Below are 57671 nucleotides of genomic sequence, written 5' to 3' on the forward strand. Positions count from 1 at the left end.
GAGATGATGTTCTGGCTGCCGTCGTACTTGTCGTCGTTGACACCCATCACGATGGTGATGTCCTCACCGGTCGCCGGCGCCGAGATGACCACCTTCTTGGCCCCGGCCTCCAGATGCCCGCGGGCTTTGGCCGCGTCGGTGAAAATCCCGGTCGACTCCACCACGATGTCCACCCCCAGATCCCCCCACGGCAGCGCCGCCGGACCCTCCTTGACCGCCAGCGCCTTGATCTTGGTCTCACCCACGATCAGGGTGTCCCCGTCCGCGCGCACGTCATAGGGCAACCGGCCCAGGATCGAATCGAACTTCAACAGATGCGCCAACGCATCGGTGGAAGTCAGGTCATTGACCGCGACGATCTCCAGATCGGCGTTCTTGCCCGCTGCTTTTTGCGCATCCAGGGCCCGGAAGAAGTTACGCCCGATACGCCCGAAACCGTTGACGCCGATCCGAATAGTCACTGCTGTACTCCCTCGCCGGTAATCCTGGACAGGTCATGCGGTGAATCCTCAGCCAGCCTAGTGCTGTGACGAACTCCACGTGCAGTACGCGACGCGCGCCCCGCGCGTCGCGCGTCGCGCACGCCGCCTGTCCGGCGGGTAGGGGGACTTGCGCTAGGCGTCGTCGAGCAGGTCCGGGGTGACAGCGGACTCGGTGTCCGGAATACCTTCCAGCTTGGCCTTGCGGTCGGCCATCGACAGCAGGCGCCGAATACGGCCTGCCACAGCATCTTTCGTCATCGGCGGGTCGGCGAGCCGGCCCAGTTCCTCGAGCGAGGCCTGCCGGTGCTCGACGCGCAGCCGGCCCGCGGCCGACAGGTGGTCGGGCACCGTGTCACCGAGGATGTCGAGCGCCCGCTCGACGCGCGCCGCGGCCGCGACCGCCGCCCGCGCGGACCGGCGCAGGTTCGCGTCGTCGAAGTTGGCCAGCCGGTTGGCAGTGGCACGCACCTCGCGGCGCATCCGTCGCTCTTCCCAATTGAGCCGGGTGTCCTGGGCGCCCATGCGGGTCAGCAACGCGCCGATGGCCTCGCCGTCGCGCACCACCACGCGGTCGCTGCCGCGGACCTCGCGCGCCTTGGCGCTGACCCCGAGTCGCCGGGCCGCACCGACCAGCGCCAGCGCCGCCTCCGGTCCCGGGCAACTGACCTCCAGCGCCGACGACCGACCGGGCTCGGTCAGCGAACCGTGCGCCAGGAACGCGCCGCGCCACGCCGCTTCGGCGTCGCCGACGCTGCCGCCGACCACCTGGGCCGGCAAGCCGCGCACGGGCCGGCCACGCAGATCGAGCAGTCCGGTCTGACGCGCGAGCGCCTCACCGTCCTGCGCGACGCGCACCACGTACCGGGTGCTCTTGCGGATGCCGCTGGCCGACAGCACGTGCACGACGGCGTTGTAGCCGTACAGGTCGTAGATGTCCTTGCGCAGCCGCCGGGCGATGCTGCCCAGGTCGACCTCGGCCTCGACGACGACGCGTCCGGCCACGATGTGCAGGCCGCCGGCGAACCGCAGCAGCGACGCCACCTCGGCCCGGCGAGCGGTCACCGAGTTGACGACCAGCCGGCTCAGCTCGTCCTTCACTTCCGAAGTCATCGCCACGAATCGTCACCTCTTGGTCCTTCAGGGGCCGGCTGCTGACGGAGTAATCCGTCGGCCGACCGAGCGGCGGGAGTAGATGGCTCGTATGCGGGCCGGGCCGGTGCGCTGCCATTGAGACGCACCCGCTCCAGAGCAGCCGCAAGCCGTGCCGGGTCATGTAAAGGTGTACCAGGTCGGGATACGTCAGCAAACTCGACCTGAGCCTCGAGAAACGACGCCGCCCGGCGCAGTTGGTCGCGTTCCCGCTCACTGGGGACACTCGCAGCGTCGACGATGATGTCGTGCACCGTCAGGCCCGGCGCATGCTGCGACAGCACGTGCACGTGACGTTCGGCGGAGAACCCGGCGGTCTCCCCCGGCTCGGCGGCGAGGTTGAGCACCAGGGCCCGGCGCGCCTCGGTCGCCTGCAGCGCGGCCAGCAGCTGGGGCACCAGCACATGCGGGATCACACTGCTGAACCACGAGCCCGGACCGAGCACCACGAGGTCGGCCGACATGATGGCGTCGACAGCCTGCCGGGTGGCCGGCGGATCGCCCGGCAGCAGCCGCACCCGGCGCACCTTGCCGGGAGTTGTCGCGACCGCGACCTGACCACGGATCACGCGGCTCATCCGCGGATCGGCCTCGAGCCCCGACACGTCGGCCTCGATCTGCAACGCGATGGGACACATCGGCAGCACGCGGCCCTTGACCCCCAGGATCCGGCCCAGCTCGTCGAGCGCGGCGACCGGGTCGGCCAGTACCTCGTTGAGGCCGGCGAGCAGGAGATTGCCGATCGGATGCCCGGCCAGCGCACCGCTGCCGTTGAAGCGGTGCTGGATGATGGTGGCCCACAACTGCCCGTGCGGACTGTCGGATGCCAAGGCCGCCAACGCCATTCGCAGATCACCCGGCGGCACGATGTCCAGTTCGGAGCGCAGCCGGCCCGACGAACCGCCGTCGTCGGCGACGGTGACGACGGCGGTGACGTGCGGCGTCAGCCGGCGCGCCGCGGACAGCGTCGCGTACAGGCCGTGCCCGCCGCCGAGCGCCACGATGCGTGCGGGAGCCCGATCTTCCGTCATTCGCGCCCCAGATCCCGGTGCAGCACGCGCACGGTCAGGTGGTCGCCACCACGCAGCCGGTTGGCCAGCGCTTCGGCGATCGCCACACTGCGATGCTTGCCGCCGGTGCAGCCGATGGCCACGGTCATGTAGCGCTTCCCCTCCCTGCGATAGCCGTCGATCACAACCCCCAGCAGCCGATGGTAGGTGTCCAGGAACTCGGCGGCGCCCTCTTGTCCCAGCACGTAGTCGCGAACCGCCGGATGCTGCCCGGTGTGGGGCCGCAACTCGTCGACCCAATGCGGATTCGGCAGGAATCGGACATCCATCACGGTGTCGGCGTCCATCGGCAGACCATATTTATAGCCGAAACTCTCGACCGTCACGCTCGTCCCGGCGACAGCCTCCCCACTGAAGGCGCGTTCGATGCCGGCCCGCAGCGCCGGTACCGGCAGCGTCGAGGTGTCGATGATCAGGTCGGCCGTGGCACGCACGGACTCCAGCAATCTCCGTTCGGCGGCAATGCCTTCCGCGAGTGTCTGGTTGCCCTGCAGCGGGTGACTGCGCCGGTTCTGTTCGTAGCGGCGCACCAGGATGTCGTCGGATGCCTCCAGGAACAGCACCCGCGGGAAGACGCTGCGGGTCGCCAATTCACGGCGAACGAAATCCAGGTCGCCCGTGAAGCCGCGCGACCGCACGTCCATCACCACGGCCAGCTTGGTGATGCGCGATCCGGCGGCCAGACCCAGCTCGACCATCCGGGTGATCAGCTCCGGGGGCAGGTTGTCGGCGACGTACCAGCCGAGATCCTCGAGCACCTTGGCCGCGGTGCCGCGCCCGGCACCGGACAGACCCGTGACCAGAACCACGTCGATCTCACCGGCAGCACCGTCCATCTGATCGTCCGTCACGACTTCGTCCATCCCCCGCTGCTCATCCGCTGGTGCTGCGCGCTCACTGCTCTGTCCGATCATTGCCGATATCGGTCGGCGCCGCCCCCGGTTCCGGCTGGGAATCAGAGCGCAGCGCATCGACCACCGCCTGCGCCGTCGCCGCCCCGATGCCCGGCACAGCCGTCAGTTCGTCGACGCCGGCCTCCTTCAACCGTGCCACCGAACCGAAGTGGGTGACCAAGGCCTTGCGCCGGTGCTCACCGAGGCCCGGGATCGCGTCGAGCACCGACGCCGTCATCCGCTTCGACCGTTTGCTGCGGTGATAGCTGATGGCGAACCGGTGGGCTTCGTCGCGCACCCGCTGCAGCAGGTACAAGCCCTCGCTGTTGCGCGGCATGATCAACGGGTCCGGCTGCTCGGGCACCCACACCTCTTCCAGACGCTTGGCCAGCCCGATGACCGCCACATCGGTGACGCCCAGTTCGTCGAGCACCGCGGCCGCCGCGTTGACCTGCGGCGCGCCGCCGTCGACCACGAACAGGTTGGGTGGATACGCGAATCGCTTTGGCCGCGCCGGGGTTTCGGTGGTTTCGGGGTCTGCCGGCACCTGGGTGTCGGCGACGTGGCGCGCGAAGCGCCGGCGGGTGACCTCGGCGATGGACGCGACGTCGTCGGACCGGCCGTCACCGGCAGCCTCCCGGATCGCATAGTGCCGGTAGTCGGACTTGCGCGGCAACCCGTCCTCGAACACCACCAGCGAGGCCACCACGTCGGTGCCCTGCACGTGGCTGATGTCGACGCACTCGATGCGCAGCGGCGCGTCGTCCAACTCCAGCGAATCCTGAATGCTCTGCAGTGCTTCCGATCTGGCGTTGAAGTCACCGGCGCGCTTGAGCTTGTGCTGCGCCAGCGCGTCCTGCGCGTTGCGTTGCACGGTGTCGGCGAGGGCGCGCTTGTCGCCGCGCTGCGCCACGCGCAGCTGCACCCGCGAGCCCCGCAGGCCGGACAGCCAGTCGGCGAGTTCGCCGGCGTTGTCCGGAAGTACCGGCACCAGAACCTCTTTCGGCACCGGGTTGGTGGTCTCGTCGGTCGGGCCGGTGCCGCGCAGTTCGGCCTGATCGCCGTAGAACTGTGTGAGGAACTGGCTCACCAGATAGTCCTCACCGGACTCCCCCGGCTCGCCGGACTTCTCGATGACCCAACCGCGCTGACCGCGGACCCGGCCGCCCCGGACGTGGAACACCTGCACGGCGGCTTCCAGATCGTCGTCGGCGAAGGCCACCACGTCGGCGTCGGTACCGTCACCGAGCACCACGGCCTGCTTCTCCAGCGCCCGCTTGAGTGCCGAGATGTTGTCCCGCAGCCGCGCCGCCCGCTCGAACTCCAGTTCCTCGGCGGCCTCGGCCATCTGCTGTTCCATGTCCCGCGCCAGCCGGTCGGTCTTGCCGGCGAGGAAGTCACAGAAGTCCTCGACGATCTTGCGGTGCTCGGCCGCGGTCACGCGGCCGACGCACGGCGCCGAGCACTTGTCGATGTAGCCCAAGAGACAGGGCCGCCCGATCTGGTTGTGCCGCTTGAACACTCCGTTCGAGCAGGTGCGCGCCGGGAACACCCGGGTGAGCAGATCCAGCGTCTCGCGGATGGCCCAGGCGTGCGAGTACGGGCCGAAGTACCGGACGCCCTTGCGCCGCGGGCCGCGGTAGACGAACAGCCGCGGGTACTCCTCGCCCAGGGTGACGGCCAGCACGGGGTACGACTTGTCGTCGCGGTATCGGATGTTGAACCGCGGATCGAATTCCTTGATCCAGTTGTATTCCAGTTGCAGCGCTTCGACTTCGGTCGTGACGACCGTCCACTCGACGCTGCCGGCCGTGGTCACCATCTGCCGGGTCCGCGGCGCGAGGGCCGACAGGTCGGCGAAGTACGAGTTCAGCCGGCTGCGCAGGCTCTTGGCCTTGCCGACGTAGATGACCCGACCGTGCGGATCCCGGAACCGGTACACCCCCGGTTCCAGCGGGATGGTCCCGGGCGCAGGCCGGTACGTCGATGGATCAGGCACTGTTACAGGTTAGTTCGACGGGCTGACAGCATCGATGAGCTCGCAGAACGCCGCGGCCTTGGCCACGTAGTTCGCGTACAGGTCGTAACTCGCCGCGCCCGGCGACAGCAGCACGGCCGTCACCCCCGGCACGGCGGCCGCGACCTGCACCGCCGCCTGCAGACTGTCGACGGGGTGCACCGACGCGGGCCGCGCCGCGGCGAAGCGGCGGCCGATCGCGGTCCCGTTGGTCGGCCCCTGGATGAGGTGAACGTCACGTGCACCCGAGAGCAGATAGTCGTCGATCTGGTCGTAGTCGAGCTGACGGTCCATGCCACCGACGATGAGCGCCACCCGGTCGTCGGGCCGCATCGAGCGCAGGGCGGCGACCACGCTCTCCCCGGTGGTGGCCAGGGTGTCGTCGATCCACCGCACGTCCCCGGTACGGCGCACGACCTGAAGCCGGTGCGGCAGGGCCTCGAATGTCGTTACCGCGCCGAGGAATTCGTCTTCGGTCACCGGGCGGCCGAGCACCTCCGCCGCCGCGGCGGCAGCCAGGGCGCCGTTGACGACGTTGTGCTCGTAGGCCATGACGTAGTCGCCTTCGGGACGCGTCACGTCCGCCGGGTCGACGGTGCGCACCACTGGCGGCAGCGCGATGCCGAGGCGTTCGAGCGCGGCGAGCACCTGCGGCGTCGTGATCAGCACCTCGCCGCCGCAGGCGAAGATGTTGGCCTTCGCGCCGTGGTAGGCGTCGATGTCGCCGTGCCAGTCCAGGTGATCCTCGAAGAGGTTGGTGATCACCGAGATCCGCGGTGACGCCGTCACCAGTGCGCACTGCTGGCTGGACAGCTCGGCGACCACGACGGCGTCCGGCCCCGGCTCCAGATCCGAGAGCGGAGTGCCGATGTTGCCCGCCACCACGGCGTCCGCGCCGAGCCGGCACAGCAGGTGCGACAGGAACGACGCCGTCGTGCTCTTGCCCTTGGTCCCGGTGACGCCGACGGTCTGCGCGGCGTAGCGGCGCAGGTACCAGTCGGCGGCACTGGACAGTGTGGCGCCGCCGGCGCGCAACTCGGCGAAAACTGGCTGGTGCCAAGGTATTCCGGGGCTGAGGAACACCACGTCGGAGTCCGCCAGCCGGGTCAGGTGTTCGGCGCCGCGCCACAGGTTCAGGTTGGCGATGTCCGTCGGGGCGTCCAGGGTGCCGCGGCCGGCGTCGTCGACGGCGTCGATCCGCGCCGCGCCCGCCGCCGCCGCGGTCCGGGCCAGCGACTGGCCCTCCTTGCCGAAACCCCAGATGCCGACGGCGACACCCGTGAGTTGCGGGCGCTGTGCCGTCATGGCCGAGCGTCCAGGGCGGCTCGGTAACGCTCGGGCACGTACTGCACCGCCGGGCTGTCGTCGTGGTCGGCGGCGACGCGCGCCAGATCGACTCGTGCACTGCGGAACTGCTCGACCAGCGGCAGCCCGGCCCAGGCCTCGTCGTCGAGGATCGTCAGCATCGACTCGGCGGCCTCGTAGTACTCACCGACGCACTCGAACGGCTTGTGCGCGCCCACCCCGAGGATGTCCTCGAACTCGGCACGGCTGTCGTTGTCCTCGAACAGGTTTCGCCCGAAGATCGCCTCGACCTCGGCGCGGCCCAGCCGCGGTGCCATCAACACGAAGACGAACTGGCACTTCGGGCAGTGTCCGCACCAGGTGGCGCCGCGGCGGCCGGCGTCGAGCGCGAACGGCCGGTTACAGCTGATGAACGCACGGAAATACTGCGGGCTGGCGGCGAACCGGTCGGCGATCTGCGACTCCGACAGACCGCGCAGCAGCGAGAAGTACCGGTCCGGGTTCAGTCCGTACGCGGCGAGGGTGTCGCGCAACAGCGTCTCGTAGGTGACGCTCTTGGACCACTGGTGGTTGATGTCCTGGCCCATCCATTCGACATTGCCGACATTGGACGAGCGTTCGTTGGACAGCACGACCGGGCCCAGGCCGTTGGCGTCGGCCACGATCAAACCGATGATGCTGTTGATCGCGGTGACCGGGATGTGCCCGTTGTAGGCGCCGGCGGCGTTGACCTCGATGAGCGTGCGGTCGATGGTCCGCATGACGCGCACGTGCGGCAGCCCGCTGATCTCGACACACCGGTCGATCGGGTCGAACTTGTTGACGTTGAACAACACCGGCCGCAGCGGCGCGAGCGCCTCGATGGTCACCACCGAGTCCTTGCCGCCGCCGACCGGCACCAGCGGCGCCGCGTCGGGGTTCCAGGTGTCGGGCTGCGGCTCGCCGATATCCGCACGGTCGCCGGTGATCTCCGGGCTCAGTGCGCCGGGCAGGTTGTTGCGGTAGGCGTACTCACCCAGGCCGCCGGCCAGCACCTGCCGCAGATAGTCGCGTTCGAAATCGTAAGTCGGGAAGGCGATTTCGATCTGCGGCGGCGCGGCCGCCTTGTAATAGCTCAGCGAGCAGGTCAGCGTCAGCAGGCGCAGCAGCCGGTCGTCGGGCCGGCCACCGCCCAGGGTGTCCCCGAAATCGACGGTCTCGGCGAAGCTCACATCGTCGGCGGAGTCGGCCCCGCACATGGTGTAGCGCCCGCGGAAGACGCCGCCCTCGATGTCGTAGCCGTCGATGCGGAACGACTTGTAGGACTGTGGGACAAAAGGTTTGGTCACAGCTGCTCCAGGAACGGCGGATGGGCGGGATCAACGGGAACGGCGTGATCGCCGAGTTGTGCAACGGGGTGCGTGCGGTATTGCGGCGAGATCCACCAGGCGCGCCGCACCTGCTCGACGGGCACGGCGGCGCGCCGCGGCAGGGCGCGCACCACACCGCAGGCCTGCAGTTGCTCGAGGATCGAGACCGGTTCGGTGTTCTCGACGCCGACCAGCTCGGCACCGATGTCGAGTACCAGCGCGCCGACCACGGCCGGCGTGACGTCGGGGCCGGGTGCGATGCCGTCCACGCAGCCCTGTTCGGCGAGCCGGCGCAGCAGCAGGTCCACGGTGCCCAGGCTGGTCGTCCGGGCCGCCATGCGCAGCCACAGCTCGTCCGTCGCGGCCGGTGGGGTCCAGTCGCCGTCCCGCCGGCCGATCCGGACCGGCTCGGCGGCGTGGACCTGCAACGGCGTGCCCGTCACCGCGTACCGGCCGCCGTCGGTGATCGTGACGGTCGCGGCGATCAGTCCCGGCCCGGCTGACAACGGAGCCAGCGCGGCGTCCAGATCAGCGTGAGCAGGCATGGTCAGCCCGAAGTAGTCGGCGGGTTCGGCGAGGTGCTGCCAGAGCCACGCGGTGTCGACGGTCCGGCCCTGGTAGATCGGCACGGTCACCGTCGGGTACGCACCAAGGCGGCCGACCAGTTCGGCGGGTGCGATCGCCACGGCGTCGGGCGGCGAAGGCATGCGAAAATCGGTCACTATCAGCAAATTCTATCCCATGGGAGGGAGCACCCAGGTGGGGGTGATCCGGCTCACCGAAGCCGACTGGCGGATGTTCTCGGCGCTGCGGCTGCGCGCGCTGGCCGATTCCGCGGGCACCGACGATGCCGAATACCGCAACGAGATGAGCTTCACCGGGACACAGTGGCGCCGGCGGCTGCGCGCGCACGCCCAGTTCGCCGTGGCTCAGGAGGACCAGCTGGTGGGCCTGATCGCGGCGCATCGGGCCAGCCCGAGCTCGGTGTACCTCTACTCGCTGTGGACCGATCCGGTCGTCCGCGGCCGCGGGGTCGCCCGCACCCTGTTGACCGCGGCCATCGACTGGGGCCGCGGCCTCGGCGCGCGCACCGTGACGCTGCGGGTGCACCGCGACAACGCCGCCGCGCTCGCGGTCTACCGCGCCTTCGGGTTCGTCGCCACGGCCGACCCGGCCGAGGGTTCCCGAAGCCCGGGCCCGGTGGACGAACTCACGATGTCTTTGACGCTGAACTGAGGTCCGGGCGGTATTTCGCGACCAGCTCCCGAAGGCGGTCCATCGCGTCGACGGCCCGGGCCTTGTCGACGGTCTGGATGGCCATGATCGGGACGTACTCGTCGTCGGGCAGGTCCACCCGCGCCCATCGGGCGCCCAGCGGGAACGACACCCCGACGATGTCGGACCAGGCAATGGTCTTGTCGCTCAACACGTTACGGACGACGATGCCGGCCGGCCCGACTCGCAGCCGGGACCGGGTCGGCAGCAGCACCGCACCGGCCAGGATGACCCCGAGCAGCGCCATGGACACCTGGTCGGCGGTCTGGAAGATCACCCCGGTGGCACCGATCTTCAGCAGCGCCCCCACCGTGACGTGCACGACGATGATGACGGCGGCCGCCGCGTACGCGACGTATTTCACGCGCTGCGGCCGGACCTCCAGGTCCCAGGCTTCTGCAGTCATCCGCGCAGGTCGCGCAGGGTGATCGCGGTGGCAAGCGCCGCCGATGCGGCCTGCTCACCCTTGTCCTCCGCCGATCCGGGCAGGCCGGCGCGGTCGATGGCCTGCTCTTCGGTGTTGACCGTCAGCACACCGTTGGCGACCGGTGTCGACTCGTCGAGCGACACCCGCGTCAGACCCTGCGTGACGGCGTCACACACATAGTCGAAATGCGGTGTGCCGCCGCGGATCACGACGCCCAGTGCGATCACCGTGTCATGGTTCTTGGCCAATTCCTGTGCCACGACCGGGATTTCGATGGCACCGAGCACGCGGACCACGGTCGGCTCGGCGATGCCCGATGCGGTGGCGACCCGGAGGGCGCCGTCGAGCAGCGCGTCACAGATCTTGGTGTGCCACGTGCTGGCGACGATGGCCAGCTTGATCCCGGACGCGTCGAGCGCCGGCATGTCCGGCACACCGACACCACTCATTTACCTTCTCCGTCTGTTGCGTCACCGGCGAAATCGTCGAGGCCGATGAGGTCGTGGCCCATCCGGTCCCGCTTGGTCATCAGGTACCGGATGTTGTCGGCGTTGGGGCCGATGGGCAGCGGCACACGCTCGATGATGTGCAGCCCGTAGCCGTCCAGGCCGACACGCTTGGCCGGGTTGTTGGTCAGCAGCCGCATGGAGCGGATGCCGAGGTCGACCAGGATCTGCGCGCCGATGCCGTAGTCGCGGGCATCGGCGGGCAGGCCGAGCTCGAGGTTGGCATCGACGGTGTCGGCGCCGGCATCCTGCAGCTGGTAGGCCTGCAGCTTGTGCAGCAGGCCGATGCCGCGGCCCTCGTGGCCGCGCATGTACAGCACCACGCCACGGCCCTCGTTGGCCACCATCTCCATGGCGGCGTCGAGCTGGGGGCCGCAATCGCAGCGCCGGGAGCCGAACACGTCACCGGTCAGGCACTCGGAGTGCACGCGCACCAGCACGTCGTCGCCGTTCTCCGGGGAGACATCGCCGCGCACCAGCGCCACGTGCTCGACGTCCTCGTACATGCTGGTGTAGCCCACGGCCCGGAACTCGCCGTGCCGGGTCGGGATGCGGGCCTCGGCGACGCGCTCGATGTGCTTCTCGTGCTTGCGGCGCCACTCGATGAGGTCGGCGATGGAGATCAGCGCCAGGTCGTGGTCGTCGGCGAACACGCGCAGCTCGTCGGTCTGGGCCATGGAGCCCTCGTCCTTCTGGCTGACGATCTCGCAGATCGCGCCGGCGGGCTGCAGACCGGCCAGCCGGGCCAGGTCGACGGCGGCCTCGGTGTGGCCGGGGCGGCGCAGTACGCCACCGTCCTTGGCGCGCAACGGAACTACGTGTCCGGGCTTGGTGAAATCGTCCGCAACGGCATCCGGATCAGCCAAGGCCTGCATGGTCTTTGCCCGGTCGGAAGCCGAAATACCGGTTCCCACACCCTTTTTCGCGTCCACCGTGACGGTATAGGCGGTGCCGTGCTTGTCCTGGTTCACCGCGTACATCGGCAGCAGGCCCAGCTTGTCGCAGATCGCGCCGTCGAGCGGCACACACAGGTAGCCCGAGGTGTAGCGGACCATGAAGGCCACCAGTTCCGGCGTCGCCTTCTCCGCGGCGAAGATCAGATCGCCTTCGTTCTCGCGATCTTCGTCGTCAATGACGACAACAGCCTTGCCCGCCGCGATATCGGCAATCGCCCGCTCGACGGAATCAAGCCTCGTCATCTCCACCACCCTTGCCGTGGCCACATCAGGGCCATGTTGATCACCTACCAGTATGAACCACTGGTACCGGCCGACTTACTCCCGCCGGTCCGCTCAGCGGACAGGGTAGGACCGGGCGCTACTGCGCCGGGGTGAGCAGCCGCTCGACGTATTTGGCGATGACGTCGACTTCCAGGTTCACGGTGGTCCCCACCGGGGCACGGCCCAGCGTCGTCAGCTGCAACGTGGTTGGAATCAGAGAGATCTCGAACCAGTCGCCCTGCTCGTCACGGCCCAGGCCGGACACCGTCAGCGACACCCCGTCGACCGTGATCGAGCCCTTCTCGACCACGTACCGGGCCAGCTGCGGCGGCAGCGCGATGCGCACGACCTCCCAGTGCTCGGACGGTGTGCGCGACAACACAGTGCCGGTGCCGTCCACGTGGCCCTGCACGATGTGCCCGCCGAGCCGGCTGTTGATCGCCGCGGCGCGCTCCAGGTTCACCCGGCCGCCGACCTCGACGCCGGCGAGGCTGGACCGGTTGAGGGTCTCGGCCATCACGTCGGCGGAGAACGCGCCGTCGGGCAACACCTCCACAACCGTCAGGCAGACGCCGTTCACCGCGATCGAGTCACCGTGCCCGGCATCGGTGGTGACCAACGGGCCGCGGATGACGAACCGCGCCGCGTCGGCCAGTTGTTCCTTGCTGACGATCTCGCCGAGCTCTTCGACAATGCCGGTGAACATGGACCTCAGCCTAGTCATCGGCGTCCGGCGGGCCGATCGAGGCAACTTGTTAGTCGGGCGCACCTATTACGATGCAGGACATGCAGACGCGCAAACGCTCCGCCATGCTTGTTTCCCTACTCTCCACCGTGATGGCCGGGGTGCTCCTGGTCTCCGGATGCTCGAAGTCCGAGGCCCCCTCGGCGCCGCTGCCCGACGCCGCGGCGCTGCTCAAGCAGTCCGCCGACACCACCCGCGGCCAGCAGAGCGTGCACCTGGTCCTGACGGTCAACGGCAAGATCGCCAAGCTGACGGTCACCAAGCTCACCGGCGACATGACGCTGACCCCGGCCGTCGCCGGCCAGGGCAAGGCCAACCTGTCGGTGGGCGGCATGGGCGTCCAGGACGCCCCGTTCGTCGTCTACGACAACCACCTGTACGCCTCGCTGTCGTCCGGTGGCCCGCTGTCCGACTTCGGCCCCGCCGACGCCATCTACGACATCTCGGCGATCCTGCGCCCGGAGACCGGCCTGGCCAACATCCTGGACAACTTCACCGATGCCAAGGCCGTGGGCCGCGAGGACATCAATGGCGTGAAGACCGTGAAGGTCACCGGCACCGTCAGCGCCGAGGCGGTCAACAAGATCGCCCCGCAGCTCAAGGTCACCAGCTCGCTGCCGGGCACCGCCTGGATCGAAGAGGGTGGCAACCACCAGCTGGCGCAGGCGCAGCTGGAGACCAGCCCGGGCAACAACCTGCAGATGACGCTGACCGACTGGGGTAAGCCGGTCACCGTCAACAAGCCCGACGTTCAGTAATGGCCGGGGGTAGCAACCGCCACGTCGCCATCGCCGCGGGCAGTCTCGCGGTCCTGCTCGGCGCGCTCGACACCTATGTCGTCGTGACGATCATGACCGACATGATGAAGGACCCGCCGGACGGGATCGGCATCCCGATCAACAAGATCCAGCAGGTCACGCCCGTGGTCACGTGGTACCTGCTGGGCTACATCGCGGCGATGCCGCTGCTGGGCCGGGCCTCCGACCGGTTCGGCCGCAAGCTGGTGCTCCAGGCGAGCCTGGCCCTGTTCGCGGTCGGCTCGATCGTCACCGCGGTGGCCGGCATGTTCGCCCCGGCGAACGAGATGGTCGAGCCGCTGATCCAGCTGATCGTCGGCCGGACCATCCAGGGCGTCGCCAGTGGCGCGCTGCTGCCGGTGACGCTCGCGCTGGCCGCCGATCTGTGGGCCGCGCGCAACCGCGCCGGGGTGCTGGGCGGCATCGGTGCCGCGCAGGAGCTGGGCAGCGTGCTGGGCCCGCTGTACGGCGTGGCCGTGGTGTGGCTGCTGCACGACTGGCGGGACGTCTTCTGGATCAACGTGCCGCTGACCCTGGCGGCCATGGTGATGATCCACTTCAGCCTGCCGTCGCGTGTGGAAACCGAGACGCCGGAGAAGATCGACGTCCTCGGCGGCGTGCTGCTGGCCGTCGCGCTCGGACTGGCGACGTGGGGTCTGTACAACCCCAACCCGGACGGCAAGCAGGTGCTCCCGGAAAACGGGCCACCGTTGCTGATCGCCGCCGTGGTCGTCGCGGTCGCGTTCTTCGTGTGGGAGAAGATCGCCCGCACCAAACTGATCGACCCGGTGGGCGTGCACTTCCGGCCGTTCCTGGCGGGCCTGGCGTCGTCGCTGTGCGCGGGTGCGGCGCTGATGGTCACGCTGGTGAACGTCGAGCTGTTCAGCCGTGGCGTGCTCGGCATCGATCAGGCGCACGCGATCTTCAAGCTGGCGTGGTTCCTAGGTGCGCTGCCCGTCGGCGCCCTGGTCGGCGGCTGGGTTGCCACCCGGGTCGGCGACCGGATCGTCGCCTTCGTCGGTCTGCTCATCGCGGGGGGCGCATACCTGCTGGTGTCGCACTGGGACATGGATGTGCTCTCGGCGAGCCACGACCTGGGGATCGTGACGCTGCCTACGCTGCCGACCGACCTGATCATCGCCGGCCTTGGCTTGGGTCTGGTCATCGGACCGCTGACGTCGGCGACGCTCCGGGTTGTCCCGACGGCGCAGCACGGCATCGCCTCGGCGGCGGTCGTCGTGTCCCGCATGATCGGCATGCTCATCGGTATGGCGGCACTGACGGCATATGGCCTGTACAAGGTCCAGCAGGCGCTGGCCTCGATGCCGCCGGTGAAGGGCGGCAGCCTTGCCGAGGCCGCGGAGCAGATCACGCGTAATACCAGGACTGCCTACACCATGCAGTACAGCTCGATCTTCCTGATCACCGCCGTCGTGTGTGTGGTGGGCGCGCTGGCCGGTCTGCTGATCGCCGGTCGCCACGAGCAGGCCGAGGAGCCCGAAACGGCTCCCGAGGTCGATCCCGCGCCGGTGGCGTAGGCCGTAACGACAACGGAGCCGCAGAGTCGATCGACTCTGCGGCTCCGTTGTATCTGGCCTGTTGTCCGGGCTAGCAGCGCTCGATGCCGGGACGCATCAGCACCACGTTGTCCGGGATGTACGCCGGGGTCGGCGCGGGGTCCGGGTGTGACCCGTTCGCGTGGGCCGCGAGGCGTTCCAGCGCGACGTCCACGGCCTCGTCGAACTCTTCGACGACGCTCAGCACCGCCCGCAGGGGCCGGCGGAACATCATGTCCCTGATGCCATCTTCACTCGGACGGAAGCTGAGCCAGTCCTGCAGTGCAGTCATGCTCTTATCCTTTGCTCGTGATCACCTTCGCTCTAACGACATCGGTGAGCGCGATATTTCAGCCGGATCCAGGTGATCCGGTTCATGGACTCAATTTTACGGATGCGAAATCGTGGCCTCCTGCACGAATGTCGAGCCGTTGATCTCGAAGTGGTAACGATTAGCAAAACTAAAGATGGGCCGCGGTGAGCCCACTCACATTGGGCACGACGGTGAATCGCACGTCTCAGCCACTTTCGGGAATCAGTTCGGGCCTTTCAGACCGCTGCGCCCCTCGGCCGAACCGCCGCGAACGGCGCGAAAAGTTCGCTGGAAGCGCCCGAGCAATCAGTTCGGAACCAGGCTGAGCCGCACGTCGGCGCCGACGGTCTCGACGCCGTCGAACCGCCAGCGGCGGGCCTGCGAGATGGTCGGTACGCCGGCGTCGTCGATCGCCGTGATCGGTCCGCCCAGCAGCGTCGGCGCCAGATACGCCAGAATCCGGTCCACGAGTCCCGCCCGGACGAATGCGCCGGCCAGCGTCGGCCCGCCCTCGAGGATCACGTCGGTGCGGTCCGACAGCGCCTGCAGCACCTCGAGTGGGTCGTGCGTCCGGATCACCATGGTGCGGGAATCGTCGTTGAGGACGTTGGACTCCGACGAGATTTCGCGTTCCCCGACCACCACCCGCAGCGGCTGACGGGCCGCCAGGGTGCCGTCGGCCAGCCGGGCGGTGAGCGTCGGATCATCGGCCAGTACCGTCCCCGTGCCGACGACGATGGCGTCGGCCGCCGCGCGGTGCCGGTGTACGTCGGTCCGGGCCGCGGGGCCCGTGATCCACTGGCTGGTGCCGTCGGCAGCGGCGCTACGGCCGTCGAGACTGGCCGCGAACTTCCACGTCACATGGGGTCGGCCGGTGCGCTGACGGTGCAGCCACTCGCGCAGCGGCCCGCCACTGACCTCGTCGGCGAGGACACCCGAGGACACCGTCACGCCGGCATCAGTCAGCCGCTGGGCACCGCCCGCGGCCACCGGATTGGGGTCGGCCACGGCGAACACCACGGCCGCCACCCCGGCGTCCAGCAGTGCGTCCACGCACGGGCCGGTGCGGCCCTGGTGGTTGCATGGCTCGAGCGTCACCACGGCGGTGCCGCCCGCGGCCCGGGTCCCGGCCCGTCGCAGCGCCATGACCTCGGCGTGCGCCTCCCCCGGCGGCTGGGTCCCGCCGACACCGGCAACTTCGCCGTCACGGTCCAGGATCACCGCGCCGACCGGCGGGTTCGGGTAGGTGGTGCCCTTGACCGCGTCGGCCTGGCCGATGGCCATCCGCATGGCGGACTCGATGGCCTCCGGCGTCACAGCACCAGATGCGGTGACGCGGCCGCGGCCTGACGCCGTAGGGATTCCACCGCGGCACCCGGATCCGCCGCGTTGTACACCGCGGAGCCCGCGACGAAGCAGTCCACGCCCGCCGCGGCGGCGGCTTCGATGGTGTCGTCGTTGATGCCGCCGTCGATCTCGACGACCAGGGTCAGCTCACCGGAGTCGACGAGGTTACGGACCAGCGCTACTTTCGGCAGCACCTCTGCGATGAACTTCTGGCCGCCGAAACCCGGCTCGACCGACATCACCAGCAGGGTGTCGAAGTCGCGCAGGATTTCCAGGTAGGGCTCGATCGGGGTGCCGGGCTTGACGCTCAGGCCCGCCTTCGCGCCGGCGGCCCGGATGTCGCGGGCGACGGAGATCGGGTCGTCGGTGGCCTCGGCGTGGAACGTCACGTTGTAGGCGCCGGCCTCGGCGTAGGACGGGGCCCAGCGCTTGGGGTCCTCGATCATCAGATGGCAGTCCATCGGGATGTCGGTGACCTTGAGCAGGCTCTCGACGACCGGCAGACCCAGCGTCAGGTTGGGGACGAAATGGTTGTCCATGACGTCGACGTGCAGCCAGTCGGCGCCCTCGACCGCCGCGGTCTCGTCGGCGAGCCGGGCGAAGTCGGCCGAAAGGATGGACGGGGCGATCATTGGTCCTGCCATGGCGGTCAGACTACTTTGAGCGCGGCCGCGAACATCGCATCGGTGCCATGCCGATGTGGCCATAACTGCACATGCGGTCCGGGGCCCAGCCGATCGGCCGGGGCGAACAGCGGGCGGGTATCGATCTGTTCGACCGGCTGACGGCGCACCGCGTCGGCGATCACCCCGACGGTCTCGGCCAGGTGCGGCGAACAGGTCGCGTACAACACCACACCGCCAGGCCGGGTGAGTTTGATTGCCGCAGCGAGCAATTCACGCTGCAGCCGGGCGAGGCCGGGCACGTCCGACGGCTGCCGGCGCCACCGCGCCTCGGGCCGGCGACGCAGCGCGCCCAGACCCGTGCAGGGAGCGTCGACCAGGACGCGGTCGAAGGATCCGGGCTCCAGACCGGAGTCGCGACCGTCGACCCGGAGCACCTCGACACCCATGCCGGTGGTGTTGCGCTCCACCAGATCGGCGCGGTGCTCCGTCGGTTCGACGGCGGTCACCGTGGCGCCGGACTGCGCGGCGATGGCCGCCAGCATCGCGGTCTTGCCGCCGGGACCCGAACACAGGTCGAGCCACCGGCTGTCGTTGCCCTCCAGCGGCACCTCGGTCAGGGCGCGGGCCACCAGCTGGCTGCCCTCGTCCTGCACCTGCGCCAGGCCGTCCCGGATCGGGTCCAGCTGGCCGGGGTCACCGCCGGGCAGGTACACCGCGTACGGCGAGAACCGGCCGACATCGCCGCCGATCGCAGCGGCCAGCTCCTCGGCGCTGATCTCCCCGGGGCGCGCCGCCAGGTGCACGACGGGGCGTTCGTCGTCGCTGGTGAGCATCGCGTCGAGCTCCCCCGCGTCGGCGCCGAGGGCGTCGGCGAAGGACTGCGCCACCCAGCGCGGGTGCGCATGGGTGAACGCGGTGTGGCCGATCGGGTCGGCGGCGGCCGACGGCGCGAGCTCGGCGACCCAGGCGGCCTCGTCCTTACCCGCGATGGCGCGCAGCACACCGTTGACGAAACCTGCACGCACCGAATCGAATTCGATGCCGGCCTGCTCCACGGTCGTGTCCACCGCGGCGTGCGCATCGACGCGGGTGCGGAGCAGCTGATAGGCGCCGAGCCGCAGCAGATCCAGCAGGACCGGGTCGATCCGGTCGGTGGGCCGCCCGGCGGCGCTCTCGATCACCGCGTCCAGCAGCCCGACACAGCGGCAGGTGCCGTAGGTCAGCTCGGTGGCAAAGGCCGCGTCGCGGCCGCTGATGTCGCGCTCGCGCAGGATGGCCGGCAACGCGAGGTTGGCGTAGGCATCGCGCTGCGACACGGCGCGCAGCACGTCGAACGCGGCCCGGCGGGCCGGATCGAGTGGCTTGCGACGCGGGCCGCGCGGTGCCTGCGACCGGCCCGGCTGACGGTCCTGGCGGTCCCGGCCACCCGCGCGTCCCTGGTTGTTCGGCCGGCCCTGCCGTCCGCCGCGTCCGCTCCGTTCGGTCACCGGGCCACCACACCTTCGTCCAGCCGGGCGCCGCGCGCCCAGTCCGCCGCATTCATCAGTTTCTTCCCCGGCGGTTGCACCATGCCCAGGCGCACCGGGGTGCTCCCGGTGCCCACCAGCACGCCCGCCTTCTGCACGCGAATCGCGCCGGGCGCCAACGGTTCTGCCTCGACCGGAATCACCGGTCCGAGTTTCACCCGCAGGTCGCCGATCTCGGTCCAGGCGCCCGGGTTCGGCGTGACCGCGCGGATGCGGCGGTCGACGACGTGTGCGGGCAGGTCCCAGCGCACGCGCGCGTCCTCGACGGTGACCTTGGGCGCGATCGTCACGCCGTCGGTGGGCTGCGGCACCGCGGTCAGCGCGCCGTCCTCGACACCGTCGAGCGTCGTCTCCAGCAGGCCGGCGCCGGCGTCGGCCAGACGCGCCAGCAGGTCACCCGCGGTGTCGATGGGCCGCACGGCCTCGGTCAGCACGCCGTACACGGGCCCGGAATCCAGGGCCCGTTCGATCTGGAACGTGGTGGCGCCGGTCACCTCGTCGCCCGCGGCGATGGCGGCCTGCACCGGGGCGGCACCGCGCCACGCCGGCAGCACCGAGAAGTGCAGGTTGATCCAGCCCAGCCGCGGCACCGCCAGCAGCTCGTCGCGCAGCAGTGCACCGTAGGCGACGACGGCGCAGCAGTCGGGGGCCAGCGCGGCGAGTTCGGCGACGAACTCGGGTTCGTTGGGCTTGGCCGGGCGCAACACCGGAATGCCTTCGGCCAGAGCAAGTTCCGCGACCGGGGACGGTGCGGGCTTGCCACGGCGACCGGAGGCCGCGTCAGGACGGGTCAGCACCGCGACCACCTCGTGGCGGGGCGACGCGATGAGCCGACGCAATGACGGCAGCGCGGGTTCCGGGGTTCCGGCGAAGACGATACGCACGATCCACCAGGCTACTTGTGCAGCGGCCGAACCCACTCATCCGATGTGCAGCGGATCGATCTGCACCCGCACGGGCGTCTGATCGTGGCGGGCGCTGAGCACGCCGGTCGCCCGGCGCAGGGCCGCCGCCAGCACCAGCCCGCGATCGCGCGGGACCCGCACCAGCATCCGGTGCACGGGAACGCCCGGGTCCACGCCGGGCGGACGACGGGCACCGAACGGCAGATCGACCGGGCCCAGTACCTCGGCATCGGGCGGCAGGGCGGCGGCCTCCAGCAGCGCGTCGGCCGCCTCCGGGACGCCGTCGACGGCCGCGAGATGGACCACGGGCGGCAGCCCGACCTCGGCGCGGCCGTCGAGCTCGGCCTCCGCGTGCCCGACCGGGTCCCAGCGGACCAGCGCCTGCACCGTCGGGATCGACGACTCCGCCACCACCGCGACCGTGCCGCCGGCCGCGCGGTCGACCACCATGGCCGATGCCGACATCCACCGGCGCAGCGTGTCCTCGGCCGCGCGCAGATCCTGGCGGCCCAGCAGCGCCCAGCCGTCCAGCAACAGGGCCGCACCGTAGCCGCCATCGGCCCGCGGTTCGGCGCCGGGGGTCGCCACCACGACGGCGGCGCGGGCGGGCACCTCGGTCACGACGGCATCGCCGCCGGAAGTCACGACGGGAACGCCCGGGAAGGCCCGGCCCAGCTCCTCGGCGGTGCGCCGGGCCCCGACCACCACGGCGCGCACCGCGTCCGAGCCGCACCGGCCGCAACGCAGCGCGATGTCCTGACGGCCGCACCACCGGCACACCGCGCCGACGGTGTCGCGGTCCGGCAGCGACAGCGGACCGGTGCAGTGCCGGCACCGGGCGATGGTCCGGCATTTGCCGCAGGCCAGCGCGGGAACGTAGCCGCGGCGCGGCACCTGGACGAGCACGGGCCGGCCGGCGCTCAGCGCCGCTCGCGCCGCCCCCAGCGCCATCGACGGCAACCGCGCGGTGCGGGCCGCGGCGTCGCGTTCGTGGGTGTGCGCGTCGTCGTCGAGCGCGACGACGCGCGGGGCGCTGGCGCGCACCACGCTGCGGCCGGCCACCAGGTCGTGCGCCCACTTGCTGCGGACCAGCGCCTGCGCCTCGGCGGTGCGCGCGAAGCCGCCGATGATTGCGCCACAACGCAATTGGTGCGCCCGCAGCATCGCGACCTCGCGGGCATGCGGATACGGCGCGCGCGGTTCGGCGAGGGAGTCGTCGCCGTCGTCCCACACCACGATGAGCCCGAGATCGGCGACGGGGGCGAACACCGCGCTGCGGGTGCCGATCACGAGCCGGGCCTGACCGCGCAGCACCGACAGCCAGCGCCGGTAGCGCTGCGACGGGCCGAGGCCGGCGGACAACGCCACGACCCGGGACTCGTCGACGAGCGTCAGCGCCGCGGCGTGGACGGCATCGACGTCGCGCTGGTCCGGCACGATCAGCAGTGCCGCGCGGCCGGCGTTGACGACGACGGCCGCCGCCTCGCACAGGCGCCGGGCCCAGTCCTCCCCCGGCAGCGCCTGCCACACCGCGCGCGCGGCCCGGCCCTCGGCGAGCGCCTCGAGGAACTGCTCGCCGCGGCCGTACTGCTGCCAGGCGCCGGCGTCGACGTCGCGCGGCACGAACGGCGCGAGTTCGGGGGGCGGTTGCTTCTCCACCGTGGCGTGCCGCGGCGGAATGGCCAGGCGCAGCACGTCGGGCCGGCTGCCGGCGTACCGGGCGGCGACCGCCTCGGCGAGGCGCTGCACATCCGGGGTCAGCACCCGCTCGGCCGACACCACCCGGTCCAGCCAGCCCAGCTTGCCCGAATGGTCGGTGTCCGAACGCCTTTCGAGGATGAAGGCGTCGACCAGGCGGCCATTGAACCGGACCTTGGCCCGCACGCCCGGCTGCGCATCGTCGGACAGGTCGGCCGGCACCAGGTAGTCGAACTCGCGGTCCAGGTGCGGCACCGACAGCATCGGCAGCACCCGAGCCACGGGCTCGTGCTCGGCCTGCTGTCTGGTGACGGTCACGCAGCCGGTGTAGCAGACGCGGCCGACACCGGCCTGCCGGCGAAGAAGCCGGCCGTGATCAGGAGCAACGACGCGGCGTAGGCCCACCAGATCGGGACCGCCAGCGTCTCGTCGCCGAGCACGAACTTGCTGATGCCGATCATGCCGTCGCTCACGGCGAAGCACAGCGCGCCGAGGGCGGTCCAGCGGGTCGGCAGGTCGGCGAACAGCGCCGTGCACACCATGGCCACCAGTACCGCCATGTACACGGTGACGGGGATGGTCATCTTCTGCGCGACGAGGCTCGGCCAGAACCACACGATGAGCCCGATGCAGACGACGACCAGGACCGCGGCGCCGGCGGTGGCCGCCGGGGTGCGCCGGGCCAACGGCAGGAGGGCGGCCAGGAAGCACAGGTGCGCGATGAGGAACGACCCGAGCCCGAACACGAATCCGAGGGGCCAGCCCGGCACGGCCAGCAGGAGGTCACCACCGGCCGAGAACACCAGTGCGGCGACCAGCCAGTTGCGTTCGCGGACGATCGGATGTCCGGCCGCGGCCGCCGCCAGCAGCAGCGCGGGCAGCGCCTTGACCACGGGCTGCAGGGCGAATTGGCCGATCAGGTCGGCGCCCGACGGCAACCGCAGCGCCGTCGCGATGAGGAAGATGCCGTAGCCGGCGGCCACCACGGCGGCCGCCAGCCACAGCCGCCAACGCGGTGCGTACGGTGAACTCATGTCGGACACTGCGCGTCCCCCACTCGATCCCATTCTGGAAAAGGTACTGGAAGCGGTTCCGTTCCAATTGACCATGGACGGCGGCGTCGAAGCCGCCCGGGCCCGGTTCCGTGAGCTGCCCCGCAAGGCGGTTTTCCCGGAGGTCCGCACCGAGGACCGCGTCATCGATGGCGTGCCGGTCCGCGTCTACTGGCCGGTGGACGTCGAACCGTCGGCGCCGGTGGTGCTGTTCTTCCACGGCGGCGGTTGGGTCGTCGGCGATCTGGACACCTATGACGGCACCGCCCGCCTGCATGCGGCCGGGGCCGGCGCCGTGGTGGTGTCGGTGGACTACCGCCTGGCCCCCGAGCACCCCTTCCCCGCGGCGGTCGACGACGTCTGGACCGTCACGCAGTGGGTGGCCGCCCACGCCGACGACATCGGCGGTGACCCGAATCGTCTTGCGGTGGCCGGTGATTCGGCCGGCGGCAACCTGGCCGCGGTGGTCGCACAGCTGGCTCGCGATGCCGGCATCACCCTGCGCGCCCAGTTGCTGTGGTACCCCGCGACCACCTGGGACACGTCGCTGCCGTCGTTCACCGAGAACGCCGACGCCCCGGTCCTGGGCCGCGACGCCGTCGGTGGTTTCTCATTGCTGTACGCCACCGGCGTCGACCTGCGGAACCCGCCGGCCGCCCTGGTCCCGGCACGGGCCGAGTCGCTGGCCGGGCTGGCACCGGCCTACATCGCCGTCGCCGGATATGACCCGCTGCGTGACGACGGCATCCGGTACGGCGAAATGCTCACCGCGGCCGGGGTTTCCGCCGAGGTGCACAACGCCGAGACCCTGGTACACGGTTACCTCGGATACCACGGCGTGGTGCCGGCGACGACCGAGGCGGCCGACCGCGGAATTGCCGCGCTGCGCGCCGCGTTAGCCTGAGGCATGACCTCAGATGTGACGCCGGACACTCGGCCGGGTATCGATCCGATCCTCAAAGCCCTCCTGGACGCCGTGCCACTGGAGTTCACCATCGACGACGGTGTCGAGGTGGCGCGCGCCAAGATCGCCGCGATGCGGCCGCCGGCCGCGATGCTGCCGGACCTGCGGATCGAGAACCGCGTGCTCGACTGCGGTGCGGCAGGCCAGATTCCGGCCCGCATCTACTGGCCGCCGATCGACGGCGAGACCCGTCCGCTGCCCGTCGTGGTCTTCTATCACGGCGGCGGCTGGGCCATCGGCGATCTGGACTCCCACGACCATGTGGCCCGCGCCCACGCCGTCGGCGCCCGCGCCATCGTGGTGTCGGTCGAGTACCGGCTGGCGCCCGAGCACCCGTTCCCGGCCGCCATCGAGGATTCCTGGGCCGCGCTGCAGTGGGTCGGTGCGCACGCCGCCGAACTGGGCGGCGACCCGACGCGCCTCGCCGTGGCGGGCGACTCGGCCGGCGGCAACATCTCGGCGGTGATGGCACTGCGGGCGCGTGACGCCGGCGGTCCGAAGCTGGCGTTCCAGTTGCTCTGGTACCCCGTTGCGACGGGCGACGTCACGCTGCCGTCGTTCACCGAGAACGCCGACGCCCCCATGCTCAACAGCGATGTGACGGCGGCCTTCCTGTCCTGGTACCTGCCGGGCATGGACCTCAGCGACGCCTCGGCGCTGCCGACCGACCTGGCGCCGGCGAACGCCGAATCGCTGGCAGGTCTGCCGCCGGCGTACATCGGCACGGCCGAGCACGACCCGCTGCGCGACGACGGTGCGCAGTACGCCAAACTGCTTGCCGCAGCCGGTGTTCCGGTCGAGTTGAGCAACGAGCCGACCATGGTGCACGGCTTCGTCAGCCTGGCCCTGGCCTCTCCGGTGGCGACCGACGCCACCAACCGTGGACTCGCGGCTCTGAAAGCCGCCCTCTACGCCTGAGTTTCCGCAAGTATGGACCCATGACAACGCCTGATGTCCAAACGGTGATCGTCGGCGCCGGTTTCTCCGGGATCGGCGCCGGCATCCTGCTCGACCGCGCCGGGCTCGGTGACTACCGGATTCTCGAAGCCGGCTCCGGGCCCGGCGGCACCTGGTTCTGGAACACCTATCCCGGTGTCGCCGTGGATATTCCGTCGTTCTCCTACCAGTTCTCCTTCGAGCAGAGCGCCGACTGGTCGCGCACCTACGCCAAGGGCCACGAACTCAAGGCGTACGCCGAGCACTGCGTCGACAAGTACGGACTGCGGGACCGCATCCGGTTCGGCACCGAAGTCACCGGCGCCGAGTACGACGACGACGCCGACCTGTGGCGCGTGCACACCAGCAGCGGCACCGTCACCGCGCGGTTCCTGATCAACGGCAGTGGCGTCCTGACGGTGCCCAAGCCGCCGGACATCGACGGCGTCAACGACTTCGCCGGCATCACGCTGCACACCGCACGCTGGGACAGCAACATCGACCTGCGCGGCAAGCGGGTCGCGATCATCGGCACCGGCGCCTCGGCGGTCCAGGTGATCCCCGAGATCGCCCCGATCGTGGAGCATCTCACGGTGTTTCAGCGGACGCCGATCTGGTGCTTCCCGAAACTGGACCTCCCGCTGCCGGCCCCGGCCCGGTGGGCCATGCGCATTCCCGGCGGCAAGACGCTGCAGCGCCTGGCCAGCCAGGCCTACGTCGAGCTGACCTTCCCGCTGTCGGCGCAGTACTACAGCGTCTTCCCGTTGGCGGACGGCGCGGCCCGGATGGGCCGGTCGTTCCTGCGCCGCGAGGTCCACGACCCGGTGGTGCGGGACAAGCTGACGCCGCGCTACGCCGTGGGCTGCAAACGACCCGGCTTCCACAACAGCTACCTGGCGACCTACAACCGCGAAAACGTCAGCCTGGTAACCGAATCCATCGAGCGCATCACGCCGACCGGGGTACGCACCGCCGACGGCCAGGAGCACGACGTGGACGTGCTGATCCTCGCCACCGGGTTCAAGGTGATGGACGTCGACAGCGTGCCGACGTTCCCCGTCACCGGCGCCGGCGGCCATACCCTCGGCGAGTTCTGGGAGACGCAGCGGCTGCAGGCCTATGAGGGTGTCAGCATCCCCGGTTTCCCGAATTTCTTCACCGTCATGGGGCCGTACGGCTACGTGGGTTCGTCGTATTTCGCGCTGATCGAAGCGCAGACCCACCACATCGTGCGGTGCCTGCAACGCGCGGAAAAGCTTGGCGCCCACCGGGTGGAAGTCTCGCAGGAGGCCAACGACCGCTACTTCGACGAGATGATGCGCAAGCGCCACCGCCAGGTGTTCTGGCAGGACAGCTGCCAGTCGGCCAACAGCTACTACTTCGACAAGAACGGCGACGTGCCGCTGCGGCCGGCCACCACGGTGGAGGCCTACGTCCGCAGCCGCCGCTTCGACCTCGACGACTATGAGTTCAGCGCCTGACGTTCCCGCCGCCGCGGATATGAAAGTGGTTTGAAGCCGATAACTTTTCCGCATGCGTCGGCATCGGCACGGCTATAGGCGCTGAAACGTCGGTACAGTCGCGAAGGTGACGACCCGGCCGATGCGATGGCGGGCAGCGACCCTGCTGCTCGTCGCGCTGCTGGGCCTCGGGATCGGCACGCAGCTGGGCATCAAGCCCGCTGCCGCGACGCATCCCCATGCGGCCCCCGTCCTCGTGGCACCGGGCCACACGCTGCCGTCGGTGACCGCCGAACATCCACACCTGCGCGACAATTCGATCCCGTCGGCACCGGATCTGATGATCGGCCTCCCCCGGTCCACCTCCACGCTCCTGGCTCTCGGTCTGGCGGTCGCCGTCTGCGTCGCGATGGTGTGCTGGTGCGCACTGACGCCTGTCACCGGTCGGGGCCCGCCCCGTCAGGCGGCTGTGACTCACACCGGCCGGGCGGTCCTGACCCGGCTCTGCATCTCCCGACGCTGATCGGTCAGCGCAGATCAGCCACGTTTCGTGGCTGATCGGTGTCTGCTGTCCGATCCCGCTGCCGCGCCGCGGCATGACGCGAAAAGTGATGCACCCATGAACAATTCGACCAATCTCACCCTGCCCAGAAAATCCTCCCGACCGGCGTCGGGACCGTGCCGGCTGGCCCGCTACGACCGGCCCGGCACCATGGTCGGCGGCACCCCGGTGCTGCGGATCGCCGCCCCGTTCACCACCGACGACCGCGGCTTCTGGGCCAAGCTCGAAGGCGTCAACCCCGGCGGCATGAAAGACCGGCCCGCCATGTACATGGTCGAACGCGGCCGGGCCCGCGGCGACCTGCTGCCCGGCGCCCGGATCGTGGAATCCACCAGCGGCACACTCGGTCTCGGCCTCGCCTTGGCCGGCACTGTGTACGGGCACCCGGTGACGCTGGTGACCGATCCAGGCATGGAACCGATGATGCTGCGCATGCTGGCCGCGTACGGCGCCGACATCGACCTGGTCACCGAGCCGCACCCGACGGGCGGCTGGCAGCAGGCCCGCCGCGACCGGGTGGCCCAGATTCTGGCCGGCGACCCCACTGCCTGGTACCCCGACCAGTACAACAACCCCGACAACGTCGACGCGTACCGCGATCTGGCCCTCGAATTGCAGTCTCAGCTGGGCTCCATCGACATCCTGGTGTGCTCGGTCGGCACCGGCGGGCATTCGGCCGGGGTGGCAAAAGTGTTGCGCGAGTTCAATCCCGACCTGTCGCTGATCGGCGTCGACACCATCGGGTCGACCATCTTCGGCCAGCCCGCGCAGAGCCGGCTGATGCGCGGCCTGGGGTCGAGCATCTACCCGGACAACGTCGACTACGACGCGTTCTCGGAAGTGCACTGGGTGGCGCCCGCCGAGGCGGTGTGGGCGTGCCGGGCGCTGGCCTCGACCAGCTATGCCAGCAGCGGCTGGAGCGGCGGCGCGGTCGCGCTGGTCGCCGGTTGGGCAGCGCGCCACCATGACGCGGACACCACGATCGCCGCGATCTTTCCCGATGGGCCGCAACGGTATTTCGACACCGTCTACAACGACGACTACTGCCGCCGGCACAACCTGCTCGGCATCGAGCCGCCCGCCGAGCCCGCGGTGATCGCGGACCACGCTGAGCGCGTGGTGGATTCGTGGACACGCTGCACGACGGTGCGCAGGCCCGACGCGGCATCGCGGTGATGGAAGTGCTCACCCAGTTCCGCAGCTTCGGCTGGCCCAGCCGGGTGCTGATGCTCAACCAGTTCGGCATCAACCTCGGCTTCTACATGCTGATGCCGTATCTGGCCGGGTACCTGGCCGGCCCGCTCGGCCTGGCCGGCTGGGCCGTCGGGCTGGTGCTCGGGGTACGGAACTTCTCACAGCAGGGCATGTTCATCGTCGGTGGGACGCTGGCCGACCGGCTCGGCTACAAACCGCTGATCGTGGCGGGCTGCCTGTTGCGCACGGCCGCGTTCGGCATGCTGGCGGTCGCGCATTCCCTCCCCGCGCTGCTGATCGCCTCGGCGGCAACCGGTTTCGCGGGGGCACTGTTCAATCCCGCAGTGCGGGCCTACCTGGCCGCGGACTCCGGCGAGCGGCGGGTCGCGGCGTTCACGGTGTTCAACGTCTTCTACCAGGGCGGCATCCTCGCCGGCCCGCTGGTGGGACTGGCCCTGATGGCGCTGGACTTCCGGGTGACGGCGGGCATGGCGGCGGTGGTGTTCGCGGTGCTGACCATCGCGCAGCTGTTCGCGCTGCCGAAAGACCACGCCGATCACGCTGTCGCCGAACGGGTCTCGGTCCTACACGACTGGCGCACTGTCCTGGACAACCGCCCGTTCCTGCTGTTCGCGGCGTCGATGGTGGGCACCTACGTGGTGACGTTCCAGGTGTACCTGGCGCTGCCGCTACATGCCGCGGTATTGTCGCCGCACCATGAATCGGCCATCGTGGCAGCAGTTTTCGCGGTGTCGGGACTGGTCGCCATCGGTGGCCAGATCCGCATCACGGCCTGGTTCACGACACGCTACGGCCGTGCCCAGTCGCTGACCATCGGCGTGCTGGTGCTCGCGGCGGCGTTCGTCCCGCTGATCGTGGTGCCCGACGACCGATGGGGACAGCCGGCCGCGGTGGCGGCGCTGTTGGCGACGGCCGCGCTGCTGGCCGTCGGCTCGGCCGCGGTCTATCCGTTCGAGATGGACACCGTGGTGTCACTGGCCGGCGACCGGCTGGTCGCGACGTACTACGGCTTCTACAACACCATCGTCGGCATCGGCATCCTGGTGGGCAATCTCGCCACGGGTGCGCTGATGGAGACGGCGCGGCATGCCGGCCGGCCGGAACTGATCTGGGTGTCGCTCACGGCGATCAGCCTGCTGGTCGCCCTGGCGCTGCACCGAAGCCGTCGACTGGAACCACAGCCGGTCGGCTGATCCAACACAAATGCCCCCGCACTGCGGGGGCATTTGTGTTCGTGACGGGCTTAGACCGAAGCCTTCAGGTCGTCGACCTTGTCGAGCTGCTCCCACGGCAGTTCGATGTCGGTGCGGCCGAAGTGGCCGTACGCGGCGGTCGGCGCGTAGATCGGGCGCAGCAGGTCCAGGTCGCGGATGATGGCGCCGGGACGCAGGTCGAAGACCGAGGTGATGGCCTTCTCGATGCGGGCCGGGTCGAAGTGCTCGGTGCCGAAGGTCTCGACGAACAGACCCACGGGGGCGGCCTTGCCGATGGCGTAGGCGACCTGGACCTCGACGCGGTCGGCCAGGCCGGCGGCAACGACGTTCTTGGCCACCCAGCGCATCGCGTACGCCGCGCTGCGGTCCACCTTTGACGGGTCCTTGCCCGAGAAGGCGCCGCCGCCGTGGCGGGCCCAGCCGCCGTAGGTGTCGACGATGATCTTGCGGCCGGTCAGGCCGGCGTCACCCATCGGGCCACCGACGACGAAGTTGCCGGTCGGGTTGACCAGCAGCCGGAAGTCGGAGGTGTCCATGGTGTCGTGGGCCAGGTCGGCCAGCACGGTCTCGACGACGTGGCGACGGATGTCGGGGGCCAGCGTGCCGTCCAGGTCGACGCCCTCGGCGTGCTGGGTCGACAGCACCACGGTGTCCAGGCGCACCGGGACGTTGTCGCGGTACTCGATGGTGACCTGGGTCTTGCCGTCGGGCCGCAGGTAGTCGACGGTCTCGTTCTTGCGGACCTCGGAGAGGCGGCGCGACAGCCGGTGCGCCAGCGCGATCGGCAGCGGCATCAGCTCGGGGGTGTCGTTGATGGCGTAGCCGAACATCAGGCCCTGGTCGCCGGCGCCCTGCGCGTCCAGCGGGTCGCCGGCGCCCTCGACGCGTGCCTCGTGCGCGGTGTCGACGCCGGCGGCGATGTCCGGGGACTGCGCGCCGATGCCGATGTTCACGCCGCAGGTGGCGTAGTCGAAGCCCTTGTCGGAGTGGTCGTAGCCGATCTGGCGGATCCGGTCACGGACGATCAGCGGGATGTCGGCAAACGCCTCTTTGGCGCTGGTGGTCACCTCGCCCACGACGTGCACCTGACCCGTGGTCACCAGGGTCTCCACCGCAACCCGCGACTTGGGATCCTGCGCGAGGAGTGCGTCGAGCACCGAATCGCTGATGGCGTCACAGATCTTGTCCGGATGTCCTTCGGTCACTGACTCGCTGGTAAACAGCCGACCTTCACTCACGTCGCAAATCCCTTCCAAAACTTTAGTCCGCGCATAATATCCACGCCCGGCCAACAACTGTCGTGTACCCCTGCACAGCAAACCCATCCCGCGATGCGGTCAGGCGTTGTTCATTCGTCCTTGCCACGCAGGAAGGCTGCGATCGCATCGGCGATGCGACTGGCCATCAGGGTCTTGGACCCGTGCTCCAGCGCCGACTCGGCCCCGTCCGCCGCCAGCAACCAACCGTCGTTGACGTCGACCTCGAAGGCCTTGCCGTTCCCCACCGCGTTGACAACCAGCAGGTCACAGCCTTTGCGTTGCAGCTTCGCCCGGGCGTGGAACAGCACGTCGCCGTTGGCGTCGCCGGTCTCGGCGGCGAATCCGACGATGGCGCGCAGGTTGGGCAGCTGACCGTCGGTGCGGGCGCGCACCGCGCCGGCGAGGATGTCGTCGGTCCGGGTCAGTTCGATGACGGGGGCGCCGTCGGTTTCGCCGGGGCCGTGCGTCTTTTTGATCTTGGTGGTCGCTACCTCGGTGGGACGGAAGTCCGCGACCGCGGCGGCCATCACGAGGACGTGTGCATCGGAGACGTACTTGAACACCGCGTCCCGCAGCTGGGCTGCCGAGCTGATGTGCACGACGTCGACGCCCGCCGGGTCGGCCAGGCCGATGGTGTTGCCGGCGATCAGGGTGACCTCGGCGCCGCGCTGGGCCATCACGCGTGCGACGGCGTAGCCCTGCTTGCCGGAGCTGCGGTTGCCGATGAAGCGCACCGGATCGATGGCCTCGCGGGTTCCGCCGGCGGTGACGACGACCTTGACCCCGGCCAGGTCACGGGGCAGCGCGTCGCCGCGCTCGAGGAGGAGCTGCGCGAACGTGGTGATCTCTTCGGCCTCAGGCAGCCGTCCCGCACCGCTGTCGGCGCCGGTGAGGCGTCCGGAGGCGGGGTCCAGCACCACGACCCCGCGGCGCCGCAAAGTCGCGACATTCTCGACGGTGGCCGGGTGCATCCACATCTCGGTGTGCATCGCCGGGGCGAACAGCACCGGACAGCGCGCGGTGAGCAGCGTGGCGGTCAGCAGATCGTCGCCGCGGCCCGCCACCGCCCGCGCCAACAGGTCGGCGGTGGCCGGTGCGACCACGACCAGGTCGGCCTGCTGGCCGAACCGGACGTGGGGCACCTCGGAGACGTCCTCGAACACTCCCGTGTGCACGGGATTGCCGGACAGTGCTTCAAACGTGGCGGCGCCGACGAACTTGAGCGCCGACTCGGTCGGCACGACGCGGACCGAGTGGCCGGCCTCGCTCAGCTGACGAACCAGGGTGCACGCCTTGTAGGCGGCGATACCTCCGGCGACTCCGACGACGATGCGTTTGCGGTCGGCCATGTTCGGCGCCTACGCGGCCTTACTCGCCCTCGGTGTGCTCGAGCAGGTCGCCGTGGATCTCGCGCATGGCGATCGACAGCGGCTTCTCCTGCAGGCCCGGCTCGACCAGCGGGCCGACGTACTCGAGGATGCCGTCACCGAGCTGGTTGTAGTAGTCGTTGATCTGGCGCGCCCGCTTCGCGGCGTAGATGACCAGCGCGTACTTGCTCGACACGCGATCCAGCAGCTCGTCGATCGGCGGGTTGGTGATACCCAGCGGCGTGTCGTAGGCGATGGCGGCGTCGGAGTCGATGCTCTCGACAGTGGTGCTCACGAAGGATTCTCCCGGCGTTGGTCTGTGTTGATGGCGTCGCTATCAGCGATATCTGTGCGGTAGAGCGCAGACCGCTCAGCGGCCCACCAGCAAGGATACCAATTCTGCACAGGCGGATTCCAACCGACTGTTGACAACAGTCACATCGAAACTGTCCTGAGCGGCCAGTTCGGCCCGCGCGGTGTCCAGGCGGCGGGCCTGCACCTCGGCGCTTTCGGTGCCGCGACCGATGAGACGGCTCTCGAGCGCTTCCCAGCTGGGCGGCGCGAGGAACACCGTCAGCACCTCGGGCATGGCCTCCTTGACGGCCCGGGCGCCGGCCAGATCGACCTCGATGAGGACGGGCCGACCAGCGGCGATGGCTTCCCGGACCGGGCGGGCGGGGGTGCCGGAGCGCTGCAGTCCCCCGTGGATTTCGGCCCATTCGAGCAGCTCGCCGTCATCGATGAGGCGCTGGAACTCGTCGGCCGAGACGAATGTGTAGTCGACACCGTCGACCTCGCCCGGACGCGGTTCACGCGTCGTGGCGGAGACACTGAAATGCAGGTCGGGCACCCGCTCACGCAGGCAGCGCACGACCGTGGATTTGCCCACGGCAGAGGGGCCGGACAGCACAACAACACGGTTCATTGCCGTCCGGCCCCTACTGCTCGTCAGTCTTGCGTCAGATCAGGAAAAGTCGAACTTTTCCAGCAGGGCCTTGCGCTGACGGTCGCCCAGGCCGCGCAGACGGCGGGTCGGAGCGATCTCCAGCTCGGTCATGATCTCCTGCGCCTTGACCTTGCCGACCTTGGGCAGGGCTTCCAGCAGAGCGGAAACCTTCATCTTGCCGAGGACCTCGTCGGTCTCGGCGTCCGTCAGGACCTGCTTGAGGTTGGTGCCGCCGCGCTTGAGCCGGTCTTTCAACTCGGCACGTGCTCGACGTGCGGCAGCAGCCTTCTCCAACGCTGCCGCGCGCTGTTCGTCGGTCAACTGGGGAAGGGCCACGGGGTTCCTCCGATTCTCCGTCAAATAATTTCTGTCACGGCTGGGGTGAACCAGCCAGCGACGACGACCGTACCCACGCTTCCCGACAAGCGCTAACCCCACCCCCCGGGTAACGAAGCTAAAACCCCAGCGTGTAGTGCGAACGGCGGCTCCGGATGGCCGCGAAGTGCAAGCTCGACAAGGCCGGTTTCGGGGTACTGCAGCCACAGATCTGCCTGCGTATCAAGGGTTTTGAGCACTCAGTGGGATGACGGCCGCGCGGCCGGGACCGCGTCCGGCCGTTTTTCGGGCCGCCATCCGGCGTTTATCAGGAAAATTTTCGCAGGTCACGGCGTGTCGGGCGTGTCGGTGCCGGGCCGAACGGGTCGGTGCACTGCCGGCGCCGCCGACGGCCGATTTGGGCGGTTGGACCGCCCAAATCGAGGGCTTTTTGCCGGTTCGGCGACCGGTTCCGCACCCCGCAACACGGGCGGCGCACCACAGCTGAGCGGCGCCACGCAGCCTCCGCAAACTCGGGCTCGGCCCGACGCAACGATGTGGCCGGGCTCGCCCACCTCGACCCGAAGACCGTCTTGTGATGAAACCGTTTCCTGCCCAACGCTTTCCCATCTGGTCATGTGCTCCACAGGCAACGATCAGCGCCCGGTGACCGAACCGTTGCGGCATGCACAGCACACACCTAACGACACCAAAGTGGGCGCACATTAGGCGGTCCTAACTTCAATGGCGAACCCATCACGAGGAGGACTGAGCAGCCATGAAACTCAAACGAGCGTTGACCGCATCCACCCTGGCCGCCGGCATCGGCGTCGCCGGGCTGTTCGGGGTCGGCCTGGCCGGCGCCAATGCCGATCCGGGCTGCCCGCCGAACGCGCCGTGCGGCCAGCACGACAACCGCGGGCCGGGCGACAATCGTGGCCCGGGTGACAACCGCGGCCCGGCGGCGCCCGTCGGCCGTGACGACAACTGGCACGACAACCAGGGCCGCGACTGGCAGCACCGCGGCATCGACGATGCCCGCTTCGACCACCAGCCCTTCGACTACAACGGTCAGTGGGTGAACCCGGTATGGGACAACGGCCACAACGCCTGGGGCTTCTGGCTCGGCCCCATCTGGATTCCGCTGTGATCGACGCCCGCTGATCGTTCCAGCAACGAGACGGCCCGCCACATCCTGTGGTGGGCCGTCTCGTCGTATTCGGAACGGCGTGCCAAAATGGCTGCCGCACAACATGTTCACAGGCCTACCGGAACCGTTCCCGCACCACGAGCGCACGCACAGCACACACCTAAGTACAGCTAAGTGCACGCCCATCGAACTCCCATAGCGTCAGCGGCATGAAGATCAAGCAGGCATTGACCGCATCCACTCTGGCCGCCGGCATCGGGGCCGCCGGCCTCTTCGGCATCGGCCTGGCGACCGCGAGCGCCGACTGGTGCGGGCCGGGCGCCCCGTGCGGGGGCCATGGCGACCACCGCGACGACCGCGGCGGCTGGCAGCGCGGCGTTGATTGGCATGACGATCGCGACGGCTGGCGCGATGACCGCGGCCGGGACTGGCGTGGCCGCGGCATCGATGACGGCCGCTTCGACCACCAGCCGTTCAGCTACAACGGCCAATGGGTGAGCCCGGTGTTCGAGCCCCGCTTCAGTGCCTGGGGCTTCTGGCTCGGCCCCATCTGGATTCCGCTGTGACCTGAGGCGCACGGCCGGTACGTTCATGCCGATGGCTGTCGCGTACCGGTCGCTGTGCGTCCTGATGCTGCTGTTCGCCACCCTGACGGCGAACATCGCGGCTCCGGCATGGGCCTGCGGTTGCGGCGCCTACATCCCGGACCGCGCCGGCGCCGCCGTCGTCGACGAGCGCGCCCTGATCGCCTGGGACGGCCGCAACGAGGACATCCTGATGTCGTTCGGGGTGCGCGGCGCCTCCGATCGGGCCGCCTGGGTGATGCCCGTGCCGTCGGCCGCGCACGTGACGTTGGGCGACGCGGGAGTGTTCACCGAGCTGGCGCGTATCACCGCGCCCCGGGTGGAATACCGGGACAGCTGGTGGCCCACCTTCGACTGGCTCACCGAGGGTTCACGAGGCGCGCTCGAGAGTGCGGGTGCGCGACCCGGTGGCGTCAGCGTGCTGGGCAATCAGCGGATCGGACCGTTCGACGTCACGCGCCTGGCCGGCGACGACCCCGCGGCCCTCGCCGGCTGGCTGACCACCAAGGGCTTTCCCCACCCCGACGGCCTCGATGCCAACCTGGCGCCGTACGTCGCGGACCGCTGGGAGATCGTCGCGATCCAGCTCGCCCCCGATGCCGCCGGCGCGACATTGTCGGGGAACCTGCAGCCCCTGCGGCTGTCGTTCGCCTCGGACACCGCCGTGTATCCGATGCGGCTGTCCCGATCGGCGACGGCGCCGCAGCGGGTCGATCTGTACGTGCTGGCCGACCACCGGATGGATCCCCGCGCGGTGCCCGTGCCCGGCAACGCGCCGACGCTGCAATACGCCGGACGCGTCGACACACCGGCGCTCGCCGAGTACCGGGGCCACTACCTGACCCGCTGGACCGACCACCTCGACGAGCCGCAGCGCATCGACGGCGACTACGTATTTGCCAGGGCCGCAACCGATTCCGATTACGCGCAGGTGATCTACCGGACCCGCAACCGCGGCGACGTCACGGGCCTGGCCCTGCTCGCGGCCGCGGTCGCCGGCGCACTGCTGGTCACGGTGCTGTGGACGCGCCGCCGCAGGCGTCAGGCCAAGTAGGCCACAGCGTCGCGGAGCTTCTCCCCCGCGGCCCGCACGGCCGCGACATCCGGCCCGGCCCGCAGCACCTCACGCGACACCGCGGGCAGCAAGGTGCCCGGCTGCGCGCCGCCGAGCCCGGCCAGCGCGTCCGGGCGACCGCCCTGCGCGCCGACGCCGGGCATCAGCACCGGACCGCCGAGCTGCGACAGATCGGGGACCTCGGCCAGCGTGGCGCCGACGACGACGCCCACCGAGCCGTCGCCCGCGGCATTCACCGCGGCGACATCGTCGACGATCGCCTGCGCCACGGTGCGCTCGCCCGCCACCGCGCGCTGCACCGACGCACCCTCCGGATTGGACGTGGCGGCCAGTACGAACACCCCGCGGCCGTGGGCGGCCGCGACGTCGAGCAGCGGCTGCAGTGAGCCGAAGCCGAGGTACGGCGACGCCGTCACCGCATCGGCGGCGAGCGGCGAATCGCCCGCCCACGCCTGCGCGTAGGCGGCCATGGTCGAGCCGATGTCACCGCGCTTGGCGTCGGCCAGCACCAGGACGCCGGCCTCCCGCAGCCGGGCGATGGTCCGTTCCAGCACGACGAAGCCCGCCGAACCGTAGGCCTCGAAGAACGCGACCTGCGGCTTGACGATCGCGAAGCCCGCGAACGCCTCGACGCAGATGTCACTGAACGCCGCGACGCCGTCGGCCGACACCGGCAGACCCCACGCCGTCAGGAGCTCCGGGTGCGGGTCGATGCCCAGGCAGAGCGGACCCCGCTCTGCCATGGCGGCCCGCAAGCGAGGCCCGAACGTCACTTCTCGGCCAACTGACTGTGCAACTCCTGCAGCGACCGCACGCCGATGTCACCGCGAATGCCGGCCTCGATGCCCTGTACCGCGGCCGACGCGCCCTGCACCGTCGTCACGCACGGGATGCTGGCCGACACCGCGGCCGAGCGAATCTCGTAGCCGTCGATGCGCGGACCCGAGTTGCCGTACGGCGTGTTGATCACCATGTCGACCTCGCCGGCCTTGATGGCGTCGACCGCCGACATCGCCGGGCGGTCCGGGCTGGGCTCTTCGAAGTTCTTGCGGACGACCTCGCACGGAATGCCGTTGCGGCGCAGCATCTCCGCGGTGCCCTCGGTGGCCAGCACCCGGAAGCCGAGATCGGCCAGGCGCTTGACCGGGAACACCAGCGAGCGCTTGTCGCGGTTGGCCACCGACACAAACACCGTGCCGCCCGAGGGCAGCGAGCCGTAGGCCGCGGTCTGGCTCTTGGCGAAGGCGGTACCGAAATCGCTGTCGATGCCCATGACCTCACCGGTCGACTTCATCTCCGGTCCGAGCAGCGAATCCACCTGCGAGCCATCGGCTTTGCGGAACCGGTGGAACGGCAGGACGGCTTCCTTCACCGCGATCGGAGCGTTGGGCGCGACGCTCGCGCCGTCGCCCTCGGCGACCAGGATGCCCTCGGCCCGCAGCTCGGCGATGGTGGCGCCCAACATGACCCGGGCGCAGGCCTTGGCCAGCGGCACCGCGGTGGCCTTCGAGACGAAGGGCACCGTACGGCTGGCGCGCGGGTTGGCCTCCAGCACGTACAACACGTCGTCCTTGAGGGCGTACTGCACGTTGAGCAGACCGACCACGCCGATGCCGTGGGCGATGGCCTCGGTGGCCTTGCGCACGGCGGCGATGTCGGTGCGGCCCAACGTGACCGGCGGCAGCGCACAGGCCGAGTCGCCGGAGTGGATGCCGGCTTCCTCGATGTGCTCCATCACGCCGCCGATGTACACCTCGGTGCCGTCGCACAGGGCGTCGACGTCGATCTCGATGGCATCTTCCAGGAACCGGTCGACCAGCACGGGGTGCTCGGGCGAGAGTTCGGTGGCCCGCTCGATGTAGCCCTGCAGGGTCTGCTCGTCGTAGACGATCTCCATGCCGCGGCCACCCAGCACGTACGACGGGCGCACCAGCACCGGGTAGCCGATGTCGGAGGCGATCCGGCGGGCCTGCTCGAAACTCGTTGCGGTGCCGAAACGCGGAGCCGGCAGACCGGCGGCGCGGAGCACCTCACCGAACTCGCCGCGGTCCTCGGCCAGGTCGATGGCCTTGGGGCTGGTGCCGACGACGGGCACCCCGGCCTTCTCGAGCCGGTCGGCCAGGCCCAGCGGGGTCTGGCCACCGAGCTGCACGATCACGCCGACAACGCCCGGGCCGCCGGCGCCGGAGGCCTGCTCGGCGTGGTACACCTCGAGCACGTCCTCGAAGGTGAGCGGCTCGAAGTACAGCCGGTCCGCGGTGTCGTAGTCGGTCGAGACCGTCTCCGGGTTGCAGTTCACCATGACGGTCTCGAAACCGGCCTGGCTCAACGTGGTTGCCGCGTGCACGCAGCTGTAGTCGAACTCGATGCCCTGCCCGATGCGGTTCGGGCCCGAGCCCAGGATCAGCACCTTGGGCTTCTCGGTCTGCGGGGCCACCTCGGTCTCGGCCGCAGGGTCCAGCTCGTAGCTGCTGTAGTGGTACGGCGTCTTGGCGTCGAACTCGGCGGCGCAGGTGTCGACGGTCTTGTACACCGGCCGGATACCGAGCCGCTCGCGCAGCGCGCGTACACCGGCCTCGCCCGCCAATTCCGGCCGCAGCGCGGCGATCTGGCGGTCGGACAGGCCGCTGTACTTGGCACGGCGCAGCAGACGCTCGTTGAGCACCGGCGCGTCGACGAGTTCGCCGCGCAGCGCCACCAGGGTGGCGATCTGGTCGACGAACCACGGGTCCACACCCGAGGCCTCGGCGACGACCTCGACCGAACCACCAAGGCGCAGCGCCTGTTCGATGTCGTAGAGCCGGCCGTCGGTCGCTGTGCGCAGTCCGGTGAGCAGTTCGTCGAGCGTCTTGTCGGGATCGGTTCCGGTCCAGAACCCGGCGCGCTTGGTCTCCAGCGAGCGCATCACCTTGCCGAGCGCCTCGATGAAGTTGCGGCCCAGCGACATCGCCTCGCCCACCGACTTCATGGTGGTGGTCAGCGTCTGGTCGGCGCCGGGGAACTTCTCGAACGCGAACCGGGGTGCCTTGACGACGACGTAGTCCAGGGTCGGCTCGAAACAGGCCGGGGTTTCCTTGGTGATGTCGTTGACGATCTCGTCCAGCGTGTAGCCGATGGCGAGCTTCGCGGCGATCTTGGCGATCGGGAAACCCGTTGCCTTGGAAGCCAATGCGCTCGAGCGCGACACGCGCGGGTTCATCTCGATGACGATAAGGCGGCCGTCGGCCGGGTTGATGGCGAACTGGATGTTGCAGCCACCGGTGTCGACGCCGACCTCGCGCAGGATCGCGATGCCGAGGTCGCGCATGATCTGGTATTCGCGGTCGGTCAGGGTCATGGCCGGCGCGACGGTCACCGAGTCGCCGGTGTGCACGCCCATCGGATCGAAGTTCTCGATCGAGCAGACGATCACGACGTTGTCGTGGTGATCGCGCATGAGCTCGAGCTCGTATTCCTTCCAGCCGTAGATCGATTCCTCGATCAGCACGTTGGCGGAAGGCGATGCGGCCAGGCCGTCGCCGGCCATCCGCTCGACGTCCTCGTTGGTGTAGGCCATGCCCGAGCCCAGGCCGCCCATGGTGAAGGACGGCCGGACCACGACCGGCAGGCCGAGGTCGGCGACGGTCTCGCGGACCTCGTCCATAGTGAAACAGACTCGGCTGCGGGCGGATTCGCCACCGACCTTGGCGACGATGTCCTTGAACTTCTGCCGGTCCTCGCCGCGCTGGATGGCGTCGAAGTCCGCGCCGATCATCTCGACGCCGTACTTCTCCAGCACCCCGTTCTCATGCAGCGCGACCGCGGTGTTGAGCGCGGTCTGCCCGCCGAGGGTGGCCAGCACCGCGTCGATCTTGTTACCGCGCTCGGCCTGCTGCGCAAAAATCTTCTCGACGAACGCCGGGGTGATGGGCTCGACGTAGGTGTTGTCGGCGTACTCCGGGTCGGTCATGATCGTCGCCGGGTTGGAGTTGATCAGGCTGACCTGCAGGCCCTCGGCGCGCAGCACGCGACAGGCCTGGGTGCCCGAGTAGTCGAACTCGCAGGCCTGGCCGATGACGATCGGGCCGGACCCGATCACCAGGACGTGGTTGAGGTCTGAGCGGCGTGGCATTACTTCTCCCCTGCCATGAGATCGGCGAACTTGTCGAACAGGTACTCGGCGTCGTGCGGACCGGCCGCTGCTTCCGGGTGGTACTGCACCGAGAAGGCGCGGCCGTCGAGCAGCGAAACACCTTCCACCACACCGTCGTTGGCGCAGGTGTGGCTCACCACCGCGCGGCCGAACGGGGTGTCGAACTCTTCCCCGGCTTCACCTTCCAGGGCGAAGCCGTGGTTCTGCGCGGTGATCGCGATGCGTCCGGTGGCTCGCTCCACGACCGGGATGTTGATGCCGCGGTGACCGAAGGTCATCTTGTAGGTCGAGCGGCCGAGCGCGCGGCCCAGAATCTGGTTGCCGAAGCAGATGCCGAACAACGGGATTCCGGCCGAGAGCACCTGCTGGGTGAACTCGACCATGTGGTCGGCGGTGGCCGGGTCACCCGGGCCGTTGGACAGGAACACGCCGTCGACCTTGAGGGCGGCGACCTCGTCGAACGTCACCGACGACGGCAGCACATGGCTGCGGATGCCGCGGGCGGCGAAGTTACGCGGCGTGTTGGTCTTGATCCCGAGGTCGATGGCGGCGATCGAGAAGCGCTCCGCACCAACGGGTTCGACGACGTAGCGGTCGCCGGTGCTGACCTCGCCGGCCAGGTCGGCGCCCAGCATCGACGGCTGGTTGCGGACGCGGTCCACCAGGGTGTCGATGTCGGCCAGGGCCGGACCGGAGAAGACGCCGGCCTTCATCGAGCCGAAGTTGCGTAGGTGCCGCACGATGGCGCGGGTGTCGACGCCGGCGATGCCGACGATGCCCTGGCGCACCAGTTCGTCGTCGAGGGTGCCGGTGGCGCGCCAGTTGGAGGCGCGCGGCGACGGGTCGCGGACGACGTAGCCGGCGACCCAGATCTTGTCGTCGCGGCTCTCGTTGTCCTCGCCGTTCCAGCCGGTGTTGCCGATCTGCGGCGCGGTGGCCACCACGATCTGCCGGTGGTAGCTCGGGTCGGTCAGCGTCTCCTGGTAACCCGACATGCCGGTGGAGAACACCGCCTCACCCAGCGTCTGGCCCACTGCGCCGAACGGTGTTCCGGTGAACACCCGGCCGTCCTCCAGCACCAGTACGGCGGTCTGCTCGCTCGTCACTTGCTGTCCTCCTCAACCCATTTGGCCAGTTCGCGACGGTCGTCGCTGCGGAATCCGGTATCGATCTCGGTACCCGACGGCAGCTGCCACCGGATGGCGAGAATCCCGTCGTATGTGAGCACCTTGCCGGCGATGGCCCGCTCGGTGCGGATCGCGGTGATGGATTCGTCGGGAATCCAGATCGGGCTGCCGCCGGTGAGCTGCAGCATGATGCCCTCGGGGTAGCGCGTCAGCACGGCCTTGCTGCGAAACCCGAGCGAGCCCACCGCGATTCGGTCCTGCCAGCTCGGCGCGAAGGTGCTGCCGATGTACATGCCCTTGGTGGCGGGCACGATCGCCGGTCCCACGGTGTCGGGCAGCGCGGGCAGCAGGCCGACGGCGCCGGCCTGCCGCTGCACCCGGTGCACCCAGCCCCTGAGCATCTGCCGGATCGCGAACCCGAGCAGCACCACCACGACGGCGGCCAGCACCAGGTAGGTGATCAGAGTCCCTGTGTTCACTGCGTCGATTCCCCGGTCGCTGCGCTCCTGCCCGCCGGTGGACTGTCTCCGTCCCGCGCGGTCACCTTGCCGCGCAGCATCGTCAGCGTGACGGTGGCGGGCAGCGTCATCGATTCGTACGGCGTGTTGTCCGAGCGGCTGGCCAGGCCGGTGCCCTGCACCGTCCAGGTCGCGTCGGGGTCCACCACGGTCAGGTTGGCGGGCTCGCCGACCGCCAGCGGGCGGCCCTGGTCGGGCAGGCCGACGATGGCGGCCGGTGCCTCGCTCATCACACGGGCGACGTCGCGCCAGCTGAGCAGTCCGGGCGCCACCATGGTCTCGACCACCACCGACAACGCGGTCTGCAGGCCGAGCATGCCGGGACGGGCGTGGGCGAACTCGCACATCTTCTCGTGCTCGGCGTGTGGCGCGTGATCGGTTGCGACGCAGTCGATCACGCCGTCGGCCAGGGCCTGGCGCAGCGCCTCGGCGTCACTGGCCTCGCGCAGCGGCGGGTTGACGCGGTTGCGGCCGTCGTAGTCCGCGAGGCGGCTGTCGTCGAGCAGCAGGTGGTGCGGGGTGACCTCGGCGGTGATCGAAATGCCCTGCGCCTTGGCCCATTTGATCAGCTCGACGGTGCCGGCGGTGGAGGCGTGACAGATGTGCACGCGGGCACCGGCGTCGCGGGCGAGGATCGCGTCCCGGGCGACGATGGATTCCTCGGCCGAGCGCGGCCAGCCGGCCAGTCCCAGCCGGGCGGCGTTCGGGCCCTCATGGGCGACGGCGCCGACGGTCAGGCGCGGTTCCTCGGCGTGCTGGGCGATCAGGACGCCAAGTCCCGCAGCGTATTCCAGCGCCCGGCGCATCACCAGCGGGTCGTCGACGCAGATGCCGTCGTCGGAGAACATCCGGACCTGCCCGGCACCGGCGGCCATGAGGCCCATCTCGGTGAGCTGCTTGCCGTCGAGCCCGACGGTGACGGCGCCGACGGGGTGCACGTCGACCAGGCCGACCTGCTGCCCGCGGTGCCAGACGTGGTCGGTGACCACGACGGTGTCGGCGACGGGATCGGTGTTGGCCATGGCGAACACCGCGGTGTAACCACCGAGGGCGGCTGCCGCCGAACCGGTTTCGATGTCCTCGGCATACTCGCGGCCGGGCTCACGCAGGTGGGTGTGCAGGTCGACGAAGCCGGGCAGCATGATCTGGCCGGCGGCGTCGATGACCTCGTCACCCGTCAGGCCGCTACCGATTTCGGCAATCTGACCATCAGAGATCAGCACGTCGACCGGATCACCCTCGCCGTACAGCCGGACCCCGCGAATCACCGTACTCACGCGATCACCTCCCGGCCCGCACCCACGAGAAGCTGGAACAGCACTGCCATACGAACATGCACCCCATTCGAAACCTGTTGCAGTACAGCTGATTGCGACGAGTCGGCGACCGACGAGGCGATCTCCATGCCGCGCAGCATCGGACCGGGGTGCAACACCACCGTGTCCTCGCTCAACCCGGCCAGGCGCTTCTCGGACAGCCCGTAGCGCACCGAGTACTCGCGCGCCGACGGGAAGAACGCGCCGTTCATCCGCTCGGCCTGCACCCGCAGCATCAGGACCGCGTCGGCGGCCGGCAGTTCGGCGTCCAGGTCGTGCGAGACCGTCACCGGCCAGCCGGCGACCCCGACGGGCAGCAGCGTCGGCGGCGCCACCAGCACCACCTCGGCGCCCAGCGTCGACAGCAGCGAGACGTTGGAGCGCGCCACCCGGCTGTGCAGGATGTCGCCGACGATCACCACGCGCCGGCCCTCGAGGCCGCCGAGGCGCTGGCGGATGGTCAGCGCGTCGAGCAGTGCCTGCGTCGGGTGTTCGTGAGTGCCGTCGCCGGCGTTGATCACCGACGGCCCGCCGTGCTCTTCACGGGTCCAGGCCGCAAGCTGTTGCGCCGCACCGGAAGCCGGGTGCCGGATGATCAGCGCGTCGGCGCCCGCGGCGCGCAGGGTCAGCGCCGTGTCGCGTAGCGACTCGCCCTTGGCGACCGACGAGCCGGAGGCGCTGACGTTGATGACGTCGGCGCTCATCCACTTGCCGGCCACCTCGAACGACACCCGCGTGCGGGTGGAGTTCTCGTAGAACATCGTGATGACGGTGCGGCCGCGCAACGTCGGGAGCTTCTTGACGTCGCGGCCCAGCAGCGCTTCCCGGAACTTGTCGGCGTCATCGAGGATGGCCGTCGCCGCATCGCGGCTCAGGTCCGAGGCGGACAGCAGATGCTTCACCTGGTGGGTCCTCCGTAGGGGGCAATGGAGACGTGGTCGTCTCCGCCGTCGGTCTCTGACAGCCGCACCTTGACGTTCTCACTGCGCGACGTCGGGACGTTCTTGCCGACGTAGTCGGCGCGGATGGGCAGCTCACGGTGGCCGCGGTCGACGAGGACGGCGAGCTGCACCATGCGGGGGCGGCCGATGTCGCGCAGCGCGTCCAGGGCCGAGCGGACGGAGCGGCCGGAGTACAGCACGTCGTCGACGAGGATCACCGTCGCGTCGTCGATGCCGCCCTCCGGGATCGAGGTCGAGGCCAGCGCGCGGGGCGGTTTGAAGTTCAGGTCGTCGCGGTAGAGCGTGATGTCGAGCGCACCGGCAGGCAGCTCGACGCCGGAGAATTCCTTGACCTTCTCGGCGATGCGGGCGGCCAGGGTGACGCCGCGGGTCGGGATGCCGAGCAGCACCACGCGCGGGGCGTCGGGCGCGTCGAGCGCGGTCTTTTCGATGATCTGATGCGCGATGCGCGAGATGGTCCGGCCGACGTCGGCAGCGGACAGCAATTCCCGGTCGGTGGAGTCACCCACGAGACACCGGACCTCCTTCTCCGCCTCTCTGGACGGATCGTTAAAGGACGTCTAACTAGCCGCGTAGCTTAGCAGGCCGCCACGGCGTCACCGTCACGCATGTCGCCGCGCGCATCGTCGAGCTCGGTGCCGCGAGTTTCGGGCAACACCAGCGTGCAGACGATGCTGACCAGCACGAAGACGGCGATCAGCAGCCCAACGGCCCAGCTCCCGAGGGCGGCGACGAGCGGCCCGGCGACCAGCGGCGGCAGCGCGCCGCCGACGATCCCGGCGAGATTGAAGGCCATGCCGGCGCCGGTGTAGCGGTAGCGGGTGGCGAACGTCTCAGGCAGGAACGCCCCGATGGGCCCGTAGGCGAGCCCGAAGATGCAGAAGATGCCGGCGATCGCCACCGCGAAGGCCACCGGCGAGCCGGAGTCGATGAGCGGCATGACGAGGAACGCCCACGGCAGTGCCAGCCCGAAGCCGACCAGGATGACGCGGCGCCGCCCGTACCGGTCGCACAGCACCGCCGAGATCGCCGAGAACACCATGAGCGACACCCCGGCCAGGACCCCGACCGACAGGATCAGCGTCCGCGGATGGTGGATGCGGGTGCTGGCGTAACTCATCAGGTAGGTGCCGCCGAGGAAGCTCATGGTGAAGATGCCGACCATGCAGCCGGCACCGAGCAGCACCTGCTTGCTCTGCCGGCGCACCAGCTCTCTGAACGGGGCACGGGGCACGGTGCCCCGCTTCTGCTCGGCGACGAACACCGGCGTCTCGTCGATGGTCAGCCGCACGTACAGCGCCACGGCCAGCAGCACGGCGCTGAACAGGAACGGCAGCCGCCAGCCCCAGTCCAGGAACACCGGGCTCTTCTCCCCGATCGTCACGTTGGCGATCAGCACCACCAGGTTGCTGACGGCCAGGCCCGCGCCGGCGCCCAACTGCGTGAACATGCCGTACATACCGCGTTTTCCGGCCGGGGCGTACTCGGCACTGAGCAGTGCCGAGCCGGCCCACTCCCCGCCGACCGCGAAGCCCTGGAACACCCGCAGCGTCAGCAGGATGATCGGCGCGGAGAGGCCGATCGACGCCGTGCTGGGCACCAGGCCGACACCGACGGTCGACAACCCCATGATGAGCAGCGTCGCGACGAGAGTCTTCTTGCGGCCCAGCCGATCTCCGAAATGCCCGAAGACGGCCGCGCCGATCGGGCGGGCCAGGAACGCGACCGCGAACGTCGCGAGCGACGAGATGGTCGCCATGGCGGGCGGCAGGTTCGGGAAGAACACCTGCGGGAAGATCAGCGCCGCGGCTGTCCCGTAGATGTAGAAGTCGTAGAACTCGATCGCGGTGCCGATGAAACTGGCGAACGCCACCTTGTTCATCGGTGTGATCGGGGTCGACACGTCAGCAGCCACGTCAGGCAGTATCGCCTACCTTCCCGATGGTTCGGACGGTACCGCGACCATCCCACCCCCACCGGTTAACGTGACGGGGTGAATCTCGACGCGAACACCGAATCGGTCAGCGCGGCGATCGACACCGGCCTGCTGGCCGGCGCGGTCACGCTGGTGTGGCAGGACGGCGCGGTGCGGCAGGTCAACACGCTCGGCCACCGCGACGTGGAAGCCAAGCTGCCGATGGAGCGCGACACCGTCTTCCGCATCGCGTCGATGTCCAAGCCGATCACCGTCGCGGCGGCCATGACGCTGGTCGACGAGGGCCGGCTGGCCTTGACCGATCCCATCGCGAACTGGATTCCCGAACTCGCCAACCCGCGCGTGATGACGAGCCTCGACGGACCCTTGGACCGGTCCGTGCCCGCCCGGCGGCCCATCACCGTCGAGGATCTGATGACCCACCGCGGCGGTCTGGCCTACGGATTCACCGTGCCGCCGCCACTGGGCCGGGCCTACAACAAGCTGCAGTCGCTGCAGGACCCCGACCGCTGGCTGGCCGAGCTGGGACAGCTGCCGCTGGCCCACCAGCCCGGTGACGCGCTGACCTACAGCCAGTCGACCGACGTGCTGGGCTTCCTGCTGTCGCGCATCGAGGGCAAGCCGCTGCCAGATGTGTTGGCGGAGCGCATCTTCAAACCGCTGAACATGGTCGACACCGGTTTCGCGGTGACGCACTCGGGCCGGCGCCGCGCGGCGACCATGTACCAGCTGGCCGCCGACGGAGACGCCCTGCGCCTTCAGCCCGGGAAGATGGGCCCGCCGCAGGTGATGCCGCCGACCTTCTGCGCCGGCGGCGGCGGACTCTGGTCGACCGTCGACGACTACCTGACGTTCGCGCGGATGCTGCTGGCCGGCGGCGAGGTCGACGGAGTAAGGGTGCTGTCGGAGGAATCGGTGCGGTCCATGCGGACCGACCGGTTGACCGCCGAACAGAAGTCGCAGAACTTCCTGGGCGCGCCGTTCTGGATCGGCCGCGGCTTCGGACTGAACCTGTCGCTCGTCACCGACGAGGCCAAGGCGACGCCGTTCTTCGGTCCCGGCGGCCCCGGCACGTTCAGTTGGCCGGGCGCCTTCGGCACGTGGTGGCAGGCCGACCCGAACGCGAACCTGATCCTGATCTACCTGATCCAGAATCAGCCGGAGCTCAGCGTGGATGCCGCGGCAGCTGTCGCCGGCAATGCCTCGCAGGCCAAACTCCGTTCGGCGCGACCGAAATTCGTGAAGCGGACGTATCAGGCGCTGGACTTGTAGCCGCCTCAGTCCAGCGAACGCTCAATTGCCGCTTGGGCTTTCAGCGCGACTGCGGCGTACTCGGTGAGCCGGTCGGCTGTCATCCGTACCGACGGCCCCGAGATGCTGAAGCAGGCCCGGGCCAAGCCATCGCGCCCGCGTACCGCCACCGCGACCGCGGATATGCCGTCGTGCAGACCCTCGACTGTGACGGCATAGCCACGTTGCCGGGTAACCCGCACCTCTTCCCACAGCCATTCCGGATCGGTGATCGTGTTGACGGCGACCTTGGCCGGCGCGCCGGCCAGGTACGCCTCGATTCGTTCGTCGTCCAGCGTCGCCAGATACGCCTTACCCGTCGCGGCGGCGTGCAATGGCAACCGGGTGCCCAAGGGCAGGAATGCTCGCAGCTGGTGCGAACTGTCGAGTCGTTCGACAAGCACGAGTTCATCTCCGTCGGGCACGGCGAGGTGAACAGTCTCGCTGGTGATCGACTGCAGCGCAGCCAATTCCGGCAAGGCAGCTTCGCGCAAGTTGTCCCGGGTGGCGACCGCGCTACCCAGCCGATAGGCCAAACCTGTTATCTCCCAACGCCCGCCGTCGGATGTGGGCCTGATCCAACCGGCTTCGGCCAGGGTCTTCAGATTGCGCTGCACGGTGGCCTTCGGAATCCCGAGCCGCCGGGTGAGTTCGCTCAGCCCGACCGGTTGCGCGGTTGCAACCTCCTCGAATACGCGCAGCGCGGTGAGCACACTGTTCACCGCGCGCTCCTCTCCACCCTTGACGCCCTGTAAAACCACAGCCTAACGTTGGTCCGCAATATAGTCCATCGGTCCATATAGTGGACCATACTAAGAAGGCCTGGTCATGTCAGCCCCGCTACTTCATTCAATCCACGCCCATCGCGACGACCGCCGGCCGATCGTGACCGTGGGTGATCGTTCGCTCCACTCCACAGAACTTCTCGAGGCGGCCGGCGCAGTCGCGGACAAAGTCGGCAACTGCCGCGCCGTGGCGATCAACGCGACGCCCGACATCGAAACGGTCATCGCAGTGGTCGGATGCCTGATCGCTGGCGTTCCCGCGGTACCGGTGCCGCCAGATTCCGGGTCCGCCGAACTCGGCCACATCCTGGCTGATTCCGGCGCCGAGATCTGGGCCGGCGCAGCGCGTCCTGATGTCTCGCTCCCGATTCTGGACATCGACCCCTCCGAGTGTTCCGACACCACCTGGACCGAACCCGACCCGTCGTCGGCGGCGCTCATCGTCTATACCTCCGGCACCACCGGAGCCCCCAAGGGTGTAGTGCTCTCGCGGCGCGCCATAGCCGCGGGCATCGACGGCGTTGCCGCTGCGTGGCAGTGGAATCCCGACGACGTTCTGGTGCAAGGACTTCCGCTATGTCACGTGCACGGCCTGGTACTTGGCGTCCTTGGTGCGCTGCGGATCGGCTCGCCGCTGATCCACACTGTGCGCCCCAAGCCTGAGTTGTATGCCGCGGCCCGCGGAACGCTCTATTTCGGGGTGCCCACCGTTTGGTCGCGGGTGTGTGCCGATTCCGCCTCGGCGCGGGCCCTGTCCGGCGCCAGACTCCTGATTTCCGGCAGCGCACCGCTGCCAGTGCCCGTGTTCGAAGCGCTCACCACACTCACCGGCATACCCCCTGTCGAGCGGTACGGAATGACCGAAACAGTCATCACGGTCAGCGCCCGGTACGACGGTGAACGCAGACCGGGATGGGTCGGGCTGCCCGTCGACGGAGTACGCACTCGCATCCGCACGGAGTCGGGCGATCTGGCGCCACACGACGGAGAATCGCTGGGACAGTTGGAGATTGCCGGCTCGACGCTGTTCGACGGCTACCTGAACAACCCCGACAAGACCGCCGAGACGATGACGCCGGACGGCTGGTTCCGCACCGGTGACATCGCGGTCATCGATCCCGGAGGGTTCCATCGGATCGTCGGCCGGGAGTCCGTCGACATGATCAAATCCGGCGGCTATCGGATCGGCGCCGGGGAGGTCGAGCACGCATTGCTCACCCACCCGGGAGTCCGCGAGGCGGCGGTGGTCGGTGTGCCCGACAACGATCTCGGCCAGCGCATCGTCGGGTACGTGGTCGGCGATGGCGTGAGCCCGCAATCAGTCATCGATCATGTGGCATCGTCACTTTCGGCCCACAAGCGCCCGCGCGAGATCCACTTCGTCGACGCCCTGCCACGCAATGCCATGGGCAAGGTGCAGAAAAAAGCCCTACTGGGCGACTACAAGTAGCTCGCGAATCAGGCTACGGCTCGACGACGCCCTGCGCCGTCGAGCCGGAGCCGTTCGACGGGAACATGACGGCCGGATTGATCGTCGCCAAGTCGCGGCTCGCGGCCGCATACAGACCCGTCAGCACATTCATCGAGCGCACCGCATGCTGCAGTTTCGCGGTCACATCCGCGAGTTCCGTGAGATTGGACGTCAGCATCTGACGACGGAGCGCGGCATAGCGATCCGTTATCTCCCGCCCCTTCTCGGTCACCCGAAACACGGCTGACGTGCCGGATTTGGTGCGCTCGAGCAGGCCCATGGTCACCAGCTTGCGCAGGTTGTACTGCAGGTTGGGCAGGTCCTCGCGATTGGTCAACTGGGCGATGGTTGCCGTGTCCTTTGGCCGCTCCTGCATCCGCACCACATGCAGGGCGACAACCTCGTTGACGGTCAGGTCGAGGTCGCCGGCCACCTGCATTGCATGGACGGCGAACCGCTGAAACTCGCCATCGACCTGCAGCAGGGCGAATTCGAACGCGGTCATCGCCTCTTCGTAACCGTCTTGGGCAAGGTGCCAACGACGTTCCGGCTCAAGGGGTTGCGGCTGACCGGCACCGATGCCCTTGTCAGCATGCGTGTCACTAGCGCTCATCGTCCTCCACTCAACACGGCGGTGAGCCGGACCGCAACGTGGACCATTGTTAATTTATGGAATCTCTATTGATTCTCGATGGATAATCAGTAATGTGATCGCAGACACGTGATCGTGTTCAGCCCTTCCGGAGCACGCCTTCGCCGATCCGGAGCCTCACCAATCTCGGCCGCGCCGACGACGCGGAGCCATACCCCCATGGAGGTCATTGATGTCTCTCGACAGCCACAGCGGCAATTCGTCCGCCGTAACCAGGCATTACGCCCCCTACGTTCAAGCAGACTGGGGCTACGCAAATCACTGGTACCCCGCGCTGTTCTCCGATGAGCTCATCGACGGCGGCCTCAAGGGCATCACGATCGGTGGCCACGACATCGCACTGCGCCGTTCGGCCGGCAAGGTATACGCCCTGTCGGACCGATGCATCCACCGCGGCGTGAAGCTGTCCGCCAAGCCGATGTGCCTGTCCGAGGGCACCGTCAGCTGTTGGTACCACGGCTACACGTACGACGTGTCGGACGGAAAACTGACGACAATCGTTGGCAATCCCGAAGATTCGCTCATTGGACGGGTGGGCGTGCGCACCTACCCCGTCGAAGAGGTCAATGGGATGATCTTCGTGTTCGTCGGCGATGCGGACTACGGAACCCCGCCGCCGCTCACGTCCGATCTCCCGGCCCATGTCACAAACGACCCCAACGGCACGCCGGTGCCCCATCTGACCGACGAGGGCATCGTCATCCGCGGGATCCACCGGAAGCTGGTCGGCAACTGGCGATTGGCTGCCGAGAACGGCTTGGACCCCGGCCATCTGCTGGTGCACTGGGACAACCAAATTCTGGTCGCGCTCGATCGCGCACTGCCGCTCGGCGTCAACGCACTCTCCAACGAGGCCACCGAGGAGATCGACATCCCGGATGGCCCGAAGGGCGTGATGAATCGGTACGACCGGCCGGACCTCTATCAACCAGTGCTGGAGAACCCCAAGGTCGACATCAAGGCTCGAGGGACGGTGCCGCACTACTTCCGCACGTCGCTGTGGGTGCCCGGCACGCTGATGGTCGAACACTGGCCGATCACCGATCACGTCCAGTACGAGTTCTACGTCCCGATCGACGACCACCATCACGAGTACTGGGAAGTTGTGGCCACCCGCGTCTCCGACGACGAGGCCCGCAAGGAGTTCGAGTTCAAGTACGAGCACTTCTTCAAACCCCTTGCGCTGGAAGGCTTCAACAACAGCGATGTGTTCGCTCGGGAAGCGACCGAAGAGCACTACACGCGCTTCGACGGCTGGAACAACGAAGTGCTCTGCGACATGGACTACTCGATCGTCGCCTGGCGCAAGATGGCCGCCCGGCATCTACGGGGCTTCTTCGAGTCCCCTTACCAGGACGAGGCATAGGAGATGACCATCCTTGAGAGCGAGCACCAATCCCACGCCGCCGCGGCGAAGACCCATTGCGTACGACTGCACTACACCGACACCAGCAAGGAAATCCTGGTGCCAGAAGGGCAATCGGTGCTCGATGCGGCCGCCGCCAGCGGCGTCCGACTGGCGAGCCAGTGCGGCATCGGCACCTGTGGCACGTGTGTCGGCCGGGTCCGCGACGGGGCACTCGCCATGCCCGAGGACCGGATCTATCCGCTGACCGAAGGCGAGATCGCCGATGGCATGCGCCTGCTCTGCCAAGCTCAGGCAGTCGCCGATACCGAAGTTGAGTTGGATTATCCGGCTTCGGTTTTCGATGAGTACCCGCTGCGGCAGGCAACGGCAAAGGTCACCGGACTGCGGCAGCTCGCGGAGACCGTTGTCGAGCTCACTGTACGTCTGCCCAAGAAAGTGCCAGTCGCCTTCCGACCTGGGCAGTATGCCCGGCTCCGGGTCCCGGGGACCCAACAGTGGCGGTCGTATTCGATGGCGTCCGGGGAACGGCAGAAACACCAACTCACCTTCACCATCAGGTTGTTGCCCACCGGCATGATGTCGGACTACCTGCGCGACCGCGCCACGGTCGGCGAGCAGATCGACGTGGAGGGCCCGCTGGGGTCCTTCGGTCTGGCCGCTGACGCCGGCCCGGTGCTGATGTTGGCCGGCGGCACCGGCCTGGCGCCGATGCTGTCGATGCTCGACAAGCTGCAGTTGGCTCGGGGCAAGGAGCCGATCCGGTTGATCTTCGGCTGCACTCGCGCGCGAGACTTGTTCCACCTCGACGAGCTCGAGGGCCGGCGCAGCTTCATGCCGAACCTGATGGTCCGGGTCACAGCCGACGAGCCCCACGATCAGCCGGGTGTTCTGGTCGGCAATCCGGTGAGCGTACTGACCGCCGATGATGTCAGCGACCCTGCGACGTCGGCATACCTGTGTGGCCCACCCGCGATGATCGACGCCGCGTTCGCACGCCTACAAGAGCTCGGACTGCCACGCGCCAACATCCACACCGAGCAGTTTCTTCCCAGCTGAAACATCCCTTTTCACAATGTGATTGGATCAAAAATGAGCATTGCGCGGCTCGGCGCCTTCGCCGTCACTGTCGCTGATATCGAGGCCTGGCAACACCTGTTGGTCGACCTGCTCGAGCTCGACGCGCGCCCTCGCACGTCACCGCAGGACCCTCTGCTGATCAGGCTCGATGATCGGCACCACCGGATCGCGCTTTATCCCGGATCGACCGACGAGATCCGCCGGGTCACCTGGGAGGTCGACACACCCGCCGAATTGCACCGGCTCGCCGAGGCGATTGCCGCCGAGCACATCGCGATCGACTGGGTCGGCGATGACACCCCTGAGCCCCCAAAAGCGCAGTCGGGCTTTCGATTCGACGACCCCGACGGTTTCCCCACCGAGGTGGTGGTCGGGCCGGTATCCGAGGTCTCCCCCGTCACCCAGGGCGGCGTGATCAGCGGCTTCGTCACCGGCGACCTCGGTCTCGGTCACGTCGTGTACATGTGTAGGGACTATCCGGCATCGGTGGACTTCTACACCCGGGTGCTCGGCTTCCAGTTGACGGACTACATCGTCTGGGACGGCGCGGATGCCACCTTCTTGCACTGCAATCCGCGACATCACAGCGTGGCGTTGATGAACGAGTGCTTCGGATTCCGCGGCGGCGACTTCAACCACCTGATGATCGAAACGGCGACGCTCGACGATGTCGGTCGTGCCTACGACCGCATCTGCCGTGCGGGCATCGACCTCAAGATGACGCTGGGTCGCCATACCAACGACGGCGTGACGTCGTTCTACCTGGCCACGCCTTCCGGTTTCGGGATCGAAATCGGCTGGGGCGGCGACGTGGTCGGTGACGACTGGGTGGTGAAGACCTACGACGCCCCGGCCCGCTGGGGCCACGTTGTACAGCGGGCCTGCTGATGCTCAGCACACCGACGCCGACAACGGCAGCTGCCACCGTGCAGCGCTACCTCGACCGGATCAACCTGCGCGACAACCTGATCCACGCTTGGGCTCACCTCGACCCTGAGCTGGCCCACGCACAAGCCCGGGCCCGTGACGCGGAACCACCCCGCACGGCCCTGCACGGGGTACCGCTCGGGATCAAGGACATCATCGACACCGCTGATCAACCCACCGCCTACGGCAGCGAATTGTGGGCGGGCCACCGTCCGGCGCGCGACGCCGACGTCATCGCACGACTGCGTGACGCTGGTGCGGTGATCCTCGGCAAGACCGCCACCACCGAGTTCGCCACCTACCGGCCGTGTGCCACCCGCAACCCACACAATCCTGGTCACACCCCCGGCGGCTCATCGAGCGGGTCCGCGGCCGCTGTAGCCGACGGCCAGGTGCCGATCGCGCTCGGAACCCAGACCGCTGGGTCGGTCCTGCGACCGGGGGCCTATTGCGGAGTGTTCACCTTGAAGCCGACGTACGGTCGCTGGCCGTTCGACGGGGTGCTTCCGGTGGCGCTGAGCTTCGATACCGTTGGCGCGTTCGCCCGCCACCCGGCCTGGCTCGGTGAACTGGATGCGGTGCTCACCCACCGGCCGGGCACGGCGACCCTGCCATCCACCGATCGGCTGCGGGTCGGGGTGCTGCGGCCGCCATGGAGCGACCGGGCCACCCCGTCCGCGAGCATTGCATTGGAACGCTTCATCTCCGGGCTCGCAGAATTGGGCGCACACGTCTCAGACGTCGAACTGCCCTGGGCACTGAACGATCTCGACGCCGGTCACACGCTGATCATGGCCAACGAGGCGGCGGCCGCACTCGAATCCCGGCTGCGACGAGAAGGTCGCGGCGAGTCCAGCGACCAGCTGGCCGAGTTCCTGGCGACCGGCGCGGCGGCGACTGCCAACGACATTCAACAGGCGCGTGCGGTGATCCAGGACTGCATCCGGTTTGTGTCGGCGGCCATGCAACACGTCGACGTGCTCGTCACGCTGGCGGCCACCGGGGAAGCTCCGAAAGACCTCACCAGCACGGGCGACCCGGTGTTCAACAAGCTCGCCAGTGTGACTGGGCTACCTGCCGTCGGCCTTCCGGTCGACGTCGGGGCAGCCGGGCTGCCGCTCGGTGTACAGCTCATCGCGCCGCCGGAGGCCGACCACGCACTTGTCCGGATCGCCACTTGTCTGACCGACCGCGCAGGCCTGGCCGCCCGCTGTGCACTACCCGAGGAGCAGTGATGACCGATTACCGGCGCGCAATGTACGAAGCCGTGTGCGATCGGTTGAACCCAGACCGATTCCGCAATCTGTTGGTGAACTTGATCAACATTCACAGTCCGACCGGGCTGGAGCGGCCGGCCTCGGAATTCATGGCTGACTACCTACGCGACACCGTCGGCATCGACGCCGGCTACCTACCGATGAACGAACACAGCGGCAATGCGTTCGGCGAACAGCGCGGGAGCGGAGGAGGCAGCAGACTGCTCCTTTACGCGCCCATCGACACGCACATCGACCCGGAATCCGATGTCCCCTGGGTGGGGCCCCGGCTGCGTCCGGACATGCTCCCGCAGGCGCGCGTTGATGGCGATCTGGTGATCGGCTTGGGCGCTTCGAACCCCAAATGCATGGTGGCCGGACTGACCGAGGTGGCCCATGCGGTCATCGAAGCGGGCATCCCATTGGTCGGCGATCTGGCCATCGGTTTCGCCGGCGGCGGCATGCCGGTGAGTATGAGCGGCCGGGACCAGGCCGGGATGAGCAACGGGGTATTCCATCTCCTCACCCACGGCGCCATGCCCGACCACGCGATCATCTTCAAACCGTGGTGGGCCGTATTCCCCGAAGAGCCCGGCATGTGCTGGTTCAAGGTCTCTGTGCGGGGTACCTACGGCTACGCCGGAATCGCCCGCGGCACAGCAGGTTTCCGGTCATCGATCGTGCCGGCGGCGACGGTCATCCAGCGCATCGAGGCGTGGCTGCCGCAATACACCGCCCGCAACACGGCGGGAACCACCATCCCGGAAGGCTGGATCTCCGCGGTCCGCTCCGGTTCCCCCGACAAACCGGCCTTCCCGTCGGCCACCACCGAGATCTACCTGGACGTGCGGGTCAACCCCCGGACCACCCCGGGCGACGTGCGCCACCAGTTCGCCGAGCTGATCGCCGATATCCGGGCCGCCGAACCGGATATCGAGCTCGACTGGGAGATGTACGGCTCACTGCCCGGCGGCATGACCGATCCCGAGAACTGGATCATCCAATCCTGCAGGCGCGGTTGGGAAGAGGTCGAAGGCCGGCCCTACGAGACGACCCCGCTATTGGGTGGCCAGACCGATGGCACCCTCATCCGGCGCCTCGGCGTACCCACGGCCCGGATCGGCTACCCATGGCCACCGGCCGCCGCCCCCGCAGAACTCAACGAGGGCCTCGGCGGGATGGGCGTGGCATCGGTCAACGACGTCATGACCGCCGCCCGCGCGGTGGCCTACGCGGTGGTCGACACCTTGACCCGCAGTCGAGAGGAACTCGGCCTGTGACAACCCGACGCAAGATTCTCAACATCGTCCCAGTCCCGGTGCCGCAGCAAGCGCTCGACGTGTTCGCGACGCAGATTCCGTCCGAAGCGGTGTTTCCCGGCTTCGAGAATGTCTTCGTGGCCGCCCGCGCCGGGGGCACCACTCTCGACAGCGCGTACGAGACCACGCTCGCCGACGCCTTCGTGCTCGAAGCCGGATGCCGCGCCGAGGAAGAGGGCTATGCCGGCGTGTGTGTCAATTCGATGAGCGATTCGGCACTGGCAGCGCTGCGGTCCCGGCTGAGCATCCCCGTGGTCGCCCCGAATCAGGCCTCGATGCTGGCAGCCGCGCTCCTGGGCAAGAAGTTCTCCGTCATCACCATGTGGCCGCAATGGCACGAGCTCTACCACAAGGCGGCGCGCGAGCACGGGCTCACCGCCCGGCTGGCGTCGGTCCGCGATGTCGGCGTCGCACCCGATGCCAGCGAATTGCTCTCGGGCAAAGAGGATTTCATCTTCGGGGTGCTCGAGACCCAAGCTCGCGCAGCCATCGAGGAAGACGGCGCGGACGTGATAATTCTCGGCTCGACGACCATGCACCAATCCCACGCCCATCTGGAGAAGGTCCTCGACGTTCCGGTGATCAATCCGGGCGTCATCGCCTACAAGATGTGCGAATTGCTCGTGCTCACCGGGCTGGCCCACAGCAAGCGGGCCTATCCGTCGCCGGCGCTCGTCCAGGACGACCTGCTGCGCGCCGTCACCCCAGCCCTCCCCTAACCACCAATTCAGGAGACCATCATGTCTACGGAAAATCCCGAAATCGGCCGTACCCGGAACACGTGCGGTTACGACACGAACTACCACGATGTGGGCGACGGTACGCCGGTACTGCTGCTGCACGGATCCGGGGCCGGAGTATCCGCGTGGGCCAACTGGCGCGGTCTGATTCCGGTGCTGGCACAGGATTTCCGGGTGATCGCACCGGATCTCGTCGGGTTCGGATACACCGAGGTGCCAGAGGCCTTGCAGTTCAACATCTTCGACACCTGGATCGATCAGATACTCGCCTTGCTGGACGGCTTGGGCATCGAAAAGACCCACATCGTGGGCAATTCGTTCGGAGGAGGGCTCGCACTACATCTGGCGACCCGGCATCCCGACCGGCTCGACCGGATCGCCCTCATGGGTGCAGGTGGAGTCCAGATGCCACTGAGCAATGAACTCGACCAGCTCTGGGGATACACCCCGTCGGTGGCCAACATGAAGAAGATCATGGACATCATGGCCTTCGACCGGTCGCTGGTGACCGATGAACTCGCCGAACTGCGGTACCGGGCCACCATCCGCCCGGGCGCCCAGGAGGCTTTCGAGAAAGTCTTCCCACCGCCGCGGCAGCGCTGGCTCGACGCGCAGATCGTGCCGGACGAGGAGTTGGCCGCCATCGGACACGAGGTGCTGATCCTGCACGGCCGAGAAGATCGAGTGGTTCCCGTACAGGCGTCGTGGCACATGTTCGAGCAGATCCCGAACGCCCAGATTCATGTGTTCGGCCGGTGTGGGCACTGGACCCAGATCGAGCACGCACAGCGGTTCCAGCAGTTGGTGGCGCAGTTCCTCCGGGAAGCAGAATGACAGCGCACTCCGCGTTGGCCGACCGACTGTTGTCCGCTTACGCCGACCGGACGCCGATTCCGCGGATCACCGCCGAACAGCCCGGCCTCACCATCGACGACGCGTACGCGATTCAGCAGCACCAGGTTTCGTCATGGGCGCAAGCCGGCGACCCCGTCCGCGGACACAAGGTGGGACTGACATCCAAGGCCATGCAATCACAGCTCGGCGTCGACTTCCCCGACTACGGCCGGCTGACCGCGTCGATGTTCCTACCAGAGGGCGCCGCCATCCCCGCTGACCGTTTCCTGCAGCCGCGGGTGGAACCCGAGATTGCGTTCGTGATGGGCCGTCGCCTGGCCGGACCCGGTGCCACAGTGGCCGACGCAGCCCGAGCCGTCGACGTCGTGCTGCCCGCGCTGGAGATCATCGACTCGCGAATCCGGGACTGGGACATCCGTCTCATCGACACCATCGCAGACAACGCGTCGTCGGGTGGCGTCGTGCTCGGCGGCACACCGCGCCGTCTCGAGGAACTGGATCTGCGCTTGATGGGTGTGCTGGTGCACCGCAACGGGGAACTGGTCGCCACCGGCGCCGGCGCAGCGGTGTTGGGCTCTCCACTCAACGCGCTGGCGTGGCTGGCCAACGTGCTCGGTGCCCGCGGTGTCGCGAT

56 protein-coding genes (1 of these 56 running past the window's edge) are annotated in these 57671 nt (G+C 68.8%); 22 read left to right on the top strand and 34 right to left on the bottom strand.

Going from position 1 to position 57671, the window contains the following annotated elements:
• From H289_RS0114870 to H289_RS0114905, 8 genes are all read right to left on the bottom strand, one after another.
• A partial coding sequence (locus H289_RS0114870; RefSeq protein ID WP_020101593.1) for a glyceraldehyde 3-phosphate dehydrogenase NAD-binding domain-containing protein occupies positions 1-461 on the bottom strand: 461 nt, incomplete at its 3' end.
• A gap of 153 nt (positions 462-614) precedes the next feature.
• Positions 615-1592, bottom strand: coding sequence for a DNA-binding protein WhiA (gene whiA, locus H289_RS0114875; protein WP_029105256.1), 978 nt, complete (start codon positions 1590-1592; stop codon positions 615-617).
• On the bottom strand, positions 1589-2662 hold the full coding sequence (locus tag H289_RS0114880; RefSeq protein ID WP_020101595.1) for a gluconeogenesis factor YvcK family protein: 1074 nt from the start codon (positions 2660-2662) through the stop codon (positions 1589-1591). The genes whiA and H289_RS0114880 overlap by 4 nt, the downstream gene beginning before the upstream one ends.
• On the bottom strand, positions 2659-3564 hold the full coding sequence (gene rapZ, locus H289_RS0114885; RefSeq protein ID WP_020101596.1) for an RNase adapter RapZ: 906 nt from the start codon (positions 3562-3564) through the stop codon (positions 2659-2661). Before rapZ ends, H289_RS0114880 begins: the two co-directional genes overlap by 4 nt.
• A gap of 31 nt (positions 3565-3595) precedes the next feature.
• Positions 3596-5593: an excinuclease ABC subunit UvrC gene (uvrC, locus tag H289_RS0114890; protein ID WP_020101597.1), complete on the bottom strand. Its 1998-nt coding sequence runs from the start codon at positions 5591-5593 to the stop codon at positions 3596-3598.
• 9 nt (positions 5594-5602) lie between these two features.
• Complete coding sequence (murD, locus tag H289_RS0114895) at positions 5603-6916, bottom strand: UDP-N-acetylmuramoyl-L-alanine--D-glutamate ligase (protein ID WP_020101598.1); 1314 nt, start codon at positions 6914-6916, stop codon at positions 5603-5605.
• Positions 6913-8244: a MurL-like N-terminal domain-containing gene (locus H289_RS0114900; RefSeq protein ID WP_020101599.1), complete on the bottom strand. Its 1332-nt coding sequence runs from the start codon at positions 8242-8244 to the stop codon at positions 6913-6915. Before H289_RS0114900 ends, murD begins: the two co-directional genes overlap by 4 nt.
• The gene (locus tag H289_RS0114905; RefSeq protein WP_020101600.1) at positions 8241-8972 is read right to left on the bottom strand and encodes a hypothetical protein; all 732 of its coding nucleotides are present in this window, start codon (positions 8970-8972) and stop codon (positions 8241-8243) included. The genes H289_RS0114900 and H289_RS0114905 overlap by 4 nt, the downstream gene beginning before the upstream one ends.
• A 34-nt stretch (positions 8973-9006) precedes the next feature.
• Between H289_RS0114905 and H289_RS0114910 the strand changes: the two genes are divergently transcribed.
• The gene (locus H289_RS0114910) at positions 9007-9501 is read left to right on the top strand and encodes a GNAT family N-acetyltransferase (RefSeq protein WP_029105257.1); all 495 of its coding nucleotides are present in this window, start codon (positions 9007-9009) and stop codon (positions 9499-9501) included.
• On the opposite strand, the gene H289_RS0114915 is transcribed toward H289_RS0114910, so the two are convergent.
• From H289_RS0114915 to H289_RS0114930, 4 genes are all read right to left on the bottom strand, one after another.
• A complete protein-coding gene (locus tag H289_RS0114915) occupies positions 9476-9946 on the bottom strand; it encodes a PH domain-containing protein (RefSeq protein WP_020101602.1) in 471 nt (156 codons plus the stop codon). The genes H289_RS0114910 and H289_RS0114915 overlap by 26 nt on opposite strands.
• Complete coding sequence (gene ribH / locus H289_RS0114920) at positions 9943-10416, bottom strand: 6,7-dimethyl-8-ribityllumazine synthase (protein WP_020101603.1); 474 nt, start codon at positions 10414-10416, stop codon at positions 9943-9945. Before ribH ends, H289_RS0114915 begins: the two co-directional genes overlap by 4 nt.
• Positions 10413-11672: a bifunctional 3,4-dihydroxy-2-butanone-4-phosphate synthase/GTP cyclohydrolase II gene (locus H289_RS0114925; RefSeq protein ID WP_029105258.1), complete on the bottom strand. Its 1260-nt coding sequence runs from the start codon at positions 11670-11672 to the stop codon at positions 10413-10415. Before H289_RS0114925 ends, ribH begins: the two co-directional genes overlap by 4 nt.
• Before the next feature lie 118 nt (positions 11673-11790).
• Complete coding sequence (locus H289_RS0114930) at positions 11791-12399, bottom strand: riboflavin synthase (protein ID WP_020101605.1); 609 nt, start codon at positions 12397-12399, stop codon at positions 11791-11793.
• Between the two features lie 80 nt (positions 12400-12479).
• Here H289_RS0114930 and H289_RS0114935 point away from each other — a divergent pair, with 80 nt between their 5' ends.
• Positions 12480-13196 carry an LppX_LprAFG lipoprotein gene (locus tag H289_RS0114935; protein ID WP_029105259.1) on the top strand — a complete coding sequence of 239 codons (717 nt, stop codon included), beginning with the start codon at positions 12480-12482 and terminating at the stop codon, positions 13194-13196.
• Positions 13196-14773 carry an MFS transporter gene (locus H289_RS30560; protein WP_020101607.1) on the top strand — a complete coding sequence of 526 codons (1578 nt, stop codon included), beginning with the start codon at positions 13196-13198 and terminating at the stop codon, positions 14771-14773. The genes H289_RS0114935 and H289_RS30560 overlap by 1 nt, the downstream gene beginning before the upstream one ends.
• 70 nt (positions 14774-14843) lie before the next feature.
• On the opposite strand, the gene H289_RS0114945 is transcribed toward H289_RS30560, so the two are convergent.
• The 7 genes from H289_RS0114945 to H289_RS0114975 all read right to left on the bottom strand — a co-directional run bounded on the left by H289_RS0114945 (position 14844) and on the right by H289_RS0114975 (position 22240).
• Positions 14844-15083 carry a hypothetical protein gene (locus H289_RS0114945; protein ID WP_020101608.1) on the bottom strand — a complete coding sequence of 80 codons (240 nt, stop codon included), beginning with the start codon at positions 15081-15083 and terminating at the stop codon, positions 14844-14846.
• A gap of 327 nt (positions 15084-15410) precedes the next feature.
• Positions 15411-16421 (bottom strand): bifunctional diaminohydroxyphosphoribosylaminopyrimidine deaminase/5-amino-6-(5-phosphoribosylamino)uracil reductase RibD, encoded by a 1011-nt coding sequence (gene ribD / locus H289_RS0114950; protein WP_020101609.1) that lies wholly within the window; start codon positions 16419-16421, stop codon positions 15411-15413.
• Positions 16418-17095: a ribulose-phosphate 3-epimerase gene (rpe, locus tag H289_RS0114955; protein WP_029105260.1), complete on the bottom strand. Its 678-nt coding sequence runs from the start codon at positions 17093-17095 to the stop codon at positions 16418-16420. The genes ribD and rpe overlap by 4 nt, the downstream gene beginning before the upstream one ends.
• Before the next feature lie 5 nt (positions 17096-17100).
• Positions 17101-18564 (bottom strand): RsmB/NOP family class I SAM-dependent RNA methyltransferase, encoded by a 1464-nt coding sequence (locus tag H289_RS0114960; protein ID WP_020101611.1) that lies wholly within the window; start codon positions 18562-18564, stop codon positions 17101-17103.
• Complete coding sequence (fmt, locus tag H289_RS0114965) at positions 18561-19487, bottom strand: methionyl-tRNA formyltransferase (RefSeq protein ID WP_029105261.1); 927 nt, start codon at positions 19485-19487, stop codon at positions 18561-18563. The genes H289_RS0114960 and fmt overlap by 4 nt, the downstream gene beginning before the upstream one ends.
• 36 nt (positions 19488-19523) lie before the next feature.
• Positions 19524-21524, bottom strand: a complete 2001-nt coding sequence (locus tag H289_RS0114970) for a primosomal protein N' (protein WP_020101613.1) — start codon at positions 21522-21524, stop codon at positions 19524-19526.
• Complete coding sequence (locus tag H289_RS0114975) at positions 21521-22240, bottom strand: lysoplasmalogenase (RefSeq protein WP_020101614.1); 720 nt, start codon at positions 22238-22240, stop codon at positions 21521-21523. The genes H289_RS0114970 and H289_RS0114975 overlap by 4 nt, the downstream gene beginning before the upstream one ends.
• On the opposite strand from H289_RS0114975, the gene H289_RS0114980 reads away from it, so the two are divergent.
• The 6 genes from H289_RS0114980 (at position 22239) to H289_RS0115005 (ending at position 28588) form a co-directional block, all read left to right on the top strand.
• Positions 22239-23162 carry an alpha/beta hydrolase gene (locus H289_RS0114980; protein WP_029105262.1) on the top strand — a complete coding sequence of 308 codons (924 nt, stop codon included), beginning with the start codon at positions 22239-22241 and terminating at the stop codon, positions 23160-23162. The genes H289_RS0114975 and H289_RS0114980 overlap by 2 nt on opposite strands.
• A gap of 3 nt (positions 23163-23165) precedes the next feature.
• Entirely contained in the window at positions 23166-24140 is a 975-nt protein-coding gene (locus H289_RS0114985) for an alpha/beta hydrolase (RefSeq protein WP_020101616.1), read from the top strand.
• 20 nt (positions 24141-24160) lie between these two features.
• The gene (locus H289_RS0114990) at positions 24161-25639 is read left to right on the top strand and encodes a flavin-containing monooxygenase (RefSeq protein ID WP_081633423.1); all 1479 of its coding nucleotides are present in this window, start codon (positions 24161-24163) and stop codon (positions 25637-25639) included.
• 106 nt (positions 25640-25745) lie between these two features.
• Positions 25746-26141 carry a putative copper homeostasis (lipo)protein LpqS gene (gene lpqS, locus H289_RS30565; protein ID WP_131810251.1) on the top strand — a complete coding sequence of 132 codons (396 nt, stop codon included), beginning with the start codon at positions 25746-25748 and terminating at the stop codon, positions 26139-26141.
• Positions 26142-26330: 189 nt separating this feature from the next.
• On the top strand, positions 26331-27356 hold the full coding sequence (locus tag H289_RS0115000; protein WP_225433670.1) for a PLP-dependent cysteine synthase family protein: 1026 nt from the start codon (positions 26331-26333) through the stop codon (positions 27354-27356).
• The gene (locus H289_RS0115005; RefSeq protein ID WP_029105264.1) at positions 27356-28588 is read left to right on the top strand and encodes an MFS transporter; all 1233 of its coding nucleotides are present in this window, start codon (positions 27356-27358) and stop codon (positions 28586-28588) included. Before H289_RS0115000 ends, H289_RS0115005 begins: the two co-directional genes overlap by 1 nt.
• A gap of 50 nt (positions 28589-28638) precedes the next feature.
• On the opposite strand, the gene metK is transcribed toward H289_RS0115005, so the two are convergent.
• From metK to mihF, 5 genes are all read right to left on the bottom strand, one after another.
• Positions 28639-29847 (bottom strand): methionine adenosyltransferase, encoded by a 1209-nt coding sequence (gene metK, locus H289_RS0115010; protein WP_029105265.1) that lies wholly within the window; start codon positions 29845-29847, stop codon positions 28639-28641.
• A gap of 110 nt (positions 29848-29957) precedes the next feature.
• Entirely contained in the window at positions 29958-31217 is a 1260-nt protein-coding gene (gene coaBC / locus H289_RS0115015; protein ID WP_020101622.1) for a bifunctional phosphopantothenoylcysteine decarboxylase/phosphopantothenate--cysteine ligase CoaBC, read from the bottom strand.
• A gap of 19 nt (positions 31218-31236) precedes the next feature.
• Positions 31237-31530 (bottom strand): DNA-directed RNA polymerase subunit omega, encoded by a 294-nt coding sequence (rpoZ, locus tag H289_RS0115020; RefSeq protein WP_020101623.1) that lies wholly within the window; start codon positions 31528-31530, stop codon positions 31237-31239.
• A gap of 75 nt (positions 31531-31605) precedes the next feature.
• On the bottom strand, positions 31606-32160 hold the full coding sequence (gene gmk / locus H289_RS0115025) for a guanylate kinase (protein WP_020101624.1): 555 nt from the start codon (positions 32158-32160) through the stop codon (positions 31606-31608).
• A 39-nt stretch (positions 32161-32199) separates the two neighbouring features.
• Entirely contained in the window at positions 32200-32517 is a 318-nt protein-coding gene (mihF, locus tag H289_RS0115030) for an integration host factor, actinobacterial type (RefSeq protein ID WP_011894593.1), read from the bottom strand.
• A 757-nt stretch (positions 32518-33274) separates the two neighbouring features.
• Here mihF and H289_RS0115035 point away from each other — a divergent pair.
• The 3 genes from H289_RS0115035 to H289_RS0115045 all read left to right on the top strand — a co-directional run bounded on the left by H289_RS0115035 (position 33275) and on the right by H289_RS0115045 (position 35284).
• A complete protein-coding gene (locus H289_RS0115035; protein WP_020101625.1) occupies positions 33275-33646 on the top strand; it encodes a hypothetical protein in 372 nt (123 codons plus the stop codon).
• A 209-nt stretch (positions 33647-33855) separates the two neighbouring features.
• A complete protein-coding gene (locus tag H289_RS0115040) occupies positions 33856-34212 on the top strand; it encodes a hypothetical protein (protein ID WP_020101626.1) in 357 nt (118 codons plus the stop codon).
• Positions 34213-34243: 31 nt separating this feature from the next.
• Entirely contained in the window at positions 34244-35284 is a 1041-nt protein-coding gene (locus H289_RS0115045) for a DUF2330 domain-containing protein (protein WP_036420659.1), read from the top strand.
• Here H289_RS0115045 and pyrF read toward each other — a convergent pair.
• The 8 genes from pyrF to H289_RS0115085 all read right to left on the bottom strand — a co-directional run bounded on the left by pyrF (position 35272) and on the right by H289_RS0115085 (position 45242).
• Complete coding sequence (pyrF, locus tag H289_RS0115050) at positions 35272-36078, bottom strand: orotidine-5'-phosphate decarboxylase (RefSeq protein ID WP_020101628.1); 807 nt, start codon at positions 36076-36078, stop codon at positions 35272-35274. The genes H289_RS0115045 and pyrF overlap by 13 nt on opposite strands.
• Positions 36075-39416, bottom strand: coding sequence for a carbamoyl-phosphate synthase large subunit (carB, locus tag H289_RS0115055; protein WP_020101629.1), 3342 nt, complete (start codon positions 39414-39416; stop codon positions 36075-36077). Before carB ends, pyrF begins: the two co-directional genes overlap by 4 nt.
• On the bottom strand, positions 39416-40543 hold the full coding sequence (gene carA, locus H289_RS0115060) for a glutamine-hydrolyzing carbamoyl-phosphate synthase small subunit (protein WP_020101630.1): 1128 nt from the start codon (positions 40541-40543) through the stop codon (positions 39416-39418). The genes carB and carA overlap by 1 nt, the downstream gene beginning before the upstream one ends.
• On the bottom strand, positions 40540-41043 hold the full coding sequence (locus H289_RS0115065) for a PH-like domain-containing protein (protein ID WP_020101631.1): 504 nt from the start codon (positions 41041-41043) through the stop codon (positions 40540-40542). Before H289_RS0115065 ends, carA begins: the two co-directional genes overlap by 4 nt.
• The gene (locus tag H289_RS0115070) at positions 41040-42359 is read right to left on the bottom strand and encodes a dihydroorotase (protein ID WP_020101632.1); all 1320 of its coding nucleotides are present in this window, start codon (positions 42357-42359) and stop codon (positions 41040-41042) included. Before H289_RS0115070 ends, H289_RS0115065 begins: the two co-directional genes overlap by 4 nt.
• Positions 42356-43300 (bottom strand): aspartate carbamoyltransferase catalytic subunit, encoded by a 945-nt coding sequence (locus H289_RS0115075; protein WP_020101633.1) that lies wholly within the window; start codon positions 43298-43300, stop codon positions 42356-42358. The genes H289_RS0115070 and H289_RS0115075 overlap by 4 nt, the downstream gene beginning before the upstream one ends.
• Entirely contained in the window at positions 43297-43869 is a 573-nt protein-coding gene (gene pyrR, locus H289_RS0115080) for a bifunctional pyr operon transcriptional regulator/uracil phosphoribosyltransferase PyrR (protein ID WP_020101634.1), read from the bottom strand. The genes H289_RS0115075 and pyrR overlap by 4 nt, the downstream gene beginning before the upstream one ends.
• Before the next feature lie 68 nt (positions 43870-43937).
• Entirely contained in the window at positions 43938-45242 is a 1305-nt protein-coding gene (locus H289_RS0115085) for an MFS transporter (protein ID WP_036420696.1), read from the bottom strand.
• Between the two features lie 111 nt (positions 45243-45353).
• Between H289_RS0115085 and H289_RS0115090 the strand changes: the two genes are divergently transcribed.
• Positions 45354-46568: a serine hydrolase domain-containing protein gene (locus tag H289_RS0115090; RefSeq protein WP_020101636.1), complete on the top strand. Its 1215-nt coding sequence runs from the start codon at positions 45354-45356 to the stop codon at positions 46566-46568.
• Between the two features lie 5 nt (positions 46569-46573).
• Here the strand turns inward: H289_RS0115090 and H289_RS0115095 are convergent, their stop codons facing one another.
• Complete coding sequence (locus H289_RS0115095) at positions 46574-47308, bottom strand: IclR family transcriptional regulator (RefSeq protein ID WP_029105267.1); 735 nt, start codon at positions 47306-47308, stop codon at positions 46574-46576.
• Positions 47309-47414: 106 nt separating this feature from the next.
• On the opposite strand from H289_RS0115095, the gene H289_RS0115100 reads away from it, so the two are divergent.
• Positions 47415-48821, top strand: a complete 1407-nt coding sequence (locus tag H289_RS0115100) for an acyl-CoA synthetase (protein ID WP_020101638.1) — start codon at positions 47415-47417, stop codon at positions 48819-48821.
• Positions 48822-48834: 13 nt separating this feature from the next.
• Here the strand turns inward: H289_RS0115100 and H289_RS0115105 are convergent, their stop codons facing one another.
• Positions 48835-49347, bottom strand: coding sequence for a winged helix DNA-binding protein (locus tag H289_RS0115105; protein ID WP_020101639.1), 513 nt, complete (start codon positions 49345-49347; stop codon positions 48835-48837).
• 319 nt (positions 49348-49666) lie between these two features.
• On the opposite strand from H289_RS0115105, the gene H289_RS0115110 reads away from it, so the two are divergent.
• The 8 genes in view from H289_RS0115110 to H289_RS0115145 are tightly spaced (at most 33 nt apart) and all read left to right on the top strand, a layout consistent with a single transcriptional unit that may run on beyond the window.
• Positions 49667-50860, top strand: a complete 1194-nt coding sequence (locus H289_RS0115110; RefSeq protein ID WP_029105268.1) for a Rieske 2Fe-2S domain-containing protein — start codon at positions 49667-49669, stop codon at positions 50858-50860.
• A 3-nt stretch (positions 50861-50863) separates the two neighbouring features.
• Positions 50864-51919: an FAD-binding oxidoreductase gene (locus H289_RS0115115; protein WP_020101640.1), complete on the top strand. Its 1056-nt coding sequence runs from the start codon at positions 50864-50866 to the stop codon at positions 51917-51919.
• 33 nt (positions 51920-51952) lie between these two features.
• Positions 51953-52828, top strand: coding sequence for a 2,3-dihydroxybiphenyl 1,2-dioxygenase (locus H289_RS0115120; RefSeq protein ID WP_020101641.1), 876 nt, complete (start codon positions 51953-51955; stop codon positions 52826-52828).
• Complete coding sequence (locus H289_RS0115125; RefSeq protein ID WP_020101642.1) at positions 52828-54102, top strand: amidase; 1275 nt, start codon at positions 52828-52830, stop codon at positions 54100-54102. The genes H289_RS0115120 and H289_RS0115125 overlap by 1 nt, the downstream gene beginning before the upstream one ends.
• The gene (locus H289_RS0115130) at positions 54102-55403 is read left to right on the top strand and encodes a M20 family metallopeptidase (protein WP_036420663.1); all 1302 of its coding nucleotides are present in this window, start codon (positions 54102-54104) and stop codon (positions 55401-55403) included. Before H289_RS0115125 ends, H289_RS0115130 begins: the two co-directional genes overlap by 1 nt.
• Positions 55400-56161, top strand: coding sequence for an aspartate/glutamate racemase family protein (locus H289_RS0115135; protein ID WP_020101644.1), 762 nt, complete (start codon positions 55400-55402; stop codon positions 56159-56161). Before H289_RS0115130 ends, H289_RS0115135 begins: the two co-directional genes overlap by 4 nt.
• Positions 56162-56182: 21 nt before the next feature.
• Positions 56183-57016, top strand: a complete 834-nt coding sequence (locus H289_RS0115140) for an alpha/beta fold hydrolase (protein ID WP_020101645.1) — start codon at positions 56183-56185, stop codon at positions 57014-57016.
• Positions 57013-57671 carry the 5' portion of a 2-keto-4-pentenoate hydratase gene (locus H289_RS0115145; protein WP_020101646.1) on the top strand. It continues 124 nt past the right edge of the window, so the window shows 659 of its 783 coding nt (coding positions 1-659); the start codon lies at positions 57013-57015; its stop codon lies beyond the right edge, outside the window. Before H289_RS0115140 ends, H289_RS0115145 begins: the two co-directional genes overlap by 4 nt.

The organism is Mycobacterium sp. 360MFTsu5.1 (assembly GCF_000383495.1).
Lineage (GTDB): Bacteria > Actinomycetota > Actinomycetes > Mycobacteriales > Mycobacteriaceae > Mycobacterium > Mycobacterium mucogenicum_B.

Bases quoted from the DNA above. Each gene is read 5' to 3' on its own strand.
- whiA (WP_029105256.1), bottom strand. From the start codon at position 1,592: ATGACTTCGGAAGTGAAGGACGAGCTGAGCCGGCTGGTCGTCAACTCG.
- H289_RS0114880 (WP_020101595.1), bottom strand. From the start codon at position 2,662: ATGACGGAAGATCGGGCTCCCGCACGCATCGTGGCGCTCGGCGGCGGG.
- rapZ (WP_020101596.1), bottom strand. From the start codon at position 3,564: ATGGACGAAGTCGTGACGGACGATCAGATGGACGGTGCTGCCGGTGAG.
- murD (WP_020101598.1), bottom strand. From the start codon at position 6,916: ATGACGGCACAGCGCCCGCAACTCACGGGTGTCGCCGTCGGCATCTGG.
- H289_RS0114905 (WP_020101600.1), bottom strand. From the start codon at position 8,972: ATGCCTTCGCCGCCCGACGCCGTGGCGATCGCACCCGCCGAACTGGTC.
- H289_RS0114910 (WP_029105257.1), top strand. From the start codon at position 9,007: ATGGGAGGGAGCACCCAGGTGGGGGTGATCCGGCTCACCGAAGCCGAC.
- H289_RS0114915 (WP_020101602.1), bottom strand. From the start codon at position 9,946: ATGACTGCAGAAGCCTGGGACCTGGAGGTCCGGCCGCAGCGCGTGAAA.
- ribH (WP_020101603.1), bottom strand. From the start codon at position 10,416: ATGAGTGGTGTCGGTGTGCCGGACATGCCGGCGCTCGACGCGTCCGGG.
- H289_RS0114925 (WP_029105258.1), bottom strand. From the start codon at position 11,672: ATGACGAGGCTTGATTCCGTCGAGCGGGCGATTGCCGATATCGCGGCG.
- H289_RS0114930 (WP_020101605.1), bottom strand. From the start codon at position 12,399: ATGTTCACCGGCATTGTCGAAGAGCTCGGCGAGATCGTCAGCAAGGAA.
- H289_RS0114935 (WP_029105259.1), top strand. From the start codon at position 12,480: ATGCAGACGCGCAAACGCTCCGCCATGCTTGTTTCCCTACTCTCCACC.
- H289_RS30560 (WP_020101607.1), top strand. From the start codon at position 13,196: ATGGCCGGGGGTAGCAACCGCCACGTCGCCATCGCCGCGGGCAGTCTC.
- H289_RS0114945 (WP_020101608.1), bottom strand. From the start codon at position 15,083: ATGACTGCACTGCAGGACTGGCTCAGCTTCCGTCCGAGTGAAGATGGC.
- rpe (WP_029105260.1), bottom strand. From the start codon at position 17,095: ATGGCAGGACCAATGATCGCCCCGTCCATCCTTTCGGCCGACTTCGCC.
- H289_RS0114980 (WP_029105262.1), top strand. From the start codon at position 22,239: ATGTCGGACACTGCGCGTCCCCCACTCGATCCCATTCTGGAAAAGGTA.
- H289_RS0114975 (WP_020101614.1), bottom strand. From the start codon at position 22,240: ATGAGTTCACCGTACGCACCGCGTTGGCGGCTGTGGCTGGCGGCCGCC.
- H289_RS0114985 (WP_020101616.1), top strand. From the start codon at position 23,166: ATGACCTCAGATGTGACGCCGGACACTCGGCCGGGTATCGATCCGATC.
- H289_RS0114990 (WP_081633423.1), top strand. From the start codon at position 24,161: ATGACAACGCCTGATGTCCAAACGGTGATCGTCGGCGCCGGTTTCTCC.
- H289_RS0115000 (WP_225433670.1), top strand. From the start codon at position 26,331: ATGGTCGGCGGCACCCCGGTGCTGCGGATCGCCGCCCCGTTCACCACC.
- H289_RS0115005 (WP_029105264.1), top strand. From the start codon at position 27,356: ATGGAAGTGCTCACCCAGTTCCGCAGCTTCGGCTGGCCCAGCCGGGTG.
- coaBC (WP_020101622.1), bottom strand. From the start codon at position 31,217: ATGGCCGACCGCAAACGCATCGTCGTCGGAGTCGCCGGAGGTATCGCC.
- gmk (WP_020101624.1), bottom strand. From the start codon at position 32,160: ATGAACCGTGTTGTTGTGCTGTCCGGCCCCTCTGCCGTGGGCAAATCC.
- H289_RS0115035 (WP_020101625.1), top strand. From the start codon at position 33,275: ATGAAACTCAAACGAGCGTTGACCGCATCCACCCTGGCCGCCGGCATC.
- H289_RS0115040 (WP_020101626.1), top strand. From the start codon at position 33,856: ATGAAGATCAAGCAGGCATTGACCGCATCCACTCTGGCCGCCGGCATC.
- H289_RS0115045 (WP_036420659.1), top strand. From the start codon at position 34,244: ATGGCTGTCGCGTACCGGTCGCTGTGCGTCCTGATGCTGCTGTTCGCC.
- carB (WP_020101629.1), bottom strand. From the start codon at position 39,416: ATGCCACGCCGCTCAGACCTCAACCACGTCCTGGTGATCGGGTCCGGC.
- H289_RS0115085 (WP_036420696.1), bottom strand. From the start codon at position 45,242: ATGAACAAGGTGGCGTTCGCCAGTTTCATCGGCACCGCGATCGAGTTC.
- H289_RS0115100 (WP_020101638.1), top strand. From the start codon at position 47,415: ATGTCAGCCCCGCTACTTCATTCAATCCACGCCCATCGCGACGACCGC.
- H289_RS0115105 (WP_020101639.1), bottom strand. From the start codon at position 49,347: ATGACCGCGTTCGAATTCGCCCTGCTGCAGGTCGATGGCGAGTTTCAG.
- H289_RS0115110 (WP_029105268.1), top strand. From the start codon at position 49,667: ATGTCTCTCGACAGCCACAGCGGCAATTCGTCCGCCGTAACCAGGCAT.
- H289_RS0115115 (WP_020101640.1), top strand. From the start codon at position 50,864: ATGACCATCCTTGAGAGCGAGCACCAATCCCACGCCGCCGCGGCGAAG.
- H289_RS0115120 (WP_020101641.1), top strand. From the start codon at position 51,953: ATGAGCATTGCGCGGCTCGGCGCCTTCGCCGTCACTGTCGCTGATATC.
- H289_RS0115125 (WP_020101642.1), top strand. From the start codon at position 52,828: ATGCTCAGCACACCGACGCCGACAACGGCAGCTGCCACCGTGCAGCGC.
- H289_RS0115130 (WP_036420663.1), top strand. From the start codon at position 54,102: ATGACCGATTACCGGCGCGCAATGTACGAAGCCGTGTGCGATCGGTTG.
- H289_RS0115140 (WP_020101645.1), top strand. From the start codon at position 56,183: ATGTCTACGGAAAATCCCGAAATCGGCCGTACCCGGAACACGTGCGGT.